This window comes from Mycobacterium sp. E342, assembly GCF_001667665.1.
Taxonomy (GTDB): domain Bacteria; phylum Actinomycetota; class Actinomycetes; order Mycobacteriales; family Mycobacteriaceae; genus Mycobacterium.
In genome coordinates this window covers 56,058-106,721 of the sequence record NZ_LZJM01000150.1, presented here as the reverse complement: position 1 = coordinate 106,721, position 50,664 = coordinate 56,058, and the positions used below count along the sequence as shown (strand labels likewise).

48 protein-coding genes and 1 pseudogene (1 of these 49 cut by a window edge) are annotated in these 50,664 nt (G+C 65.7%); 18 read left to right on the top strand and 31 right to left on the bottom strand.

The genetic code is table 11. From position 1 onward, the window contains the following. The 4 genes and pseudogenes from A5692_RS29805 to A5692_RS10010 all read right to left on the bottom strand — a co-directional run. A pseudogene (locus A5692_RS29805) lies at window positions 1-501 on the bottom strand (cytochrome P450); the annotation flags it as partial. 67 nt (window positions 502-568) lie between these two features. Further along, on the bottom strand, window positions 569-775 hold the full coding sequence (locus tag A5692_RS29000) for a hypothetical protein (RefSeq protein ID WP_156766006.1): 207 nt from the start codon (window positions 773-775) through the stop codon (window positions 569-571). 153 nt (window positions 776-928) lie between these two features. Continuing rightward, window positions 929-1,708, bottom strand: coding sequence for an alpha/beta hydrolase (locus A5692_RS10015; protein WP_068055111.1), 780 nt, complete (start codon window positions 1,706-1,708; stop codon window positions 929-931). 3 nt (window positions 1,709-1,711) lie between these two features. Further along, entirely contained in the window at window positions 1,712-2,863 is a 1,152-nt protein-coding gene (locus tag A5692_RS10010) for an amidohydrolase family protein (RefSeq protein WP_067925892.1), read from the bottom strand. 163 nt (window positions 2,864-3,026) lie between these two features. On the opposite strand from A5692_RS10010, the gene A5692_RS10005 reads away from it, so the two are divergent. Both A5692_RS10005 and A5692_RS10000 read left to right on the top strand, forming a co-directional pair. Further along, complete coding sequence (locus A5692_RS10005) at window positions 3,027-3,773, top strand: maleylpyruvate isomerase N-terminal domain-containing protein (RefSeq protein WP_067925894.1); 747 nt, start codon at window positions 3,027-3,029, stop codon at window positions 3,771-3,773. A 21-nt stretch (window positions 3,774-3,794) separates the two neighbouring features. Then, window positions 3,795-5,048: a CaiB/BaiF CoA-transferase family protein gene (locus A5692_RS10000; protein WP_068055109.1), complete on the top strand. Its 1,254-nt coding sequence runs from the start codon at window positions 3,795-3,797 to the stop codon at window positions 5,046-5,048. Here the strand turns inward: A5692_RS10000 and A5692_RS09995 are convergent. After that, window positions 5,041-7,377 (bottom strand): CaiB/BaiF CoA-transferase family protein, encoded by a 2,337-nt coding sequence (locus A5692_RS09995; protein ID WP_068055105.1) that lies wholly within the window; start codon window positions 7,375-7,377, stop codon window positions 5,041-5,043. The two genes, A5692_RS10000 and A5692_RS09995, sit on opposite strands and share 8 nt — an antisense overlap. A 132-nt stretch (window positions 7,378-7,509) precedes the next feature. On the opposite strand from A5692_RS09995, the gene A5692_RS09990 reads away from it, so the two are divergent. From A5692_RS09990 to A5692_RS09980, 3 genes are read left to right on the top strand one after another with little or no spacing between them, the layout of a single operon-like run. After that, window positions 7,510-8,973: an aldehyde dehydrogenase gene (locus A5692_RS09990; RefSeq protein WP_067926122.1), complete on the top strand. Its 1,464-nt coding sequence runs from the start codon at window positions 7,510-7,512 to the stop codon at window positions 8,971-8,973. A gap of 27 nt (window positions 8,974-9,000) precedes the next feature. Next, complete coding sequence (locus A5692_RS09985) at window positions 9,001-9,852, top strand: mycofactocin-coupled SDR family oxidoreductase (protein WP_067926124.1); 852 nt, start codon at window positions 9,001-9,003, stop codon at window positions 9,850-9,852. Window positions 9,853-9,870: 18 nt separating this feature from the next. Continuing rightward, window positions 9,871-11,115, top strand: coding sequence for a cytochrome P450 (locus A5692_RS09980; protein ID WP_067925904.1), 1,245 nt, complete (start codon window positions 9,871-9,873; stop codon window positions 11,113-11,115). A 3-nt stretch (window positions 11,116-11,118) separates the two neighbouring features. Here A5692_RS09980 and A5692_RS09975 read toward each other — a convergent pair whose 3' ends face one another. From A5692_RS09975 to A5692_RS09960, 4 genes are read right to left on the bottom strand one after another with little or no spacing between them, the layout of a single operon-like run. Beyond that, complete coding sequence (locus tag A5692_RS09975) at window positions 11,119-11,886, bottom strand: SDR family NAD(P)-dependent oxidoreductase (RefSeq protein ID WP_067925908.1); 768 nt, start codon at window positions 11,884-11,886, stop codon at window positions 11,119-11,121. A gap of 2 nt (window positions 11,887-11,888) precedes the next feature. After that, window positions 11,889-13,322 (bottom strand): class I adenylate-forming enzyme family protein, encoded by a 1,434-nt coding sequence (locus A5692_RS09970; protein WP_067925911.1) that lies wholly within the window; start codon window positions 13,320-13,322, stop codon window positions 11,889-11,891. A 6-nt stretch (window positions 13,323-13,328) separates the two neighbouring features. Further along, the gene (locus A5692_RS09965; protein ID WP_067925914.1) at window positions 13,329-14,126 is read right to left on the bottom strand and encodes an enoyl-CoA hydratase/isomerase family protein; all 798 of its coding nucleotides are present in this window, start codon (window positions 14,124-14,126) and stop codon (window positions 13,329-13,331) included. Between the two features lie 10 nt (window positions 14,127-14,136). Next, window positions 14,137-15,135, bottom strand: coding sequence for a nitronate monooxygenase family protein (locus tag A5692_RS09960; protein ID WP_068055102.1), 999 nt, complete (start codon window positions 15,133-15,135; stop codon window positions 14,137-14,139). A gap of 104 nt (window positions 15,136-15,239) precedes the next feature. Here A5692_RS09960 and A5692_RS09955 point away from each other — a divergent pair, with 104 nt between their 5' ends. Continuing rightward, window positions 15,240-15,848, top strand: coding sequence for a TetR/AcrR family transcriptional regulator (locus tag A5692_RS09955; RefSeq protein WP_067926127.1), 609 nt, complete (start codon window positions 15,240-15,242; stop codon window positions 15,846-15,848). Here the strand turns inward: A5692_RS09955 and A5692_RS09950 are convergent. From A5692_RS09950 to A5692_RS09930, 5 genes are read right to left on the bottom strand one after another with little or no spacing between them, the layout of a single operon-like run. Beyond that, entirely contained in the window at window positions 15,845-16,963 is a 1,119-nt protein-coding gene (locus tag A5692_RS09950) for an acyl-CoA dehydrogenase family protein (protein ID WP_067926130.1), read from the bottom strand. The genes A5692_RS09955 and A5692_RS09950 overlap by 4 nt on opposite strands. A 13-nt stretch (window positions 16,964-16,976) precedes the next feature. Further along, window positions 16,977-17,777 carry an enoyl-CoA hydratase/isomerase family protein gene (locus A5692_RS09945; protein WP_067925917.1) on the bottom strand — a complete coding sequence of 267 codons (801 nt, stop codon included), beginning with the start codon at window positions 17,775-17,777 and terminating at the stop codon, window positions 16,977-16,979. Continuing rightward, a complete protein-coding gene (locus A5692_RS09940) occupies window positions 17,770-19,056 on the bottom strand; it encodes a MaoC family dehydratase N-terminal domain-containing protein (protein WP_067925919.1) in 1,287 nt (428 codons plus the stop codon). The genes A5692_RS09945 and A5692_RS09940 overlap by 8 nt, the downstream gene beginning before the upstream one ends. A 39-nt stretch (window positions 19,057-19,095) precedes the next feature. Continuing rightward, window positions 19,096-20,247 (bottom strand): acyl-CoA dehydrogenase family protein, encoded by a 1,152-nt coding sequence (locus A5692_RS09935; RefSeq protein WP_067925921.1) that lies wholly within the window; start codon window positions 20,245-20,247, stop codon window positions 19,096-19,098. Then, the gene (locus tag A5692_RS09930; RefSeq protein WP_067925923.1) at window positions 20,247-21,299 is read right to left on the bottom strand and encodes an acyl-CoA dehydrogenase family protein; all 1,053 of its coding nucleotides are present in this window, start codon (window positions 21,297-21,299) and stop codon (window positions 20,247-20,249) included. Before A5692_RS09930 ends, A5692_RS09935 begins: the two co-directional genes overlap by 1 nt. A 147-nt stretch (window positions 21,300-21,446) precedes the next feature. Here A5692_RS09930 and A5692_RS09925 point away from each other — a divergent pair, with 147 nt between their 5' ends. Together A5692_RS09925 and A5692_RS09920 are read left to right on the top strand one after the other, a co-directional pair. Then, complete coding sequence (locus tag A5692_RS09925; protein WP_067925925.1) at window positions 21,447-22,910, top strand: class I adenylate-forming enzyme family protein; 1,464 nt, start codon at window positions 21,447-21,449, stop codon at window positions 22,908-22,910. Then, complete coding sequence (locus tag A5692_RS09920) at window positions 22,907-24,046, top strand: acyl-CoA dehydrogenase family protein (RefSeq protein WP_067925927.1); 1,140 nt, start codon at window positions 22,907-22,909, stop codon at window positions 24,044-24,046. The genes A5692_RS09925 and A5692_RS09920 overlap by 4 nt, the downstream gene beginning before the upstream one ends. Window positions 24,047-24,111: 65 nt before the next feature. On the opposite strand, the gene A5692_RS09915 is transcribed toward A5692_RS09920, so the two are convergent. Then, window positions 24,112-24,897: a crotonase/enoyl-CoA hydratase family protein gene (locus A5692_RS09915; protein ID WP_067925930.1), complete on the bottom strand. Its 786-nt coding sequence runs from the start codon at window positions 24,895-24,897 to the stop codon at window positions 24,112-24,114. A 117-nt stretch (window positions 24,898-25,014) separates the two neighbouring features. Here A5692_RS09915 and A5692_RS09910 point away from each other — a divergent pair, with 117 nt between their 5' ends. After that, window positions 25,015-25,623 carry a TetR/AcrR family transcriptional regulator gene (locus A5692_RS09910; protein WP_067925933.1) on the top strand — a complete coding sequence of 203 codons (609 nt, stop codon included), beginning with the start codon at window positions 25,015-25,017 and terminating at the stop codon, window positions 25,621-25,623. Between the two features lie 50 nt (window positions 25,624-25,673). Beyond that, complete coding sequence (locus A5692_RS09905) at window positions 25,674-26,477, top strand: enoyl-CoA hydratase/isomerase family protein (protein WP_067925939.1); 804 nt, start codon at window positions 25,674-25,676, stop codon at window positions 26,475-26,477. 16 nt (window positions 26,478-26,493) lie between these two features. On the opposite strand, the gene A5692_RS09900 is transcribed toward A5692_RS09905, so the two are convergent. The 5 genes from A5692_RS09900 to A5692_RS09880 form a co-directional block, all read right to left on the bottom strand. Continuing rightward, window positions 26,494-28,038: a class I adenylate-forming enzyme family protein gene (locus A5692_RS09900; protein ID WP_067925942.1), complete on the bottom strand. Its 1,545-nt coding sequence runs from the start codon at window positions 28,036-28,038 to the stop codon at window positions 26,494-26,496. A 9-nt stretch (window positions 28,039-28,047) separates the two neighbouring features. Beyond that, the gene (locus tag A5692_RS09895) at window positions 28,048-29,256 is read right to left on the bottom strand and encodes an amidohydrolase family protein (protein ID WP_067925945.1); all 1,209 of its coding nucleotides are present in this window, start codon (window positions 29,254-29,256) and stop codon (window positions 28,048-28,050) included. Between the two features lie 95 nt (window positions 29,257-29,351). Continuing rightward, entirely contained in the window at window positions 29,352-30,158 is an 807-nt protein-coding gene (locus tag A5692_RS09890; protein ID WP_067925948.1) for an enoyl-CoA hydratase/isomerase family protein, read from the bottom strand. Further along, window positions 30,155-31,081, bottom strand: coding sequence for an acyl-CoA dehydrogenase family protein (locus A5692_RS09885; protein ID WP_067925951.1), 927 nt, complete (start codon window positions 31,079-31,081; stop codon window positions 30,155-30,157). Before A5692_RS09885 ends, A5692_RS09890 begins: the two co-directional genes overlap by 4 nt. Next, on the bottom strand, window positions 31,071-32,270 hold the full coding sequence (locus A5692_RS09880) for an acyl-CoA dehydrogenase family protein (protein ID WP_231984266.1): 1,200 nt from the start codon (window positions 32,268-32,270) through the stop codon (window positions 31,071-31,073). The genes A5692_RS09885 and A5692_RS09880 overlap by 11 nt, the downstream gene beginning before the upstream one ends. Before the next feature lie 94 nt (window positions 32,271-32,364). Here A5692_RS09880 and A5692_RS09875 point away from each other — a divergent pair, with 94 nt between their 5' ends. Next, a complete protein-coding gene (locus tag A5692_RS09875) occupies window positions 32,365-33,444 on the top strand; it encodes a serine hydrolase (RefSeq protein ID WP_068055099.1) in 1,080 nt (359 codons plus the stop codon). A gap of 55 nt (window positions 33,445-33,499) precedes the next feature. On the opposite strand, the gene A5692_RS09870 is transcribed toward A5692_RS09875, so the two are convergent. The 11 genes from A5692_RS09870 to A5692_RS09820 all read right to left on the bottom strand — a co-directional run bounded on the left by A5692_RS09870 (window position 33,500) and on the right by A5692_RS09820 (window position 42,277). Continuing rightward, the gene (locus tag A5692_RS09870) at window positions 33,500-34,318 is read right to left on the bottom strand and encodes a mycofactocin-coupled SDR family oxidoreductase (RefSeq protein WP_067925960.1); all 819 of its coding nucleotides are present in this window, start codon (window positions 34,316-34,318) and stop codon (window positions 33,500-33,502) included. A gap of 19 nt (window positions 34,319-34,337) precedes the next feature. After that, window positions 34,338-34,799 (bottom strand): nuclear transport factor 2 family protein, encoded by a 462-nt coding sequence (locus A5692_RS09865; RefSeq protein WP_067925963.1) that lies wholly within the window; start codon window positions 34,797-34,799, stop codon window positions 34,338-34,340. Then, window positions 34,796-35,590 (bottom strand): hypothetical protein, encoded by a 795-nt coding sequence (locus A5692_RS09860; protein WP_231984264.1) that lies wholly within the window; start codon window positions 35,588-35,590, stop codon window positions 34,796-34,798. The genes A5692_RS09865 and A5692_RS09860 overlap by 4 nt, the downstream gene beginning before the upstream one ends. A 65-nt stretch (window positions 35,591-35,655) precedes the next feature. Beyond that, window positions 35,656-36,666 carry an LLM class flavin-dependent oxidoreductase gene (locus A5692_RS09855; RefSeq protein ID WP_231984263.1) on the bottom strand — a complete coding sequence of 337 codons (1,011 nt, stop codon included), beginning with the start codon at window positions 36,664-36,666 and terminating at the stop codon, window positions 35,656-35,658. A 5-nt stretch (window positions 36,667-36,671) separates the two neighbouring features. Beyond that, window positions 36,672-37,472 carry an SDR family NAD(P)-dependent oxidoreductase gene (locus A5692_RS09850; protein ID WP_067925967.1) on the bottom strand — a complete coding sequence of 267 codons (801 nt, stop codon included), beginning with the start codon at window positions 37,470-37,472 and terminating at the stop codon, window positions 36,672-36,674. Further along, window positions 37,469-38,035 carry a nuclear transport factor 2 family protein gene (locus A5692_RS09845; RefSeq protein ID WP_067925969.1) on the bottom strand — a complete coding sequence of 189 codons (567 nt, stop codon included), beginning with the start codon at window positions 38,033-38,035 and terminating at the stop codon, window positions 37,469-37,471. Before A5692_RS09845 ends, A5692_RS09850 begins: the two co-directional genes overlap by 4 nt. Continuing rightward, on the bottom strand, window positions 38,035-38,229 hold the full coding sequence (locus A5692_RS09840; RefSeq protein ID WP_067925972.1) for a ferredoxin: 195 nt from the start codon (window positions 38,227-38,229) through the stop codon (window positions 38,035-38,037). Before A5692_RS09840 ends, A5692_RS09845 begins: the two co-directional genes overlap by 1 nt. 178 nt (window positions 38,230-38,407) lie before the next feature. After that, window positions 38,408-39,949 (bottom strand): class I adenylate-forming enzyme family protein, encoded by a 1,542-nt coding sequence (locus A5692_RS09835; protein ID WP_231984262.1) that lies wholly within the window; start codon window positions 39,947-39,949, stop codon window positions 38,408-38,410. Between the two features lie 37 nt (window positions 39,950-39,986). Next, the gene (locus A5692_RS09830; RefSeq protein WP_067925975.1) at window positions 39,987-40,301 is read right to left on the bottom strand and encodes a hypothetical protein; all 315 of its coding nucleotides are present in this window, start codon (window positions 40,299-40,301) and stop codon (window positions 39,987-39,989) included. Then, a complete protein-coding gene (locus tag A5692_RS09825; protein ID WP_067925978.1) occupies window positions 40,298-41,809 on the bottom strand; it encodes a class I adenylate-forming enzyme family protein in 1,512 nt (503 codons plus the stop codon). The genes A5692_RS09830 and A5692_RS09825 overlap by 4 nt, the downstream gene beginning before the upstream one ends. 9 nt (window positions 41,810-41,818) lie before the next feature. Next, window positions 41,819-42,277, bottom strand: a complete 459-nt coding sequence (locus A5692_RS09820) for a MaoC family dehydratase (protein ID WP_067925986.1) — start codon at window positions 42,275-42,277, stop codon at window positions 41,819-41,821. A gap of 105 nt (window positions 42,278-42,382) precedes the next feature. On the opposite strand from A5692_RS09820, the gene A5692_RS09815 reads away from it, so the two are divergent. From A5692_RS09815 to A5692_RS09785, 7 genes are all read left to right on the top strand, one after another. Next, window positions 42,383-43,573, top strand: a complete 1,191-nt coding sequence (locus tag A5692_RS09815) for a thiolase family protein (RefSeq protein WP_067925988.1) — start codon at window positions 42,383-42,385, stop codon at window positions 43,571-43,573. Between the two features lie 64 nt (window positions 43,574-43,637). Continuing rightward, window positions 43,638-45,938 (top strand): acyl-CoA dehydrogenase, encoded by a 2,301-nt coding sequence (locus tag A5692_RS28170; protein ID WP_082962532.1) that lies wholly within the window; start codon window positions 43,638-43,640, stop codon window positions 45,936-45,938. 53 nt (window positions 45,939-45,991) lie between these two features. Beyond that, window positions 45,992-47,119: an acetyl-CoA hydrolase/transferase C-terminal domain-containing protein gene (locus A5692_RS09805; RefSeq protein WP_082962530.1), complete on the top strand. Its 1,128-nt coding sequence runs from the start codon at window positions 45,992-45,994 to the stop codon at window positions 47,117-47,119. A 14-nt stretch (window positions 47,120-47,133) separates the two neighbouring features. Then, window positions 47,134-48,045, top strand: a complete 912-nt coding sequence (locus A5692_RS09800; RefSeq protein ID WP_067925994.1) for an SDR family NAD(P)-dependent oxidoreductase — start codon at window positions 47,134-47,136, stop codon at window positions 48,043-48,045. Window positions 48,046-48,132: 87 nt separating this feature from the next. Continuing rightward, entirely contained in the window at window positions 48,133-49,338 is a 1,206-nt protein-coding gene (locus A5692_RS09795; protein ID WP_067925998.1) for an acyl-CoA dehydrogenase family protein, read from the top strand. After that, complete coding sequence (locus A5692_RS09790; RefSeq protein ID WP_068055096.1) at window positions 49,335-50,336, top strand: acyl-CoA dehydrogenase family protein; 1,002 nt, start codon at window positions 49,335-49,337, stop codon at window positions 50,334-50,336. Before A5692_RS09795 ends, A5692_RS09790 begins: the two co-directional genes overlap by 4 nt. Before the next feature lie 19 nt (window positions 50,337-50,355). Further along, window positions 50,356-50,664, top strand: the beginning of a protein-coding gene (locus A5692_RS09785) for an acyl-CoA dehydrogenase family protein (RefSeq protein ID WP_067926002.1). 834 nt of this gene lie beyond the right edge of the window; the window shows 309 of its 1,143 coding nt (coding positions 1-309); its start codon is at window positions 50,356-50,358; its stop codon lies off the right edge, out of view.

The window sequence follows — 50,664 nt, the reverse complement described above, 5'->3', positions numbered from 1 at the left end:
CAGGACCACAAGAAGTGGCGGCGCCTGCTCGACCCGATGTTCGCGCCGAAGCAAGTTGCGCGCCTGGAGGCGCAGGTGCGCGACCTGGCACGGGAACTCATCGACGGCTTCGCGCCCACTGGCAAGGCGGAACTGTACGAGGATTTCTGCACACCATTGCCGTGCCTGATCTTTCTGCGCCTCCAGGCGCGCAACTTGCTTCGGCGCGAACATCGGGTCGAGCAGGCGCCGCCACTTCTTGTGGTCCTCGCCGTCGATCTCCAACGGGATCAGCCGCGCATCGTGCCCGAAGCTGCCGCCCTTGCCGCCGTTGCCGAGCACGGCTGGATGGCGGTTGATACGCAGGATGTCCTGGTGGCGGTACAGGTGCAGCGCCCCGTCGATGTGTTCGGCGCGGACGTTTCCGGCCTTGTCGTGATACACCCTCTGCGGCTCCGCCAAACTCTTCACGACCTGCGAGAGGCCTGAAACGCGCGGGTCATACCGCGCGGCTTGGGTCATCATTTCTCACCGTCCACATATGAACCTTACCCTGTAACGTGACGTATACCGCAACGCCATAGCTGACTCAATTATTTATCTGATTTAGGGCGAGCTCTCCAGTGTGTCGAGCTCTTCCATCGCGATGGCGAAACGGGTGGCGCCGATGAGCCAGGAACGCGTCCTCGAGGTGGGGAAGCTCGTCGGCACCGTTTTTTTGTAGTTCGTCGAGGTACAGCGACAGCAGATCTCGCTCGGACGCGAGGCGATCCGCCGGGTCCATCGCACCGGTCATGAAGTAAGTGACATCCCAGATGTATTACCCTCGGCCCATCGCCTGAATATCACAGAAGCCGAGGCGGCCTTCGGTGTCCCGGGACGTGTTGCCCAGGTGGGCATCGCCGTGCACGAACGCAGTCGGTAGCGCAGCGCCGACATCGACGGGCTGTCACGTCGCCGATTCCCCATCCGCCGGTAGATGCTCGGTAGCCGTTGATGCAGATGAAAACGCCAGTTGCACAAGGACATGCGCCAGCTCCGCTGGATGCGTGATCATCGCTTCGTGTCCGGCATCGACCTCGACCACCTCGTCGACACCGCCGAGGTTGCCGATGAAGCTCCGTTGCTTGGCTGGCGGCAACGCGCGGTCGCGGCGGGTCAGTACCCAGCTCCTGCGCACCGATTCGGGCAGCGCCACCACCGACGGCTGAGTCACAAGTGCCGCGCTTTCCGGCACGATGTTCACCATGACCGCCGCGCGTTGTTCCCGCGTGGCCGCATTGGCGAAGACGTGGCGCACCAGCCAAGGCGGAGACCGGATCACCGGTGACCGGTTCACTATCCGCCGCACGACCTGCCGGAATCCGAACGCCAGTGAGTCAATGACACATTCGCCGTTGCGCGGCACACAGCACGCTACGAAGATCACGTGCCGCACCCGGCCCCCGCCCAGGCGGTCCACCACACCGGCCAGGACTACACCGGCCAGTGAGTGCCCCACGAGCACCACCGTTCCGTCGCAGCGCGAGCTGATCTGCTCTGCCACCGAGCTGACACAGTCCTCGATCGTCAGAGTAGTCAGATCCCCTGGGACATGCCGTCTTCCGGGAAGATCAACGACCACGCTCTCGATGTTCGGCCGAAGAGCCGCAATCGCGATCAGGGTGTCGCGCCAGCAGCGGCCGGTATGTGCGCCGCCGTGAACTAAGACGAGCCGGGCGGCGGTCATCTGTCAGACGGGTGATCCGGCGTATGCGTCGGCCAATTCCTGCGAGATCGGGAAGCGGAATAGCTTTTCGGCGTTCTTGTGCGTCATCAGGTCGATTTCGTCCTGGGGGATGCCGTCGAACACTTGCTTCGCCGATAGCTGGGTCTTCGGGAACGGCGTGTCGGCGTGCGGATAGTCCGACTCCCACAGGATCCGATCGACGCGGAAGTCGTGCCGGTATTTGATGCCGACGGGCTCCTCGATCATGCAGAAGTACATACTGCGCCCCGCGACCTCGGAGGGCTTGATGTGAGCATCGGGGAGGTGGCTCCAGTACTGGTGGCGCTCCCACTGCCGGTCCGCACGCTCGATCGCCGCCGGAATCCAGCCGATACCCCCTTCGGACCAAACAACTTTGGCGTCGGGGTACTTGCGCAGCAACGGACTGACCATCAGGTTGACCGATGAACGGGCGGCGTTGGCGAAGGCCGCGGCGATCTCGGTCATCGGGTTGAGTCCTTCCAACGTCACCTGAGCACCGCCCGACCCGATGTGCATACAGATCGGAGTCTCGTCGGCCTGCGCGGCGGCGAACAGAGGCTCCCAGTAGCCGGCGTGGAAGTTGGGCAATCCGACGACCTGGGGGTCTTCGATGAAGCAGATGGCCTTGCTGCCGAGCCCAACGCAGCGCTCATGCTCCTTGACCGCGAGGTCGACGTCCCACACCGGCAGGATGTGCATCGGCACGAAGACATCGGGGGCGGCGCCGCACCACTCCTCGAGCATGAAGTCGTTCCACGCCTGGACGCAGACGAGCGCGAGTTCCTTGTCCTCGAAGGTGGCGAACTTACGGCCGCCGAACCCCGGCAGCGTCGGGAACGAGACCGACGCGAAGATGCCATTTGATAACAGATCCTTGCGCCGTTCTTCGGGGTTGTAGCACCCGGGGATCATGTCCTCGAACCGGGCGGGCTCCATGCCCCACTCCTCGCGCGGCTTGCCCGCGACGGCGTTGAGCCCCATCGTGATTTCCATGCCGCCCTCCCACTGCCACATCTGGCGGCCATCGACCTCGACGACGTGGGGCGCGCGATCCTTGAACTTCGACGGCACCCGGTCGGACCACACGTGCGCCGGTTCGACGATGTGGTCGTCGACGCTGAACAATGTGAACACAGGGCCTCACCTCTTCTGTCCCGGAAAACGCCACGGCATCCTTCGGACATGATGGCACTGCGCCGCGGTGATTTGGGGGGCGCTGACCCGGAACGCCGTTTGCGCTTGAACCGGTTGCCTCGCCCTTCCGACGCCGCGGTCGACTCCAATACGCTGCGAGATCATGCGCTCCGACACCTCACCCGCGGGTGCGAGGGATCTCTCCGCGATCTGGCGCGCGACCAGCGACCGCATCACCGAAATCGTCCGGACACTGCCGGATACTGCGGCGTCCACGCCGGTGCCAACGGTGCCCGGAATCGCGGTCCGCGACGTCATCGCGCACTTGATCGACACCGCGCGCCTCGCCGGGGACGACCCCGCAGGGGTCGCACGGGAAAGTGTTGCCTTGCCGGCACCCGGTGCCGCCGGCGGCGCGACGCTCGCCGAACTCGTGGCCGGGTGGGAAAAGGCCGCCGCCCCGCTCGACGCGTCTGTCGCCACCGATGCGGGCCTCGCGTCGTTGTTGATCACCATCGCGGTGATGAGCGAGCACGACTTGCGCAGTGCCCTCGGGGCGCCCGGTGCGCGCGACGACATTGCCGTCAAAGTCGCGCTCGACGAACTGTCGGGCCGCTTCTCGGACCGGGTCGCCGCGGCTGGGCTGCCGCCGCTGCGAGTGACAGTCGAACAATGGGGAACGATCGCAGGCGACGGCCGGGCGATCGCGTGTGTGGTCGCCGACCGCTTCGAGTTCGTGCGGGCGATGTCCGGTCGCCGGTCCGCGGATGAAATTGGCCGGTGGAATTGGGGGGTCGAGCCGAACACCTACCTGTCGGTGATATCCGAGGTGGGACTGCCCGTGAACGAAATTCGCGAACGCGACCCGCGAATCCCCGAGCACATGCGCGACCGCGAGTTTGTGCTGTAACCGACCAGGAAGGGTCACGACATGGGATTGCTCAGCGGTGTCAGGGTGCTCGAATCCGCCCAGCTGTTCAATGGCGACACGCTCGGCGCCCTCCTCGGCGACCTCGGCGCCGACGTCATCAAGATCGAAAGTCCCTTCCGCGGTGACTATCTGCGCGACATGCTCGGTCAGATCGCACCGCACAACAGCCCCGCCCACATGCAGATCAACAAGAACAAGCGCAGCGTGGCGCTCGATCTGCGCAAAGATGCGGGCCGCGAGGTGTTCTGGAAGTTGTTGGCGACCGCCGACGTCTTCGTCGACGGCAACGCCGCCGATGCCATGACCAAGCTCGGCGTCGGATACGAGGCGCAACGGGCCCGCCGCCCCGCGATCGTCTACTGCCAATACAGCGGATACGGCGCGACCGGACCGTACGCCACGATTCCCACCCACGGCCAGATGATGAACGCGGCGGCGGGCGGGACGCCGATGGAGATGGGCGACGACGGCCTGGTGCATCCCTACCGAGGCCCGCAGTCCTTCAACGGAATCGCCTCCGGCGGGGAGGGGACGGCGGCCGGTGCTACGTTCGCCGCCTATCACGTCGCCGCGGCGCTGTTCCAACGTGAGCGCAGCGGCGAGGGCTGCTACATCGACGTTTCGGGATCCGAGGCCGTCATTTCCTCGGCATGGATCGCCGCGACATATATCCTCAACGACGAACGGATTGCCGACCGACGCTCGCTGCCCGCCCCACAGGATCCCGCGGGTACGTCCTCTGCTAAGTATCAGTTCTACCGCACCTCGGATGACCGCTACGTCCTGTTCTGCTGCATCGAGCCGAAATTCTGGGAGAACTTCTGCAAGCTCGCCGAACGCCCCGACCTCATCAGCGAATCCGACAGCGGTCCCGTCGATTTCGCGGTCTCCGGCGATCCCAGTCAGACGCTGCGCCGCGAGATTCAAAAGATCATCGAAAGCCGTACCCAGGCCGAGTGGACCCGGCTGGCCGCCGAACACGACCTGGCGATCGGCCCCGCCCTACAAGAGGACGAACTCCGCAGCGATGCGCAACTGAGCGCCCGAGGAGCATTCACCGATGCGGTACATCCGGTCGCAGGGCCCTTCACACACGTCACACTGCCCGCGCTGGTCAACGGAAAGCGCTCGACGGAGATCCGCCACCACGCACCCGCGCTCGGTGAGCAGACCGCAGAGATTCTCGGTGAGATCGGGTTGACCGACAACGAGATCGGCGTCTTGCGCGACGCCGGGGTCATTGGCACTACCTGATCGAACCGCGCCCCCGCAGTTCGGCGATCTTCTCCGCGCTGTAGCCATGCTCGAGGAGCACCGCTTCGGTGTCCGCGCCGAGCTCGGGGGCAAGGCGGTGCGGTGGCGTCATCGCGCCGGTCACCCGCACCATGACCGCCGCCTCCCGCACGAATCGCCCACTACGGTCCTGCACCTGCGCAATCCGGCCGATCGCCTGGTTGACCGGATCACGGTGGAACGCCTCGTTATTCGTAGCAGCCCTGGGGATCATCGCCGCCACGCCCGCTGACCGAAGCAGTCGCAGCCACTCCTCGCTATCGCGCGTCAGGAACACGTCGGACAGCATGTCCGACAGATCGTAGCTGTTCTCCGAACGAAGCTCGGGCGTCGCAAAGCGCGGATCGTCGAGAATGGTGACCGCCAAAGCCGATTCGAACAGGCGGATCTCGGCGTCGCTGATCGCCACGACGCACAGCCAGCCGCCGCGGGTCTCGTAAAGCTTGTCGAGGGGACCTATTCCGGTCTGTAAGGGATCGAGACGCTCAGCCCCGAGGACGGTTCCGTCGGCCCGCCGGACAATGTGTGCTGCGTGCGTCATGGTGGCGTTCAATTGCGGGTTCTCGACGTAACAGCCGCCCCCACCACGGGTTTGATGCAGCAGCGCCATGAGGATCCCCACTGCGCCGGTGAGGCCGTTGCCGGGATCTTCATTACCGATGGGCCACATCGGCGGATTGAATTGACCGCCCACCTCGTACCCGATGCCCACATATCCGGACATCAGCGGCGCGAAGGACTGCCGCATCGAGTCGGGGCCCGTGCTCCCCCATCCAGGCGCGTACAGATAAATCGCGTCCGAATTGAGTTGCCGCACATCGCCGTAACCCAGGCCGACGCGATCCGCGGCACCGGGACGCATGTTGTGCATAACGACATCTGCCCACCTGATCAGGCTTTCCCTCGCAGATTGCAGATCCGGGTCCTTGAGGTTCAGTGAGATCGCGCGCTTACCCGCTGAAGCGGATCTGAACGGGCGTTGGATTCCGCGTAGCTGGTCACCCAGCGTGGTCTCGAGCTTGATCACGTCCGCGCCGAGGTCGGCCAGTAGCCGGGAGCTGAAGGGGCCCGCGTAGTAAGCGCCCGCGTCCAGGATGCGCAGACCTTGCAGCAGGCACGCCTCGCCACCGTCGCCTTCTTCCCCAGACGTGTCTTCGTGGTTCGAAAGCACTGCCGGCCAATGGTCGTCGTGCTGCCCGACCGTCGGGGCCCCGAAGGTCGGGCGGTACTCAAGTCCGCTGAACCTGATCGCGGGCGCCACCTGTTCGAGCGGTCCCAACACCGGGTCTTCGATGCGGCTGACCATGTCGTTGTGGCGCACCTGAGGCTCATCGAAGATCTGCCCCGGATGCAGTTCCGGAATGGCGGCTACGTCGGCGTCGAGCAGCCGCTTGAGCCAGACGTCCCTCGGCTGGGATTCGAATAGTGCCGGAATTTCCGCCGCAACGATGTCGCGTTCGTCTTCGTTGAGCGGGAAGCGCATATCCGAGCCGTCCTCGGCAACCGGAATCCGGTCGTCGAGTCCCAGTTCCCGGATCAAGCGGCCGAAAGCACCGACGGCGCCGGTGTGGATGCCGATGTACTCATCATCGGCGCACCGAAACGACCGGGAAATCAACCGGATACTGCCCGGCATGACCGGCGGCGCGGCGTTGGCGTCGTCGGCGTCACCCCACATCATGCCCAGATAGCTCAGAGCGCCGTCGACGAGCGACGTCTGCACCAGCCTGCCGCGATTGTCCTCGGCGCGGCGGTAGAGCGCCGCGAGCGAACCGATGACGGCGAGATATGCGGCGCCGATACTCGCAAACGGCAGGCCTTCATAAATCGGTGCGGGTCGCGCGCCGACCTGCTCGGCGGTGACCCCGACATACGACTGGACGACGGCTTCGTGGCCGGGCACCTCGGCGAGCGTGCCGTCCTCGCCGAAGCCCGATATCGATGCGTAGACCAGCCGCGGATGCCCCTCGTGCAGCGTGGCCCAGTCGACCCCGAGCCGTTCGGCGACCCCGGGGCGCCAGCTGGTGAGGAAGATGTCGGCGGATGTCAGCAGCCGGGACAACCCCTCGCGGCCCTCGACCGTTTTCAGGTCCAGCTGAACGCTGCGCTTACCTCGGTTGAAGACGGCGTACTCCGTCGCAAGTGCGCGTCGGAACGGATCGCCGCCCGGCGGCTCGACCCACCAAACCTCGGCGCCGTAGTCGGCGAGCAGGCCGGTAGCGCGGGGTCCCGCAAGCCCCCGTGAGCAGTCGATGACCCTGAACCCTTCGAGCGGCCCGCCCACGTGCATACCTCCATCAACGGCAAGTTCTTGACTGCCAATGTAGGAAGCGGCCGGGCGCTTGCGAACCGTTCGGACACGCAAACGCCGCTTTCACTCGATCCATTGCCCCGCGGTCCTGGCCCACGAAAAATGACCAGCGTGCAGCGGACATTGCCAGACAGCCTTCCGCAGCCCCGACTCATCGTCGGTTCTGACGAACTGACGACAAGCGGCGGCGGCAGCTACGAGCACCATTACCCGGGGACCGGCGAGGTTCAGGCCGTCGTTCCGCTGGCGGGTACGGACGACGTCGACGCGGCCGTCGCGGCCGCCCGCGCAGCATTCCCCGGTTGGCGCGGTCTGGATCTCAATGGCCGTCGCGACATTCTGCAGGAGATCGCGCGGCGGTTGGTCGCTGACAGTGAGCGTTTCGCGGCCATCGCGACCCTCGAGATTGGCACACCGAACATGTTGGCCGGGATCGCCGCGCAGATGGCGGCGGACTGGTTCGACTACTACGCGGGCTGGATCGGTAAATCCGGCGGTGAGGTCGTGGCCGTACCTGCGGGCGGGGCCTTCGACTACGTCCTTGACGAACCGATCGGCGTGATCGGCGCCATCATCCCGTGGAACGGCCCACTTGTGGCGATGGGGATGAAGGTCGCCCCCGCGTTGGCAGCGGGCAACTGCGTGGTGCTCAAGCCGCCCGAGAACGCTCCCTTCAGTGCGCTGCGCTTCGCCGAGATCGCCGCGTCGGCGGGGCTGCCGGCGGGTGTTCTCAACGTGATCCCCGGTGACGGCACTGCGGGTGCCGCGCTATGCGCGCACCCAGGCGTCGACAAGATCACCTTTACCGGCGGCGGTGAAACCGCCCGGAAGGTGTTGACCGCCGCGGCCCAGGCGCTCACTCCGGTCGTTCTGGAACTGGGCGGGAAGTCGGCCAACATCGTCTTTCCCGACGCGGATCTGGACGCGGCAGCGCAGATGGCGGTCGGGGCCGGGCTGATGACGTTGTCGGGTCAGGGCTGCATGCTGCCCACCCGATTGCTGGTGCACGGCGACGTGTACGACGACATGGTTGCCCGAGTCGTCGCGGGCGCGGAGACGCTCAGCGTCGGCGATCCGTGGGATCCGACCACCCTGATGGGACCATTGGCCACCGCAGCTCAACTCGAACGAGTTACTGCGGCAGTCGATTCCGCGATCGCCGGCAAGGCCGGCAAGCTGCTCGGAGGTGGCGCACGGCCGGCGGCCCTGGATAAGGGATACTTCTACCGGCCGACCGTGTTCGGCGACGTCGATCCCTCGAGCGACTTGGCCCAAAAGGAAATCTTTGGCCCGGTGCTGAGCGTCCTGCGGTTCGACACCGACGATGAGGCCATCGAACTGGCCAACAACACCCCGTACGGCTTGGCGGCGTACGTACACACGCGCGACCTGCGGCGCGCCCATGTCATCGCCGGCGCACTCGATGCGGGTGGCGTTGCGGTCAACGGCTTTCCGATCGTGCCGAGCAGCGCCCCGTTCGGCGGCGTCAAGCAGAGCGGGTTCGGCCGCGAAGGCGGGATCTGGGGTCTGCGCGAGTTTCAACGCACCAAGAACGTCTATATCGGTCTGCAGTAAGAACTTACAGAAGGGGTGAACGCCGCGATGGGCAGGGTTCAGGACAAAGTCGTCTTCATCACCGGCGCAGGCGTCGGGCAGGGACGCTCGCACGCTGTCGCGTTGGCGAAAGAAGGCGCCGACATCGTCGCGGTGGATGTCTGCCATCAGGTCAGCGACAGGGTGCAATACTCCTACGCGACGGAAGCCGATCTCGACGAGACGCGAAAGCTGGTCGAGAACACCGGACGTCGCTGCCTGACAGTCGTCGCCGACGTGCGGGACAGCACGGCGATGAAAGATGCTGCTGCGCGGGCGGTCCGCGAGTTCGACCACATCGACGCCGTCTGCGCAAATGCCGGCGTCTGCACGTTCCACAAGGAAGGTTCCCTGAGCATCACCGAGGACGTATACGACCTCATCGTCGACACCAATCTGAAAGGTGTGTGGAACACAATCCAGGCGACCGCACCTCGCCTGATCGAGGCGGGTGGCGGATCGATCGTCATCACCAGTTCCGCAGCCGGAATCCGCGGACAGGTGCCCTACGCGCACTATGTGGCCGCCAAGCATGGAGTGGTCGGGCTGATGAAAGCGTTCGCCAATGAGCTTGCGCCTCATCGCATCAGAGTCAACACGATCCACCCAACCGGCGTGCTCACCGCCATGGGCGGAGACCCCAGCGCATTCGAATGCGCCGAACCGCAGCCGCTGTTCATTCAGGGTGCCGCGAACGTCCTGCCGGATCTCGATGCGCCTGCCGGTCACCCTTATTCGCCCATTCCTGTTCTTGCCGCGGAAGAGATCTCCAAGACGGTGCTGTTCCTGTTATCCGATGATGCGCGTTACATCACAGGTGTCCAGCTGCCCGTCGACGCGGGAAACGTCAACAAGCCCTAGACCGCAAAGAGGTAACAGATGACGATGTTCGATGACCGCACGATCACGGACTTCGACCACCACTCCCCGGAGTATGCGGAGAACTCGCGGTCGATCAACGCGAGTCTGCGCGCGCAGTGCCCCGTCGCGCATACCGATGCCCACGGCGGCTTCTACGTCATCAGCCGGTACGAGGATGTCGTCGCCGCGGCGAAGGACGACGAAACCTTCGCGTCGGGCCATGAGGTGAACGGGATCGGCCCGCTCGGCGTCACCATCCCTCCGTCACCGGTCCCGATGTTCCCGATCGAGATGGACGCGCCGGACTACCTGCCCTATCGCAGGCTCCTCAACCCGCTCTTCTCGCCCGCCGCCAGCAAGGCTTGGGAACCGCGCGTTGAGAAGTGGATCGACATCTGCCTGGACCAAGTCATCGAAACGGGCTCCTTCGACATCGTCGACGACCTCGCGAACCCGGTTCCATCGCTATTCACCTGCGAGTTCCTCGGCCTGCCCGTTGAACATTGGCGCGACTACGCCGAAGTGCAGCACGAGATCATCTACACGCCGCCCGAGGAGCAGGAACAGGTGCTCGTTCGGTACCTGGAAGTGATCGGTCGAGTGTTCGGCATGATCACCGAGCGTCGAGCCAAGCCCGAGAAGGACGGCCTCATCAGCACACTGGTCACCACCGAGATCGACGGTGAGCCAGTTCCCGACGAGATGGTGCTGTCGATGGTCAACCTTGTGATGGCCGGCGGGTTCGACACCACCACCGCGGTCACCGCCAATGCGCTCATCTACCTGGCGGATAATCCCCAAGCACGTCAGCAGCTGATCGACAACCCCGACATGATCCCGCAGGCATGCGAGGAATTCCTCCGGTATTTCACACCGCAGCAGGGCCTGGCGCGCACCGTCACGAAGCCGGTGACCGTCGGTGACGTGGAGCTCAAGCCCAACGACAGGGTCCTGCTGAGTTGGGCATCGGCAAACCAGGACGAATCGGCCTTCGACAATCCAGACGAGGTAGTTCTGGATCGATTTCCCAACCGGCACACCACATTTGGCATCGGAATCCATCGCTGCCTGGGTTCACATATCGCACGCATCGAGTTGGCCACCATGGTGCGCAGGGTGCTGGCGCGCATGCCCGACTACAAGGTGAACCATGATGGTGCCCGTCGCTATCCGAGCATCGGCGTGATCAACGGGTGGATCAACGTGCCCGCGACCTTCACGCCGGGCGAACGGCTGAGCAACGAGCGTCTGCCCGGCGCCTGAGCACTACTTCGCGGTGAATCCGCCGTCGAACGGAATCACGGCGCCGGTCAGCGCTCTACCGTTGGGCCCGACGAGCACCAGCAGGAATTGCGCGACTTCACCAACATTGGCAAGACGGTCCAACAGCGGTCCGCCGGAGAGGCTTACGGCGTCGCGTAGTTGCGCGAGCTGCTCGTCGGTGAGGTTGCCGTACTCGACCGGCTCCATTCCACCGGGGCACACACAGTTCGCGCGAATACCGTACGCCGCGTAGTCGACCGCAGTGGTCCTCGTCATCGAGACCAGGCCGCCCTTGGCGGCTGCGTAGGCGGCACTGCCCTTGAAGCCCACCAACGCCACCATGGAACCGACATTGACGACGGCACCGTCGCGGCGTTGCATCATCGACGGCAGCACCGCCCGGGTGAATAGAAAGGGGCCAGTGAGATCGACGGCCAGGAAGCTGTCCCACTCGTCGAGCGGCGTCTCGTGCAGCGGATGGGGCGCCGCGTGCAGTCCGGCGTTGTTGATCAAAATGTCGACGCCGCCGAACGCTTGGATCGATTGCGCGGCAGCGCGGTTCGCGGTGTCGGGCTTGGCCACGTCACCGGCCACGACCAGCACGCGCCCACCGTTCACTTCGATGACACCGGCGACCTCCTCGAGCTTCTCCGCACGTCTGCCGACCAGTGTGACCGCAGCGCCTTCCCGCGCGAACAGCGTCGCGGTCGCCGCCCCGAGTCCTGTTCCTGCACCGGTGATCACGGCCACCTTGCCGTCAAGCTGTCCCACGTTCAGCTGCCACCTTTCAACTGACCTCGGACGACCTTTCCCATCGGGTTGCGTGGCAGCCGGGTGATGACGAACTCGTCCGGAACCTTGCTGTGAGACAGCACCTCACGGGCTTGCAGACGCACCTGGGCGATGTCCACGGTGCCCCCTGGCGCCGTCTCGACGTATGCGACGATGCGTTGGCCCAGCCTCTCGTCGTCCTCCCCGACCACGGCAACGTCGCGCACTCCAGGCAGCTGGCCGAGCACGCTCTCGAGCTCGGCCGCGTTGACGTTCACCCCGCCGCGGACGATCACATCGGCGGTGCGTCCGTTCACGTGCACCGCCCCATCGGCATCTACCCAGCCGTAATCCCCTGTACGGAGACACCTTTCAGCGCCCGGCCGGGGTGCGAACCCGTCCGGCGTCCACGTGCCCGCGGCCGGCAGGTACATGTTGGCCCAGGCTCCACTTACGGCGGCGGACACCGTCAGTGCGCCCTGCTGACCAACGACCAACCGGCGGCCATGCTCGTCGCACGCGTGGACCGCGAGGTGTGGCAGTGGCTTGCCGGCTGAGCCCGCGGCATGCGGTACCTCGGGGTCCTCGATGCATACGACTCCCGGCGCTTCGGTCATGCCGTAGGAGCCGATGAGCCGACGACCGAACTTCGATTCGAAAGCACTGCGCAGCGGTTCCGAGAGTCCCGCGGCCCCCGTCCCTGCCACCCGCAGTGAGGCCAGCATGTCCGCGGTGATCTCGTCGTCGTGGACCAGGTCGTAAATAGTTGCCGGAACGAGCGCGTTCACCATGGTCAGCTTACGGTCGCGGCACGCGTAGGCGACGCCACGCGCGTTCATTCGCTCGACCGCCACGCAGGTGGCTTGGGCGAACAGCGCGGGCAGCGCGCCAACGGCGATCAGATTGTGGATGCTCATCGGAAGGACGACGCCGATCCTGTCGTCCGCACGCAACTGGGCTTCAGCCAGCACCGCGGCGAGGAGGGACACTGCTGACCGGCTGTGCACGAACGCCTTTGGTGTGCCGGTGGTTCCGCTGGTGAAGCCAATCGCGCACGGCACCGAGGGATCGGGAGGTGGGGCGTCGAACGTGTCGTCGGCCGCCAGCGACGGCAGGTCCTGCTCGGTGATCGTCAGCGTGGGCGTGACGAGCGCGCGCTGCCGTTGACGTTCGGCCTCAGGAGCGGCGGGGTTGACACCTACCCAGATCGCGCCCGTCATCGCGCACGCGAGGTAAACCTCCACCGAAGCAACCGAATTCGGCAGCATCACCGCGACACGATCTCCCAGGTCCACCCCGAGCCGAGCCAGACCGGCCGCCATCTGTTGGACCGAGGTTGCGAGCTCTTGGTAACTCATCGATCGCCGAGAGTCCTCCAGCGCAACGCCGCGTGGGTCGGGCCGGTCCAGGAGCGCAAGGAAGTCGGGCGCCGTCATCGTTGGCTAATCGGTCTTCCAGTTCGGCGCTCTTTTCTCGGCGAACGCACGGAACCCTTCGGTGAAATCCGGGTGGTGCCATTGGGTTTTGACCAAACCGAAGCCATACTCGACGGCCTGCGAGTAGGGCATCTCGAGCGAAGCCCAGACCGCCTGCTGCGACAGTGACACTGCGTGCGGCGAGTTGAGGGTGATGTCGTGGGCGATCTGCCGCGCGGTCGCAAGCAGTTCCCCCGGCTCGGTCAGCTCATCTACCAGCCCGAGATCGTATGCGCGTTGGGCAGAGAGCCGGAAGGCTCTGCCCTGCAGGGTCATTCGCAACGCGGTGCCCAGTGGCAACCGTTTAGCCAACCCCACGTTTTCAGGACCACCGACCATCCCGACATTGACGTGGCTGTCCAGAAAGACCGCGTTCGTGGAGGCGACGATGATGTCCGCGTCGACGACAAAATGCAGTCCGGCGCCCACCGCCATGCCGTTCACCGCGCACACCGTGGGCTTCCAGACGTTGTTGTGGCGCGATGTCAGTCCGACGTCTTCGCTCATTCGTCCGAGTCCCACGCCGACACCGCCGCGCTGGTTGACGCCGTTCAGATCGGCACCGGTGCAGAAGTGTCGTTCACCGGCCCCGGTGATCAGCACGCAACGGATGGCGGGATCCTCTGCGATATGCCGCCACGCCTGCTGAAACCACTTCAGGATTGCCGGTGTTAGGGCGTTGCCATGGTCGGGCCGATTCAGTGTGATGTGGGCGATGTGGTCCGCAACGTGGAACAAGACCTCACCTTCGGGTGGCGCATCCATCGTGCTCCTCTCAGGCCAGCGCTTCGTCGACCAGTCGCGCGACGTCAGCCATATCGGGGGTTCTGCATGCCGCGATGTACTCACGCCGTAGCCGGGCGACAAGCTCTGCGACCGTAGGGATGTCGTCGATGAGGTCGATACCCTGCCCCGCCGACCAAAGGTTCTTCCAGGGCTTCACACCGTCGGGTAGGTGTGTGTGATTGATCTTGCCCGCTACGGCAGGCTTGGGAAGAGCGGACGGGTCGAGCCCCACCGTGGTCATCGATTCCGTCATCCAGTTGGCCCCCACTCCGGCGATGTCTGGGGTGTACAGCAGGTCCGTGGACGAGGCGCGCAAGATCATGGCCTTGTACTCGTCCGCGGCCATCGACTCCCTGGTGGCGATGAAACGCGTACCGAGATACGACAAGTCAGCACCGAGGATCTCTGCGGCGCGAATCACCGCGCCATTGGAGACCGCGCCAGCCATCACGATGACGCCGTCGAACATGCTTCTTATCTTGGGAATCAGCACGAGGTGGCTGATCGTCCCGGAATGCCCGCCTCCGCCGGCGCCGATGCAGGTCAGTCCGTCGACGCCACCCGCGATCGCCTTCTCCGCGAATCGAATCGTCGTCACGTCGTGGAAGATCACTCGGCCCATGTCATGCACCCGTCGCGCGAGCGTCGCGGGATTGCCGGTCGCCGAGATGATGATCTCGACGCCGTAGCGCTCGCACACGCCCAGATTCTCGGCCAGCTCGTCCTCATCGAGGAACGTCGCGAGGTTGACCGCCAGCGGCCCGACCCGCGCTGTCGGATTCGTTTCCGAATAAACGTCGAGTTCCTCGCGGATGGCGCGCAACCAGGCGTCGAAAACCTCGATCCCGCGTGCATTCTGCCTCGGCAGCGCGCCGACGATGCCCGCCTTGCACGCTTCGGTGACCAACTGCGGGCCCGATACCAGAAACATGGGTGCGCAGATCGCGGGCAGCGTCAGATTCTGCCGTAACCGGTGGTCGAGGGCCATGACGTCACGTTATCGCCGGAAAAAGCCCCTCAGCCAGTGCCGTAGCTGAAAACGGGACTTCGGGTGGCTACCCTGTAGCCAAGAATGGCGATCGGAGAATGACGATGGCGTCGGCCACCGTGACCACACAGAAGGCTCAGGACGAACGCAGCAGACTGCTGACGGCGGCGATGGAGGTGCTCCAGCGCAGCGGCTGGTGGGGGTTCAAAGTCGAAAGCGTGCTTCGGCAGGCGAAGCTCTCGACGCGAAGCTTCTACCGGTATTTCGACAAGAAGAGCGACCTGTTGCTCGCGCTGCTCGAATACGAAGTCGGTGGGGCGGCCATTCACCTGCGCCGAGTTGCCGACGCAGCGAGTACCCCGCCGGAGAAGGTCCGCGCATGGTTGGCCGCGACCATCGACATGGCGTACCTGGAAGACCTAGCGAAGCCGTCGTCGCTGTTCGCGTCGCATTGGCGGGAGCTGCTGCCCGAGTATCCCGACGAACTCGAGCGCGTCACCGAGCGCCTGATCGCACCGCTGGCCGAGGCCATTCGGGCAGGCAAGGACGGCGGCGACTTTCACTCAGACGACCCCATCGCCGATGCGAAGGCGATCTATTTTTTGGTCGCAGGCATGACCGCCGACCAGGCTGCCGCGGGCGGCCCCATTCCCCGCGAAGAGTTGGAGCATATCGTGATGCCGTTCATCAGCCGCGCCCTCGGCATGCATTAGATTCCGACCAGCGCCGCCAGCCGTTCGCGTTGCCATGCCGGGTCGCCGAAGAGGATCTCCGACGTCTTGGCACGCTTGAAGTACAGGTGGGCGGGATGTTCCCAGGTGAAGCCGATCCCACCGTGGATTTGGATGTTCTCCCCCGCGACACGGGTATAGGCCGCCGAGCAGTGTGCCTTGGCCAGCGCCGCGGCTACTAACGCCTCGTCGTTGCCGTCATCGAGAACACCGGCCGCGTAGTAGGCCGCCGATCGGGCCGATTCCACGTCCACGAGCATGTCGGCGCACTTGTGCTTGATGGCCTGGAAACTTCCTATCGGCCTGCCGAACTGGATGCGGACCTTCGCATACTCAACCGCCATGTCCAGGCAGCGCTGGGCTCCGCCAACCTGTTCGGCGGCCACTAAGATCGCCGCGATCGCCATGGCCCGCTCGAACACGGCCTCACCGTCGGCGTCGCCGGCCAACGGGCGAGCCGGAGCGGAGGCGAGCTCGACGCGTGCCTGGGGCCGCGTCATGTCCAGCGTGCTCAGCGCCGTGACAGTCACCTCCGGTGAGTTTGCCTCCACTACGTAGAGATTGACAGTGCCGAGCGGCGACCGCGCCGAGGTGATCAATATATCGGCGTGCTGTCCGTCGACGACGTACATCTTTACGCCTGTCAATCGGACCCCGCCGCCAACGCCTGCCTCCGCAGTCACCTCCGCCGCGGATGCACCCCAGCTTCCGGACTGCTCGGCGATGGCCAATGTCCCGATGCAATCGCCCGACGCCAACCCCGGAAGGTACTGGGTCTTGAGTTCGTCGTCCTCGGAAAGCATGACCGCGCCTGCCGCCGCCACAGTCGACACCAACGGCGCGACCAGCAGCGCCGCGCCGGCGCGCTCTGCGACCAGCGCGAAATCGAGGAATCGGAAACCACCGCCACCGTATGCCTCCGGCACGATCAGACCCGGGAGGCCCAGTTGCCCGGCCATCTGTGACCACACCGCCGGATCCGCTGCGCCGCCTTCGGCCATCAGGCGCCGCACCTCGGTTTCTGGCGAGCGCTTGTCGAAGAACGCCGCGGCGGCGCCGGTCAACTCGTGTTGTTCCTCGGTAAGCGTGAAACTCATCATCCCTCCGCGCTCAGTTGCCGGTGAAATCCGGCTCGCGTCGTTCGACGAACGCACGGAGGCCTTCTTTGAAATCGGCACTCCGCACGGTGGCTTCGACAGATTTGGTCTCCTGCGACAGCGCCGCGTCCAGCCCGTCTAACGCGGGGTTGTTGAGCAGCTTTTTGGTGTGACCGAGCGAATACGTCGGCCCCGAGGCCAGTTCCGTCGCCAACTCTTCGGCCACCTGCTCAAGGGCATCCGGCGCGACGGCGGCATCGATCAAACCCCATTCCACGGCCGTCGCCGCATCGATTGCGGTGCCCCGGAAGAGCATCTGGCGGGCCCTGCGCAAACCCACCAACCGGGGCAGCAGGAACGACCCGCCGCTGTCCACCGAAAAGCCACGTTTGCAGAACGGTTCGACGAACGCGGCATCGGTGGCCGCGACGACGAAATCGCACACCACGGCCAGATGCAGACCCAGTCCGATCGCCTTGCCCTGCACGGCGCTGATGGTCGGCACGGGGCAGTTCCACACCGCAGAGATGAGTCCGTGGGCACCGGCCTCCAACGAGCGGGTCAAGTGGCCGGTGCGGGGTTTGCCCTGATCGGCGTTCGCAGAGACCAGATCCGCGCCTGCGCAGAAGTTGCGACCTTCCGCGCGAATCAGAATCGCGCGCACGTCGCCACCACCATCGACCGCCCGGATCTCGCCGAGCAACGCCGCGCATTCCTGTTGCCGCAACGCATTTCCCTTGTCTGGCCGGTTCAACGTCAGGATCAACGCGGAACCGACCACCGCCGCCGTGATCCCCGCGGAAGCGTCACGCATTGTTGGACTTCAGTAGTTCGCCGTGGCGCTCGAAAATGCGCACGGCGTCCCGCTGCAGATCCTTCGGCGCATCCGGCAGCATGGCGGCGCCGAGTTCTCGGCTGGGGAGGCTGATGGTCGCATCGGCTTGCGCCGTGGTGTCACCGCGCTGGTTCTGCACCTCGACGGCGACGTCGATCAGCATCAGGCCATCCTCTTGCCGCTTGCCGTCGACCTTACCGGTGAGGTACTGAATGTCGCCCTGGTAGTTGAACTTCCGGATCTCGTCGTGCTGACGGACCACGAAGCCGCCATCGCCCATCCAGTCGGTGAGGAAGTGGTGAATCCAGCATTCACGCAACACGCCGTAGTCGTAGGCCCTTGGGTTGCCGATGGCCTTGGCCCATTCGGAATCCCAGTGCACGCGCTGTGCGACGTCGGGCACGCCGTACTCGTTGTCGATGTAAAACGCCGGGATTCGGCGGCGGTTCTGGTACGCCAACCTACCCGTCTTCAGCCCATAGGGCACAAAACCGTAACCGCCGGCATGGAATACCACCATGTCGGTGGTAGTGAGTGGTCCTTTGGCCATCGTCCCCATCTCCTCGCCGACGACGACGTCCTCCCAGTACCGCGGTTCGGCGCCACGCACCTTTTCGGCAGCGTAGATCTCGTCCAGCGCGGCGATGTCCTCTTTGGTGTAGGACGGATCTTCGATCGCGCTGTACTTGCCCTTCTCGCGGGCTTTCTTGCGTTCGGTGTAGATCACCAAGGTTCGGTAGACGCCCACGACCTCGGCGTGCTGGTTCATCTTCACGTCTCGCAGCACACGTATCACCGATCGCCCGGCGAAGTCCGACGTTTTCTCCTCGACGGACTCCAGCCCTGAGAAGCTGTACAGGGTGTCACCGGGATAGACGGGGCGATACCACTCCCATGTCCCGCCGGACACGAAGGCGTGTATCCCGCGATAGCTGCCGCCACGCAGTTCTTTCGGCAGCTTGTCGCCGCGTAGCGGCGCGTTGAGGACAGCGGCCATGATTTGCGGCGCGATCTGGCCGCCCCATCGCGTCGCCCGGCCGTAGTCCGGGTCGGTGTAGAGCGGATTGTCGTCGCCGTAGCCGTGCGCGAAGTTGCGGATCGCCTCGGGGGTAGCGGTAGCGATGAGCTCCTGACTGCGCGCGGCAGCCCACACCCGTAGCGCCGCACGGTCTTTGGCGATATCGGCGTCGTCGATCTCGGCCGACGTCGCTTCCTTGAACTTTTCCGACGTGGTGTCCGTGTTCGTGGCTTGGATCATGGAGGGCTCCTGGTTGGCGGGTGAAGGATGTGGCTCGTGTCAGGCGTTCGCACCGACGATGTCGTCGCGCGGCAGCCCCAGTACTTGCTCGGCGATGGTGTTGCGCTGGATCTCTGCGGTACCCGCACCGATCGTGGAGGCTCTGGTGGCGAGGAAACCGGTTACCCAGCGGCCACGCTGCACCGAGTGCTTGTCATCCGGCGACAGCATCGCGGGTGCACCGATCAGGTCGACGGCCAGTTCGTGCAGCCGTTTTTCGAACTCGGTGAACATCAACCGGCCGATCGAGGACACTGGCCCTGGGTCGGACCCGGCGAGTACCGTGCTCAGCGTCCGGGTGTTGTTAAGGACGACCAGCCGCACGTCTATCTCGATGCCGGCCAACAGTTGGCGGACCCGTGGGTCGCCTGTGCGGCCCAGTTCCGCTGCCAGAGCGTGTATTTCGTCGACGATCCGGCGATATCGCATGCCTTGCGCGACACCTGCCGTCGATCGCTCGTGGCCCAAACTCGTGCGGGCGATCTTCCAGCCCTCGTTTTCCTGCCCGACTCGATTCGCGACGGGAACACGGACTTGGTCGAGGAATATCTCGCAGAACGACGAGCCGCCAGTCATGTCACGAAGGGGGCGCACCGTGACACCCGGTGATGCCATGTCGATCAGCAGGTAACTTATCCCGTCTTGGCGCGATTCGCGCGACCCGGTGCGCACCAAGGCGAACAACCAATCGGCGTTGCGCGCATTGGTGATCCAGATCTTCTGCCCGGAGACGACGTACGCGTCGCCGTCGCGATCGGCACGAGTGCGCAGACTGGGCAGGTCCGAACCCGCCTCTGGTTCGGAAAAGCCTTGCACCCAGATGCTATCGCCGCGTAGACCAGCGCGCAGGAATCGTTCGCGTTGCTCGTCGGTGCCGTGCTGGATGATCGTCGGGCCCACCACGAAGATTCCTGCCCCCGGGTGCGCGGGCCGTCGCACCTTGGCGAATTCCTCGTGATAGATCACCTGCCCGGTCAGCGACAGTTCCATGCCGCCCCAGCGCTTTGGCCACGACGGCGCAGCGATACCCTCGTCGACCAGCAATGCCGACCACCGACGCTGCCAGGCCAGCCGCTCTGCGGGATCCTTCGGTGCGCGCCCAGGGTCGTTCGCCCGAAGAAAAGCGCGCAGCTCTTCCCTGAACCCTGACATCACACCGCCTCCACGAGTGGTGAAAGAGCTCCTATTGCAAGCAGTTTCGATCTATCGAAGTCATGTCGGGTGGTCAGTGCACGTCGCAAATGCAGGTGCACGCCGGTCTCCCAGGAATACCCCATCGCCCCGTGAAGGTGAATTGCGGTCTCAGCGACCTCGATCGCGGCACGCGGCACCCAGCGCGCGGCCGACGCCACGGTGGCCGAGGCGGTGTCGGCACCGTCTTCACAGGCGACCGCCGCCAACTGCACGGCCGCACGCGCCTGTTCGGTCGCGATGTACATGTCGGCGAGCCGGTGCTTGATGGTCTGAAAACTGCCGATCGGACGGCCAAACTGCTGACGGCCCTTGGCGTGATCGATCGTCTTGGTCAGGAGGGCCTGCATGCCGCCCACGAGTTCGGCCGCGGTGAGCAACGCCAGTTCACGCCGGTGTGCGGTCCAGTCGCCGATCCGCAGGATGTCGACCGGGCGCGCGCCTTCCAGATCGACCGTTGCGGTGGGTCTCGTCGGGTCCGCAGCCGACCGGCGGACCGGCGGCGGCAGCGCCGCCGTGTCCAGCACGACGATCGCCGACTCGCCTGCGCCACAGTCCCGCGCCGGCAGCGCGACCGCGTCGGTCTCGTCGTCGTCAGGAACACAGGCTCGTCCGCTCACGACCCCCGTTTCGGATAGTTCGACCGTGTCGAAACCGCACAGTGCGGTGATCCTCGAGCCACCGCACAGCGCATCGAGAAAGCCCGTGGATTGCTCATGAGCACTCCACGCCGAGGCAAGGACGATCGTCGCCGCGGCAGGCTCGGGTACCAGGACCGCGCCCACCTTCTCGGCGACGACAGTGGCTTCTAACAGGCGCGCGCCGATTCCGGCGGGTTCGGGTACCCGCAAGGCCGGCAGGCCCATCTCACACAGGGCCGCCCACCGCTGACGATCGGCGGTTCGAGACGTCATCGACGCTGCGGTGATCGCCTCGGCATCGCTCCGCCGCGCGAAGAACTCCGCAATGGCGTCGGCGAGCGCCAGGACGTCGCCATCCATTTCGAAATTCACGCATTCCAGGGAACTAGGCCGGTAACCGTGAGCGCAATATCTACGGGCGTTTTGGCGGGCAAATGCCGTTCTCAGTTCTGGACCGGCGCAAACGGGTCCGGAGCTCGTACGGTCGTCATAGCGACAACGTTGCGAGGAAGGGCAAGCATGAGCGCGGCGCCGGTATCAGGCCAGACGGGCGTGGAGGACATCCTTGGCCGGCTGGCGAGACTGGCACCGGCGAGCACGGCCCTGATCGTCGACGGGTTGGAGTACCCGTTCGGGCAGCTCGCCGAGGCGTCCGAGCGGGTCTCCAAGCAGCTGACCCCGGGCACCAGGGTGCTGGTGCGGTTGGGCAACAACGCGGCCTCGGTCGTCGCGATCCACGCGGCGTGGCGCGCGGGGTGTTCTGTCGTCGCCGCAAGCACGATGGTGCCGGAGTCCGAAGTGCGGCGGCGGCTGGCCGAGACGTCGGCGGCCGCACTGGTGACGCCGGCCACCTGCGGTGGTCTGGATGTCGACTTCGCCGACACCGAGGTTCGTGACGGCGCACCGGTCGGCGAGGCGGTGGTCATGTTCACGTCGGGCACCACCGGCACGCCGAAGGGCGCGTCGTTGACGTTCTCCGCCTTGCGCGGATCGGTGGCGGGGATCGCTACGGGCAATGGGCTCGACGGTGACGGCCGCCCCCCGCGACAGCCTGCACGTGGACCGCGCATCGTACTGGTACCAATCGCTCACATGGGCGGCTTCCTTGGCATGCTCACCGCATGGTGGCTTGGTAAACCGGCGCTGCTCGTCGAAAAGTTTTCGCCCGAGCGGGTATTCGACCTGGTCGAGCGGTATCGCCTCGGTGTGCTGGGCCTGACGCCAGCGATGGTGTGGGAGCTGGCTGCGTCCGACGGTGCGAGCGGGCTGCCTGGAGTGGACTACGTGATCGTCGGTACCGCAGCGATTCCCGAAGCGACGCGTCGTGCATTCGAACAGAAATACGGCGTACCCGTGCTGCGTAATTACGGGCAGACCGAGTTCGCCGGGGCGATTGCCTTCGAGCGGCCCGCCGACGTCGCCGCGGGTAAGCGCCCCGACGGCACCGTAGGCCGGGTCGCACCCGGAGTAGAGGTCGCGATCCTCGGCCCCGACGGCGCACCGGTGCCGGTCGGTGAGGTCGGCGAGATATCGGCGCGCGCCGCATCGGCCATGTCGGGTTATCTGAGTGCCGACGGTCAACCCGCTGATCCCGGAAACTGGTTGCGCACCGGCGATCTCGGAACCATCGATGACGATGGATTCCTGTTCGTCGTCGGTCGGGTACGCGACATGGTGGTGTGCGGAGGCTTCAACGTTTATCCCGCCCAGGTGGAGGCGGCGCTCAACGATCTGGCCCAGATCGCAGATTCCGCGGTTGCCGGTGTTCCCGACGAGAGGCTGGGCGAGGTTCCGGTCGCAGCTGTCGTGCTGCAGCCCGGCGCAACCGCTGACGCTGAGACGATCCGGCGGGCGCTGCGCGCCGTGCTTGCCGCATATGAGTTGCCCCGTCGCATCGCATTCGTCGACGCGATCCCGCGCCTTGATTCGGGCAAGGTCAACCGCGAAGAGGTCGCACGACTCGTGGAAAGCCGGCGGCAATGACGGTATCTGACACGGTAGCTCTGACCGATCTGGACGACAACGAATTTCGCGATCGCTTACGGCGATGGTTCATGGCGAACCCGGCTCCTGAGCTCGCTGCCTGCGCGTCGGTCGGCGACGACCGCGACGCGGACTATCTAGCGGCCCAGCGGCTCTGGCAAAAGCGGCTTGCGGGAGCCGGCCTGGCTTGTATCGCATGGCCGACCGCATATGGCGGCCAGGACGCGACCCCGATGCAGCAGTTGATTTTTCACGAGGAACACCAACGCGCGGGCGGGCGTGGCGGCGAACCGTTCTTCGTCGGGATCGGCCACGCCGGCCCCACGATCATCTCCGAAGGCACTGAGGAGCAACGCCGCCGCTGGCTGCCCGGCATCCTCACGGGCGATCTGATTTTCGCTCAATGCTTCTCCGAACCCGGCGCCGGGTCTGACCTCGCGGCCATCACGACCAGGGGTGTCGTCGACGACGACCATGTGGTAGTAACCGGACAGAAGATCTGGAACTCCCGCGCCCACAATGCCGATATGTGTGAACTGCTGGTGCGTACTGATGCCTCGAATCGGTACGGCGGGCTGACGTATCTCATCGCCGACATGCGCACACCGGGAATCACCGTGCGTCCGATCACAGCGATCACCGGCAGACCCGAATTCTGCGCGGTGTTCTTCGACGGCGCGCGCATCCCGCTGGAGAACGTCCTCGGAAAAATCGGCGCGGGATGGAAGGTGGCGACCACCACGCTGCTGTTCGAGCGCAGCACGGCATTCGCGGCCACCGTCATCGGATTGCAGCGGATCGTGGCGCAGCTGGCCGAAACCCATGCGGACAATCCTGCCCTGATGGATCGCCTACAGGAGCTCGCCGACGACGTGTTCGCCGTGCGGGCGCTGCTGTACAAGACCGTCTCCGAGCAACAACAGGGCGGCGAGCCCGGCCCTGCCAGCAGCGCGCTGAAGTTGGTCGCCACCGAGCTGAACCACAGGATCCGCAAATTCGGTGTGCTGGCGAATCTCGACGAGGTCGAGCAGTATTTCGAATCGTTCGGATTGCGGATCGGCGGCGGGACATCCGAGGTGCAACGCAACATCCTTGCCGAGCGCGTACTCGGCTTGCCGAAAGAGGCCCGGCGGTAACGAGTCTGGACTCCCGGGCGGTGGACAAGCTAGCTCGACGACGCACAGATCACGAAGTGGACCGGTCAGCTGTTCGTCCATTTGGGTGGCCGCTTCTCGGCGAAGGCTACCGCGCCCTCTTTGGCGTCGTTTGACGCGAAAACAGGTCCAATGATTTCGAATTGGCGGCGCCATACCTCATCGGCCGGCCATTCGCGCGACTCGATCATCACCCGCTTGGTCGCCGCGACGGCGAGCGGCCCGTTGGCGGTGATCTCCTCGGCCAGCGCGATCGCTCCGCCCAGGGCGCCACCCGGTCCGGTCAGCACGTTGACCATCCCCAACTCGTGCGCGCGGCGCGCCGGGAGGTTAGCGCCGGTCAGCGCCAGTTGCATGGCGATCGCCGCCGGTATCCGCTGCGGCAACCGGATCAATCCCCCGCCGCCCGCCACCAGGCCGCGCTTCACCTCGGGAATGCCGAAGGTGGCGTCATCGGCCGCGACGATCAGATCGGTGGCCAATGCCACTTCGGTGCCACCGGCGAGGGCGTAACCTTCGACCGCGGCGATCAGCGGCTTCACCGGAGGCCGTTCCGTGAAGCCGAGACCCCGGCCTTCTACCGCGACATTTTCTCCCCGCGCGAATGCCTTGAGATCCATTCCCGCACAGAACGATCCGCCAGCTCCCGTGACGATGCCAACCGACAATGCCGGATCGTCGTCCAGCCGGTCGGTAGCCGCGGCGAGGCCCTGGCTCACCGCGGCGTCTATCGCGTTCTTCGCCTGCGGCCGATTGATCGTGATAATGAGGATGCGGTGGCGTTGCTCGACGAGGACTGGGTTGTTGGCGTCTGAAGTCACGGCTAACAGCATAATAGTATCACTGATTGTGACAGGCGGCGGCCTCGTGGCAATGCACCTGGGGACAACCCGATTGCCGCCCCCCGGCATAATCCACCGACATGCCTCCTATACGCGTATGGTCAGTGCGTGGCCAAGCGACTGAACGCCGTCGAGCGCGCACCGCTCACGCGGGAGCTGATCGCCTCCGTCGCGGCGGACCTCATCCGAACCGAGGGGATCGACGCGCTCACGATGCGCACGGTCGCCGCGAAGCTCGGCGTGTCGGCAATGGCCCTCTACCACCACGTGGATGACAAGGACGAAATCGTGCGGCTGGTCGGCGATCAGATCCTCGCCAAGATCAAACTCCCGGACCCGGACACCGGCGACTGGCGTCGGCTGCTCGTGGACACGACCATCGACACTCACGAGGCGCTGCGCAGCGTGCCAGGCATGACAACAGTTCTGCTGACGCGCAAGATGCTTCCCAACGCGCGGCGAATCGTGTCGTTCTGCCTGAGGCAGTTCGAACGTGCCGGCCTGAGTAGGGCGGAAGCGAATGTCGCCTATGCCGGATTGCATCAGCTCAGCGTGGGCCGGCTCCTGATCGAGACGAGTCCGAACTTCGAGGTGCACTCGGCGCTGGCCGACGATACGGAACTCGCCGCCTACATGAAAGCGCTACACGACCGATCGTCGTTCGAGCAGGCGGTGTCGGCACTGCTCGACCACTATGACCACAAACGGCGGTCATGATATACACGTAAACTATACGGCGTAAGAGCCCATCATCGACGAGGAGACCGATGCCCGCCTTCGATGAAGTGGACTACGGACTGCCCGAGGGAATCCTCGTGCAGGCCGACGGCCCGATCCGGCTGGTGACCCTCAACCGTCCTGACGACCTCAACGGCGCCAACCGTCCCATGCATCAGGCGCTCGCGAAGGTGTGGGGTCGTCTCGATCGGGATGCCGGTGTGCGCGCGGTCGTTCTCACGGGTGCCGGGCAGGCGTTCAGTGCGGGAGGCGACTTCGGCTACATGCAGGAAAACATCGCCGACGAGGCGATGCGCGCGCAGACCATGGCCGAGGGCAGGGCCATCATCGAGGGCATGGTGCGCTGCCGCCTGCCGGTGGTGGCGGCCGTGAACGGGCCCGCGGTAGGCCTCGGGTGCAGCCTCGCCGTCCTCTCGGACATCGTGCTCATCGCCGAGGGCGCCTTCCTCGCCGATCCGCATCTGCGTATGGGCCTCGTCCCCGGGGACGGGGGCATGTCGTGGCCGACTCTCATCGGCTTGTCGCGGGCGAAAGAGTACCTGTTTCTCGGGGGCCGTATCCCCGCGGACGAGGCAGTCCGGCTCGGCTTGGCGAGCCGCACGGTAGCGGCGCAGTCCCTGCTGGACGAAGCGCTCACTCTCGCAACGAAACTGGCGAGCATGCCGCCGGCCGCGCTCAGGCAGACGAAACGGGCGCTGAACTCCTATCTGGAGGTCCAGCTCGAGCACGCGTTCGCGCGCGGGCTGGACGGCGAACTGGTGAGCATGGGCTCCGACGAACACCGGGATGCGGTTGTGCGCGCCCGAAACAAGGCCGCTGGCCGGAGCCGCTGAGACCGCGGCCGGCAGCTCAGGCCCGCTCGGAGCGCAGGACGCGCCGCATGATCTTGCCGGTCGCCGTTTTCGGTATCTCGTCGAGGATCGCAACGCTGCGTGGGTACTTGTAGGCGGCCATGCGCTGTCGGCAGAACTCGATCAATGCGTCGGCGTCTACGATGTGGCCCTCGCGCAAGGAAACGAATGCCTTGACCGTCTCGCCTCGATAGGGATCGGGGTGACCGACGACAGCGGCTTCCCGTACCGCCTCGTGCGTGTACAACACGTCCTCGACCTCTCGCGGCCAGACCTTGTATCCGCTGGCCACGATCATGTCCTTCTTGCGGTCCACCAAATAGAACCAGCCCGCGTCGTCGACGTAGCCGACGTCGCCCGTCAACAGTCGCCCGTTATGGAAGGCCGCTGCGGTCTGGTCCGGCTGGTTCCAGTAACCCGGCACGACCTGCGGTCCCGAGACAGCAAGTTCGCCGATCTGCCCGGGCGGCAGCTGCTGACCTTCGTCATCGAGCACGGCGACGTCGACACCCGGCAGCGGCTTGCCGACCGATAGTGCCCCTGTCTGAGGATCGACCGGTGCATCGTCGCCCATGGGCACAGCGAGCACCGGGCAGGTCGTCTCCGTCATCCCGTAGACGTTGTGGATGTAGGTGCCGAATCGGTCCTGGAAGCGCTCCAGTACACCGACAGCCACGGGCGCCCCGCCGGAGGCGATTGTGGTCAGGCTAGCCAGATCCGGCCGTGTAGCGTCGGACTCCGCGAGGGCGATGAATGCCGTGAGCGCGCCAACCGTGAAGGTAGGCCGGTGACGGCGCACCGCGTCCAGCACGACGTCGGGGCGAAATCGGTTGCACAACACCAGCACACCGCCCGCGGCGATCGCGGTCGCGATGTGTCCGGTCAGCCCCGTCACGTGGAACAACGGGGCGATTCCGAGTACGGTGTCGCCGTCGGCGAGCGCAAACCATTCCCGGTAACTCCGGCCACCCGTGACGATGTTGCCGTGCGTGTTCGTAGCACCCTTGGGCTTTCCCGTCGTACCGGAGGTGTACGTGATGACGGCGACGTCACCGCTCACCGGGGCCCGTTTGTCGGGACGTCGACCCCAGTGCTCGGCGATGAGCGCGTGCAAGCCGTCGCTTGGGTTCTGCCAGTCGAGCGCGTTCGTGGTGATCACTCGCTCGACCGGCCCTCCGCCGAGGGCATCCGCAAGCTCTCGTGTGTACAACTCGTCGAGCGCGATCAGCACCCGGGGCGTGGCATCGTCGGCGAGCTTCACGACCTCGCCTGGTGTGAGCATCGGGTTGATCGGCACCGCCGAGCCGCCGAGTTTCCAGATGGCCAGCAGCGCAATGACGTACTGAGGCACGTTCTGCAGGTACAGCGCCGCGCGGTCGCCGGAACCGAAACCGCCGGCGGCAAGCGCGACGGCCAGACCGTCACTGGCGCTGTCGACTTCGCCGTAGGTGAGCACCGTGTCGAAATGCGCCAGTGCAGGGCGGTGCGGCGCATCGGCGGCCCAGCGCCGGAAGGTGTCGAGCAGCGTGGGTTCGTTGTACACCCTCGATGCCTAGTTGGTGCCCTCGGTCAGCTTGATACCGTTCTCGCGCAGGAAATTACGCTTCTTCGTGTCATCAAGGCCGTCGACCTTGTTGTAGAAGTCGGCTGGCTCGCGCAGTCCTTCTGCGTGCGGCCAGTCCGACCCCATCAGCAGGGTCTCGTCAGTCCCGAGCTTTTCAATCATCGCCACGGTGTCGTCCTCGGGGTAGGGCACCACCCGAACATGCTTCTTGAAGATCGCGCTGGGCCGCTCCTTGAGCTGACCGCCGAGCCACCGGCCGTTGCGCGCCATTCCACGACTCTTGTCCATGTGGCGGATGAAGTGCGGAACCCACTCGGCGCCAAACTCGCTGACGAGCACCTTGATGTTGGGGTAGCGACCGAAGATGTTGTCGAAGATGAGCGCGGAGATCGTGTCGGTGATCGGCCGCTCCCCGTAGGTGTTCTGCCATTGCCACGCCGAGAACTGGAACGGGGGAACCAGGCCCCAACCCCAGTCGGAGGCGATGTTGTCCTGGTAGTAGAACTCGGCGATGTGGTAGCACACCACCGCTTTGGCCTCGTTGATTCGCGCCCAGAACGGGTCGAAGTACGGATCACCCGGTGAGCGTCCGTATGCCGGCCCGGCTGGCAGCACCACGAAGCGTGCACCCGCGTCAAGAACTCGGTCGAGTTCCTCGCACGCGCGGTCCAGATTGCGCATCGACATGAGAGCGGGGGCATAGATCCGATTCTTGAAGTTGAAGCCCCAGTCCTCGTTGATCCACTTGTTGAAGGATTCGATGTTGTCATAGAGCGGATCGACGCCGCGCAGGTACTGCTCGGCCATCAGCGCCCAACCGCCGGGGTACATGATCGCCCGTTCGATTTGCTGTTCGTTGAGTTGCGCCAGCCGCGCCTCCCGATCCAGGTACTCCGGCTGCATGGGCTCGTAGAAGCGGTCGGCCTCGGCCGCGTTGCCGGCGGCGCGCTGCTTGAGCATCTCGACGAGCGACCCCGGCACATAAGCCTCGTCCAGATCGTTCTCGAGCGCGGTGACGATCTGATCGTTGGCCAGCAGCACTTTGCGTCCCGACGGCGCGATGATCGGCCGAACAGCGGTGTCCAACTTGTCCTTCGGCATGAAGCGGGTGAAGCAGTCCTCCGCTTCGTAGGAGTGCTGATCGAAGTCGGTCAGTTGGTAAGGCAGTTCGCCGACCGTGTTCTCGATGAGTGCCATGGCGGACGTCCTTTCATCGCGCGATGCGTTTGAACGCTATCTACTATACATGTATACCTGACGGCGTAAAGTCGACCTGCCCTCATCTCTGTTCGTCAGTGTCCGGTAAACCACGGGGGACGGCGCTCCAGGAACGCCGCCTTGCCCTCTTGCGCGTCGGCACTGGGCCCGACCCACAAGACGGCCTGCTGAGCGTCACCAAGCGAGGTCTGCAGTGTGTTCTCCAGTGCCCGCCGCATCATGAACTTGACCGCCCGCACGGCCAGCGGCGCCGCGGAGGCGAATTGGCGGGCGAGTTCCATCGTCCTCGGCCATAGCCGCTCGTCGTCGACGACTTCCGTCGCCAACCCGAGCCGCTGTGCCTCACCGGCGTCATAGATCTCCGAGAGCGCGACCATGCGAAATGCGTTGTCGTATCCCATTGCCCGCGGGAAGAGCCACGCCCCGCCCTCGTCCGGAAGCAACCCGGCGCGCGCGCTGGTGTCGCCCATCCGCGCGCTGGCGGCGACGATCCTGAGGTCGCACGCGAGGGCAAAGGCGAGCCCGCCGTTGACCGCGACGCCGTTCACCGCGCAGATCACCGGCTTGTCGAGGTGGTTCAGCGCGGTGATGACCGCGTGAGCGTCCTCGCGCAGCTCACGTGCCCGCCCGATCTGGTGCGCGAGCACGTCGGCGAAGCCGGCATCGGGAGATACGTCGCCGCCCGTGCAGAAGCCTCGGCCCTTACCTGTCAACACCAGGACGCGGATGTCGTCGTCGAGCCGAACACGCCGAATGGCTTCCAGGAGTTCGGCGCACATCTGCGGCGTGTACGCGCCGAGCCGGTCAGGGCGATCGATCGTCACGACGGCGATGCCGTTTTCGGGTGTCGAGAACTCGGTGTGCCGCACGGAGGTACTCATAGGCGCGCCGCCGGTGGCAGGGACCTTGATACGAGCAGCTGTCGCCCGATGTCCTTCATCGAGTCGGCCCAGCCGCCGTACATGGCGTCGAGGATGCGACTTCGTTTGACATAGCCGGACAGCGCGTGCTCCGTGGTCAGACCGATGGCACCGCAGACCTGAAGACATGCGCGGCTCGCGGTGTCGACCGCATAGCCGGCGTAGGCCTTGGCGGTGCGCGCATCCAGACTGCTGCCGGTACGCCACGCCAGCGCACTCAACTCGGCGGCGCCCCGCACCAGTGCGTAGCTCTCGGCCAACCGATGTCGCGGGCTCTGGTTCGCGCCGATAGGGCGTCCGAACTGCACCCGCGTAGTGATTTGATCGGCCGCGAGGCGCAACATCGCCGAGCCGTTGCCGACAAGTTCCGACGACAGCGCGCGCTCCGCCGCCGCGGCGATCGACACATAATCGACGTCCACCGTGGGTGCCGCGTCGCGCCGGACGCGCAGCCGGACTCGCTGGAGATTCGCGTCGGGATCGAACCCCGCCACCGGCGTAACGGCGGACTCGTGTACGGAGAGGTCGACGACGAAGGCGGTATCGTGCGTCGCCACGACGGTCGGTCCGGAGACGTCGGCGAGGAGCACTCCGTCGATCTCGATCCCCTCGTCGATGAGGCAAGCCGAGGTGCGGGAGTTAAACGGGTGCAGAACAGGGATTCTCGTTCCGTTGTGCTCTGCGAACGCGACCGTGTTCAGGATCGCCGATGCCCGCCCCACCATGCCCTGCTCCGTGAACAGCAGGTCGAGTGCCGCGGCCGGGTCGTCGGCGACGACGTCGCCCCAGCCCAGCTCTTCGAGTCCCGTGACGATGTCGCCGTCACCGGAATCGAAGAGGACTCGGATGGAGCCCCTGAGGAGCTCCGCCGTCTCAGCGTCCACGTTCGTTTTCCTTCGGCAGCTTGAGGATCCGATCGGCGATGATGCCGTACTGCACCTCGCGGGCGCCGCCGTAGATCGAGGCGGCCCGCGAGTACCACCAGCGGTCCCGCCACGCCGCCGACGCGCCGTCGTCACCGATCAGGACGTCCGCCCCCAGCAGTGACATCGCGGCGTCGAGCACATCTTGCTCGGCTGTCGACAGGAGCAGCTTGTCGAGGCTGGTCTCGGGGCCCACCGTCTCGCCTGCCGCGAGTCGGCCCAATGTGCTTGCCGTGCGGGCACGCAACACCGCGAGGTTCAAGTACGCCCGGCCGATGACCGCGGCGCGACGCGAGTCCGGCGCGCCTTCTTCGTGGCCGAGGGAGTGCACGAGCTGTTGAAGATAGGAGGTCGCGATCGCCATCCGCATCCACGCGTATGTTCCGCGCTCGTACTGCAGCAGATCCATGGCGACCGCCCACCCGGCGCCGTCAACGCCGATCACCCGGTCCGGCTCGACGAGGACGTCGGTGAAGAAGATTTCGGCAAGCTCTTCCCGGCCGCTGGCCAGCGCGATGGGTCGGCGGTCGACACCGGGTGAGTCGAGATCGACCAGCAGCATCACCAGGCCGCGGTGGCGATCGGTCACCGCGCCGCTGCGCGCCAGCAGGACGATGCGATCAGCAAAAGCACCATATGACGTCCAGATCTTCTGTCCGTTGACGACGTAGCAGCCGTCGTCCCTGGCGACGGCTTTGGTGCGCAGGGCCGCGAGGTCGCTGCCCGCCTCGGGCTCGGAAAAGCCCTGGGACCACAGCTCGTCACCGCGTAGCGCTGCGGGAAGTCGCGCCGCTGCTAACCGCGGCGCGTGGTTCACGACCGCCGGCCCGACCACTTCCAACACGAGCAGGTGTTCCGGAATCGGGTAACCAGCCAGAGCCAGTCGTTCCAGAACCTGGCACCGGACCAGCGGCGAACCGCCAATGCCGCCAACCGCTTCGGGCCAGCCCCATCGACTCCAGCCCCCGTCGTAGAGCCACTTCATCATGCGCCGCGACTGCTCGAGCGCTTGGGCCATACCGGCTGCGGGCTCCCGTAGCGGAGCCAACTCGTCGGCGGCCGCGAGCAAAGCGCCGTCGAATTCGTCGAGAATGCGCTCGGAATCGGGTCCCGCCGCGGGAACGGCGATCTCGCTGGTATTCACAGCCACGGCTTCCAACTATACATGTAAAGGGAGGGCGACCCAAGCAATCCGGCGTGATGCATCGCCCCGCGCACCCGCCGCATATGGTTATATTATTTTAATGGAAGCAATTGCGCAGGTGCCCTCTGCCGCTAAGGTGTCGCTGCTGCTCGAGCGGGTGGCGCTCGAGGTGACGGACGGACGACTTCCCAGCGCACAAGTGGCGGTCGGACATAATGGCGAACTCGTCGCGTTCGAGACGTTCGGCGACGCCGAACCGACCACTCGCTACCGGCTGCAGTCGGCGAGCCGACCATTCGTGGCCGGCGCGCTCTGGAAGGTCATCGACGAATATGGCGTCGACATCGGCACACCGGTGTCGACATGGATACCAGGCTTCTGCGACGAAATAACGCTGCGAGACATCGCAACTCACCGGGCAGGTCTCGCCTATGCACCGTTGGGCGCCAAGCGGATGGCGACGCGGGCATCGCGCCTCGAGGCCATGGCACGGTGGCAGCCCGATCCCGAAACCCGCGGACACCTGCAGTTCGCGCTGACGTCGTCGGGTTGGGTGATCTGGGAGGTCATCGAGTCGCTTACTGGGCTGCCACTGCCGGAGTATCTGGACAAGCACATTGTGCGACCGCTCGGACTGACAGCCCAGCTCGCGGTGCCGATCGAAGAGCAGGGCGACGTGGCGCCCATGGTTCTGCTCGATGATCCGTCCGAAGAACTGGACCCGTGGGGTCCGTGGTACCTCGACCCCGCCGAAGTGCTGGCCAGGGGCGAGCCATCGCACAGCGTGGTCGCCACCGCAGCCGACGTCGCCATGCACTACCAAGGCATGCTGCACTCCGACGTGTGGACGCGAGCGGCCGTCGCCGAGGGTTGCCGCGCACACGTCACCGAACCGGTGCACGGTCCAATCGAGCACGGAGGGACCGACTATCCGGTGTCGATCGGGCTGTTCGTCACGGTCCGCGGTGAGTCATGGCAGAACGGGTGGATGCCCGCCACGGGCTCACCGGCGACGTTCGGACACGGCGGTGCGCCCTTGCAGCAATCCTTCTGCGATCCCACCACCGGCCTCAGCTTCGCCTTTCTGACCAACGGGTATCCCGCGTCGGGGTACGCCTTGAACCGTTGGGGCAAGAATCTCTCCGCTGTTGTGCTGGATCTGGCCGGCGACATCGCCTGACGGCGCTCCGGCGGCTACTACCGACTTTGCAGTCACACGTTCGGTCGGACTCGGGTCACACCTTGGTCGCGCCCATGTCGACGGTGAGCTGAGTTCCGGTGACCGCGCGTGAGAGCTCGGACGCCAGATAGACGACCGCGTCGGAGATGTCGTCCGGTTCGGCCAAGAGAAGGCCGGGCAGCGCACTGGCGTAGGACATCCCGTAGTTGGGGTGCGCGGACAACAGTTCACCCATGTGAGTGTCCTCGGTCGCCATCACTGTGGAAACTCCCCAGGGATGGATGGAATTGACCCGGATTCCGTACTCGCCCAACTCAATTGCGGCCGACTTCGTCAACCCCACGACTCCGTGTTTGGCTGCGCTGTAGTGAGCTTGTCCAGGAAGGGATTTCAACCCAGCCACGGAGCTGATGGTGATGATCGACCCGCCGTTGCCCGCGGCCAGCATATGCGGAACCGCTGCCTTCAAGGTGCGCCAGACGCCGGTGAGATTGACGTCGATCATGGACTTCCACTGCTCGTCGGACATCTCCCAGAAGCGGCCCCAACTCACGACGCCCGCATTCGCCACGACCACGTCCAACCGCCCACCGAATTCCGCAACGCCCTGCCCCAACACCTGCCCGAGCGCCTCCGAGTCCCGGACGTCAGCGGTCCCGGCGACGATGCGCCCGCCGTTCTTCTCGACGAGCTTGATTGTCTCCTTGAGATCCGCTGCCGTTGCAGGTGGATATCCCTCGTGCTGTGACACCCGGTCGGCGACGTCGACGGCGATGATCGCCGCACCCTCCTGAGCGAGTCGCTGAGCGTGGCTGCGTCCCTGCCCGCGCGCAGCGCCGGTGATGAAGGCCACCTTGCCGTCGAGTAATCCCATTGTGGTCGCGTGCCTTTCGTCAGAGAGCGATGTCGTGTAGCCGACCGGTCAGGAATTCGGGGCGGCCCACCATCCGGGGTAGCAGCCGGCGCCGGGCGAATCGCCAGCCGGCAGCGGTGCGTATGACGTCGTCGCGGTAGACGCCGAGAAACAAGATGCCGCGGCCATCCGCTGTGCGTCGCGCCCACTCCGTGATGGTGAAGTAGGTCATCGCGGTGTCGCCGTGGACCTCGACGAGACCCTGGTGCAAAGTCTGGAACACGAAGTCCAACCCCGAGACGGTGCGCCCGATCGTTTCGGCGATGGCCGTGCGACCGACCGCGTCCTCGGTGGTGGGTGTCGACAGAACACCGTCTTCGGCATAGGTTTCGACGGCCTCTTCGACGGCGAAGCGGCACATCGCCTCCGAGTAGGAGGCCGCGAGGTGGTTGATCGCGATGATGTCGGCGACCTGCTGTGGGTCGGGCTGGCCGATGATCACGCGACGACCCGCAGGAGTGCCGTGGCGACGACATTGGCCTCGTCGTCGCCCTGGTGCAGCCGGGCACTGACCAGAATGGAGCCCGCTACGTCGGACTCGACCGACGCGTTCGCCACGAACGGACCGGTCCGACCCGCCTTCACGATGCGCACGTCGAGGCTCTGCACGCGTCGAACCCGCCCCGCCGCGTGAAGCGCGGCGGCCTCGAGCGCGACAATGATGGGACCGTGGTGCAGCAGCACGCCGCCGAGTTCGGGCGTGAGCTCCTCGATGACAAACCGTCCATCGCCCTTTAGCCGGGCACTGTAGGCGCTGGCGAGCGGCGGGAGGTCGCCGGTGTCGGGCACCCCGGGGCCGGGGTCGATGTACTCGAAACCCGTACCGGTAGGCGAGATCATCGTCCAGTCGGCGGTCCCGAGGCCGAGGAGCCGGTGCGGATCGTCTTCCGCGGTGATCCGCGCCTCGGTGAAGATCTGGCTGCGCGCCCGCCGTGTCATCGTCCCGCACACGGCCACGGCGTCCACATCTTCGCCCACCGGTCCACACAACTGGATCCCGATGTGTGTGAGTGCCAGTTGCCAGTGCCGATCCACCGCAATACCGGCCGTGTCGAGCATGGCAATCGCGACCGGTGCCGCCAGCAGGCCTTCGCCATGCCGAAGATCGCTGCGCACCGGCATCCGACCGAGTGCGTCGTAGCCCTCACCCAGCACCGACCGGCATCCGAGATACCGATAGCTCATCAAATTCTCGACAGCTTGCGCCCATACCCCGTAAGCCTGGGTGTTCACATGCACTCCCAACGGTCGACAATGACCTAAATGAACTAACTATATACCGGCGCTGGCGCACACGGTTATTCGCCTTCGGCCCCGGCGCCGGCCAGCAGCGGAGCCAACCGCGTGCAGATGGTTTGGACATTGCGCGCGACATCGGCTTCCGCCATGCCACCGATCGACGCCCACAGAAACACGGTCTGTACCGGCGCGCCCGCGGTCAACTCCCGGATCTGGCCCGCCACGGTCTCGGGCGTGCCGTACATGAACGAGTTGAGAGGGCCGTCGCGGCCCTGCCGCACCAAACGTTCGACATCGACCGGCCTGGGCGTCGGGGCGCCGGTTCCCTCCACCATGTGTTTACGATACGAGTCGAGTTGGTGGGCGAGGTGTTTGGACACCATCGGCCAGTCACGTTCGGGATCCTCTGTCACGCAGCCCTGAATCCCGCCGGCCATCACACCCGACGAGACGGGGTGACCGCCCTCGGCGAGACCCTCGGCGTACGGTCTCCACAGCGCGCCATTTGCCGACAGCAGCCGCTCTCCCAGCAGGCCTGCTCGCCGCGCCCCTTTGGGCCCCTGGTAGCCCATCCAGACCGGCACCGGTTGTTGCACAGGCGACGGGCGAACCCCGCCCGGCCCCCATAGCTGACGTAGGCGCCGCACCGCGTCGTCGGTCTGCTTGTAACGCGCCACCATTGACGCCTCGAAGAGATCAAACTCCGGAACGCGGTAACCGGTACCCACCCCGAGATCGAGTCGCCCACCGGACAGGATGTCGACAACGACGCTCTGCTCGGCGATCTCGGCAGGGTGGTGCAACGGGGCGATCAGGATCGCGGTGCCCAACCGGATGCGCCGAGTGCGTGCGGCGGCCGCCGCCGCCATCGTCAGCGGGCTGGTCAGATAGCCGTCGTCGAACAGGTGGTGCTCGGAAAACCACGCCGACGAGGCGCCCAGGCGTTCGGCCTCTTCGCACATCTCGAGTGTGAAACCGTAGAGCCTCGACGGGTCCTGCGCCCACTGCGCCGGATTGCGCAGGTCGAAGTACACGCCTACGTCGATCGCCGAGCGTTGAGGTGAACCCATGGCTGCTACACCGAACCCTTTACATCGGCCAAATACGGTTGATGGGAGCCCAAGCCACCGTCCACGCTGATGACCTGTCCGGTGATGAACCCCGCTTGTGCCGAGCACAGGAAAACGACGAGTGCCGCGATGTCGTCCGGCTGCCCGAGTCGGGGTGTGAGGTGATGGCGGAGCATGAACTCCTTCATCGGGCCCGCATAGGTCTCTTCCGTTGCCGGCGTGACCACCAACCCGGGCGCGATTGCGTTGCACCGCACCCCGGCATTGCCGTATTGCGCAGCCGTGTAGAGCGTTAGCGCGTTGATGCCCGCCTTCGAAACGCCATACGCGGTGTGCCCGGCGTCGCCCGCCAGGCCGGCCCCGGAGGAGGTGTTCACGATGCTCGACTCACCCGCAGCGATGAGATACGGCAGAGCGAGTTTCGTCGCCAGCATGGTGCCCGTCAGGTTGATCCGCAGGCTTTGATCCCACACCTGTGGGTCCATGTCGGCGACATTGAGGTCCCTGGTGCTCGCCAGGTGCGTGGCGGCGGCGTTGTTGTGCAGGATGTCCAAGCGCCCGAACAGTGAAACGGCTCGCTCGATCATCGCCGCAATCTGGCCGGCGTCCCCGAGGTCGACAGCCACCGGTTCGGCTCGGCCGCCCTCCGCGATGATTTCGCTTGCGACCGCCCCGGCGCCGCCAAAGTTGACATCCGCCACCACGACTGCGGCTCCCGCACGTGCCAAAGCCCGCACGCATACGCGTCCGATTCCCGAGGCGGCACCTGTGACGACGGCGACCTTGCCATCCAACAGCTTCGTCACTTCGCCTTCACTCCGGGCGCGACGGGCTGGGAGGTCAGCTCACTGGTGTCGACACCGGCCCAGAAGTCCGTCCACGATGTGGCGCGGGGCAGGTTCGGCGCACCTGCGACCGACCATCCCTCGAAGGCGACCGCCTGCGGTCGCTCGATGTGGTCCGCCGCGTACCAATGGTTTTCGCGCCGGCGAGTAAACAACCACCGCCCGTCGACGCGCTGGTACTCGTCGTCGTACCGGATCGCCATGACAATCCACCGCGCTCCGACCTCGTGCTCGGCACGGCAGTAGACGTTGCCGACTGCATGCGTATCGTCGAGGAGTTCAACGCGATGGCCGACGATCTGGTGCATCGACCGATAGAACTGGCTCACCATCGAGACCAGCGCATCGCGAAGCGCGTCCCGACCGTAGCGATCGCGCCCTACCCGCACGTCGGGAACGAACAGTTCCACCCACGCATCGACGTCGCGATCATCGATGGCCATCGCGTAGCGGATGGGCAACTGCTGGATCTCCAGGGTGTCCTCGATCCGGCGCAGCCGGTCCTCGATTGTCATCCGGCTCATCAATCCTCTTCGATGATGATCGCCATCTCCGGGCAGGCGGCAGCGCCATTGCGGACGACAGCCTCATCACCGGGGTCGACGACGTGGTCCTTCAGGATCGAGTAGCCGGAGTCATCGATAGGAAACAGGTCGGGGTCGACCGCATAGCACTGAGCGTGCCCGACGCACTTCGCCTGTTCGAGCCGAACTTTCATGATCGTGATCCCTCTTGGCCGCCGAATCGAGACTACTTAATAAGGTGACGATACATCTAATTAGTTGAGCTGAATAGTCGCCAGCGTAACGCGTCGACGCCGCGACGAGAACACCGACACCACCGCCGCGGGCGTGTGCCGAACGGTCCGCCCAAAAAGCTGTAGTGGCCGCCCGGGATCAACTTGACTGATTCCCATAGGCTGCCAGCTCGGTCCGCAACCGCTTCTTGTCGAACTTTCCGCTCGCGAGCACCGGTAGTTCGGTTGCGACAACCAGACGCCGCGGCACCTTGTAACCGGCGAGGCTCAGCCGAACCGCCGCCTGAAGCTGTTCCAGCGTCACGGTTGCCCCCGGCCTGGGCACGACAACGGCGCACACCGCCTCGCCCCACCGCGGATCCGGTACGCCCACCACGGCGCAACCGGCGACTTCGGGCAGCTCGCCGATCGCGTTCTCGACCTCAGGCGAGTACACGTTCTCACCGCCGGTGATGATCACGTCCTTCTTGCGGTCGACGAGATAAAGCAGTCCGCGCTCATCGAACCTGCCGACGTCCCCGGTATGGCACCAGCCGTCCCGTAGCGTCGCGAGCGTCGCGGCCGCGTCGTCCCAATAGCCGCGGAACAACGCGTCGGACTGGACCACGATCTCGCCGGGAGAGCCTGGATTCACGTCTTGTCCGTCGTCTCCGACGATTCGTACCCGCACACCCGGGAACGGGTAGCCGACGGAGCGCAGTCGATTGTCGGTCGCTTCCGGGTCGTGCAGCTCGCGCGGCAACCCCGAGACGATGGCCTCGGTCTGACCGTAGAGGTTCAGAAATCCCGCCTGGGGCATCACCGCCATCGCCCGCGCCAACGTGGCGCCGTTCATCGGCGCCGCCGAATACACCACGGTACGAACGGTTTCCAGCGCCCGGCTGCCGTCCGGAAGCGCTTCCAGCAGTGCCTGCAGCATGACGGGCGCCAGGTGCAGCACACTGATCCGCTCGGCCGCAACAAGTTGAACTGCGTCGGCAACGTCGAACTGGTCTTGCAGCACCACCGTTCCGCCCCGCGCGTGCAGCCCACCGATGATGCCGAGGGCACCGACATGGCACATCGGCATGTTGATCAGCCCACGATCGTGCGAGCCCGTCGCCATCTCGGCGTTCATCGCATAGAAGACCCGACGGAGCTCGCGTTGGCCCAGCACACAGCACTTCGACGGTCCAGTGGTACCGCTGGTGAATAGAAGACAGGCGATGTCGTCCGCGCGGGCGCGGTGCAGGGGTTGCTGGGCGGGCGCTGAGTCGATGAAGTCCTCATAGTCGACGAGGCCGGACCGTCGATCACCGATGCACACGATCAACGGCGACCACGTGAGCTGGGGGGATAACTCGTCGAGCACGCCGGCGAACTCGGTCGCGACGAAAATCACCGCGGGCCGGACGCGGTCCAGGGCGTCCTGTAGCTCGACCGGGGATGATCGAAAGTTGACCGCCGCGAGGATGATTCCGCTCAGCTGCGTCGCGGCGGTGATTTCCCCGAATTCGATTGAATTGCGGCTGTAGACGGCGATGCGATCCTGCCGGGCCACCCCCGCAGCCGTCAGCGCCGACACCAGGCGATCTGCCCGTTCGCGGAGCTCGCGGTGGGTGAGCACGCGTTGTTTGTGCCCGTAGGCCACCACATCGGGGTGGCGCAGGGCGTTGTCGACGACGATGTCGCCGAGCGTCAACTCACCTGAGTTCCTGCTGCTCTGCTCCACAGCCGGGTCAGTCGCTGGCGGGAAGCGGCTTAACTTCCTTGATCGCCATGGGTGTCGTGCCGATGGACAACGATCCCTTGCCGGCTCTGGTGACCAGCACTTCAGCACCGTCGGCGGCGACGTAACGCTTGCCCATCACGGTACCGCCGGCGAACGCGTCGACGGTGTATTTGGAATCCACCTTTGGATCCTGCGTGCCGAGCGGTATCGGGACCGCGGGTGCGCCGCCGATCCGTAGGTCATCGAGGGCCTCGGAGCTGCGCACCACGATGAGCTGGGTGTCGCAGACCTGGCTCTGCAGGCGGGTGCCGTTCTTGATCATGCGGGTTCCTTTGTCGCTTCGTTGAATTCGCGAACGAGTTCGCGGCGCAGCACCTTGCCGGTCGCGTTCGTGGGCAGCGTGTTGCGGAAGACGACACGGTCCGGCGTGCGTGATCCGCGCAGTTGCGCGCGGACAAATCCGCGCAAATCCTCCGTGTCCGGCGAAGCACCGGGTGCGGCGACCACGACAGCGACGATGATCTGTCCCCACTGGGGATCCTCGGCGCCGACGACCGCGCAGTCGTGCACGTGCGGATGCTCGACGAGCACGTCCTCGATTTCGGCGGGGGCGATGTTCTCGCCCCCGCGGATGATCGTGTCGTCGGAGCGACCGCCGAGGAACAGGTACCCGTCGGCGTCGAGCTGGGCGACGTCCCTGGTCGGGAACCAACCCTGCTCGTCCAGCACGGAAGCGATACCGGTGTAGCGGCCCGAGACCTGCTCGCCGCGTACAAAAAGCTCGCCGGGCTCGTTCGGCCCGAGAACGGTCCCGTCCTCGGCGCGGATCTGTACCTCGATCGTCGGCACTGGCCGGCCCACCGACCCGAGCCGGCGGTTCACGCTCGCATCGTCTGAGGCCAGCGCGGCGCGGTGGTCGTCCGGGGTGAGCACTGCGATGGTCGAACTGGTCTCGGTCAGCCCATAGGCGTTGACGAAACCCACCTCTGGCAGCAGCGTCAGCGCCTTGCGCACCAGCGGCAGTGCGACCTTCGAGCCGCCGTAGGCCAGGGTGCGAAGCGTCGGCAGTGTCGTCTCGGCGGCGTCCAGCGCGGTGACGATGCGGTCGAGCATCGTCGGAACGACGGTGGCCGACGTGACGGCTTCGACGTCGATCAGGCGCAGCCACTCGGCGGCATCAAACGTGGGCAGGTACACCATCTTGCGGCCCGCGTACAGGTTCGACAGCGCCGCCGACACGCCGGCGATGTGATAGGGAGGCACGCAGATCAGCGCGGCGTCGCCCGGCTGTGCGGAGTCGAAATCGACGGTCCCGGTGATGTAGCTGGTGAGGTTGATGTGACTCAGCTCAACGGCTTTCGGCGTCGATGTAGTTCCCGAGGTGAACAGCACCACCGCCACAGCGTCGGGGTCGACGACTGCGGCCGCAGCTTCTGCAGTGCGGGCGGCACTCAGGAAGTCGGCCGACGAGATCACCTGCCTGCCGGTGGCGCCGACCATGTTCCGGTAGTCGTCCTCGACGATCACCAACGGCCCCGGCAGCCGGCCGATCAGCGTGCGCAGGCCGTCGGCCGAGAGGCGATAATTGAGGGGCGTGACCGGCACCGCCGCGCGCGCAGAGGCGAACAGCAGCAGCGGCAGCATTGCCCCACCGGTGCCGACGTAGGCGACGTGCTGCGCGCCCGACGCCGCGATCACACCCGAACCGCCGTCGGCCAGCGTGGTGAGCTCGGAGACGGTGAGTCGCAGGTCACCGGATACGATCGCGGTGCGATCGGGGTCGGCCAGCCCACCCGCCTGGGCCATCTCCAACAGCAACGAGATGCTCACGGGATCTCCCTAGAACAGGTACCGCGCAATGAGGTCGGCGACGGCCGCCGGCTTGTCGACACCGTCGACCTCGATCGTGTGGCGCACGGTGAGGTTGACCGTCGACTCGTCGACCTTGGTGGCGTCGACGAGCGCCGAGCGCAGCCGAATTCGGCTGCCCGCCCTGACCGGAGCCAGAAAGCGCACCTTGTTCAAGCCGTAATTGATGCCCATCTTGGCGTTCTCCACACGGTAGTTCGCCTTGCTCAGGCCTGGTATGAGCGAAAGTGTCAGGAAGCCGTGGGCGATCGTGGCGCCGTACGGGCTCTCCTTCTCGGCCTTTTCGACGTCGACGTGTATCCATTGCCGGTCGAGTGTCGTCGTTCCGAAGTCATCGATCCGGTCCTGGTCGACGACCAGCCAGTCGCTCACCCCCAGCTCTGCCCCCACCAATCCGACCGCTTCGTCGATGGACGTGATGACCTTCACGACAACCTCGCTTTCACCAACCCACTATCCGGTCATCTATTTAACGGTATAGGCTCACCGAAGTCACCGCCGGGGCCAATCCCGCTTTCACCGTGAAGGACGACTATGACAGCGACAACACCCAAAGCCGCCATCGTGGCCGCAGCGCGCACGGCGATCGGAACGGCCCGTCGAGGCACCCTCGTCGACGTCGACGCCCGCGAGCTCGCCAAGCCCGTCGTCTCCGCCGCGATCGAGCGGTCCGGTTTCGAGCCCTCCGACTTCGAGGACCTGGTGCTCGCCGAGGTGCTGCAGGGTGGCGGCGACATCGCGCGCTACGTGGCCGTGGATCTGGGGCTCATAAACGTTGCCGGAATGGCCGTCAACCGGCAATGCGCCTCCAGCCTGACCGCCATCGCGGTGGCCGCAGGGCAGATCGCCGCGGGCATGAACACCAGTGTGCTTGCCGGGGGAACCGAGTCCCACTCGACCTCTCCGATGGTCCGCAAGCGCAAGCCCTTCACGTCCGGCAAGGAGCCCGCCGACTACGACGATCGGTGGATGTCGTTGTCGCATCCGCCGACACCCGACGCGCCCGCTGTCGACATGTCGATCACCGTCGCGCACAACTGCGCCGTTCAATACGGGGTACCGCGGACCGCGCAGGACGAATGGGCTCTGCGTAGCCATCAACGCGCCGTCAAGGCTATCGACGGCGGATCTTTCGTCGAGGAGATCGTCCCGGTGACCGTCCCTCGACCCGACGGTTCGGCCATCATTTTCGATACCGACGAGCACCCTCGTCGCGAGTCCAGCATGGAGATCCTGAGCGGCCTGAAAGTGCTGCATCCCGAGATCGACGGCTTCTCAGTGACGGCGGGAAACTCGTCGGGCCTGAACGACGCCGCCGCCGTGGTGGCGCTGACCCGGCCCGACACGACAGCAGACGTGCTCGCGTACGTGCTGTCCTGGAGCGCCGTCGGCGTGGAGCCCAACCGCACCGGCAGTGGCCCGATCTACGCGATCCCGAGAGCATTGGACCTCGCCGGGTTGACGATCGACGACGTCGCGCTCTTCGAGATCAACGAGGCATTCGCCGCTCAAGCCGTCGCCTGCACCAGGGAACTGGGGCTCGACGAGGAGATCGTCAACGTCTACGGCTCCGGGATCAGCCTGGGGCATCCCATCGCCGCCACGGGCGCTCGGATGGTCACGTCGGCGGTCTACGAGCTACGGCGGCGCGGCGGCGGCATCGGCGTGCTGTCGATGTGCGCCGGGGGCGGCATGGGTGCGGCGATGGTCATCGAAGTGAGCTGACAGCCATCGGGTAAAGAGATATATAATTCAACTTTTCGTCCGCCGGAAGGACCCATCCCAGCCGATGACCAGCATGTCGACCGTCGAGGTAGCGGAGCTCGCCGGCGCCGTTCGAGCAGTCTGCAACAAGTACGCACAGCCGGAGCAGGTGCTCGCCACGGCCTACGAAAACGCGGACGGTTACGACGAGGAGTTATGGTCGGTGTTGTGCCGGCAGGTCGGGGTGGCCGCGATCGCGATGCCGGAGCATCTCGATGGCGCCGGATACGGCACCGCCGCCCTCGGGGTCGTCGCCCATGAACTCGGTCGGGCGCTGGCACCCGTTCCGTTTCTACCGTCCGCTGTTCTCGCCACGGGACTGCTTGTCGACGTGCACGAGATGAGTTCGCATGCGGCGCAGCTGTTATCCGATCTCGGTGACGGCACGCGGACGGCGGCGGCGATCGTCACCGCCGATGGCGGACCATGGTCGCCCGATGCCGTTCCGTTCACCGCGCACCGGGACGGCGAGGACTGGCGCATCATTGGAGCGTCCCGTCACGTCCTCGGCGGCGCGAGCGCCGACGACCTCGTAATCGCGGCAACCACCGCTGATGGGCTGGCGCTGTTCGTGGTCGACCCGGCCGGCGCGGCGATCACCGCTGAACGGCCGCTGGATGGCACCCGCCCGTTGGCGACCGTCGTCTGCACAGACGCACCCGCCGTACGCATCGCCTCCGCCGGCGTCGAGGAGATCATCGGGCGCAACGTGACGCGCTTGCTCGCGGTGCTGGCCGCCGAACAAGTCGGGGCTTGTGAGCGTCTCCTCGAGCTGTCCACGGAATACGCGCGCACCCGCATCCAGTTCGGCAGGCCGATTGGCGCATTCCAAGCCGTCAAACACCGGTGCGCCGACATGCTGGTGAACCTCGAATGGGCCCGGTCGGCATCCCAGGCGGCACTCCAGGCCTTGGATGACGGCGCCACGAACGCGGAAACGCAATGGCGGGCGAGCATGGCGAAAGCGGTGTGCTCCGAGGCACTGCGCGAGACCGCGCACGCGAACATTCAGGTTCACGGCGGAATCGGCTTCACTTGGGAGAACTCGGCGAACCTGTACGTGCGTCGCGCGCGGTCCGACGAGGCGCTCTTCGGTCTGCCCGGGCGGCACTGGGATGTTCTGGGCGCCTGCATCCGCGCGATGGAGGGCGGGCCGGACGCCGGCGGTCCCGATACCACGAGCGGCATCGGCGCTGCCGCCGCAACGCAGGCACTGCGGTCGCGGATCCGCGAGTTCCTCACGGAGGCACCGAAACCCGCAGGTCTTCGCAACTACGGACCGACTCCCACCCCCGACGACGTCAAGCCGGGTCGCATCTGGCATCGGTACCTCGCCGACCACGGCTACGCGTGCCTGCACTGGCCCGCCGAGTACGGCGGTGCCGACGCGTCCGTGGCGCACCAGGCGATATTCGCCGAGGAGTGCGCCCGAGCCGGGGTGCCACGCCAACTCGGCATCACCGCGATCGATTTGGTCGGACCTGTGCTGATCGCCTTTGGGTCGGATGATCAGAAACGGCGCCACCTCGAGCCGATCCGGCGGGGCGAGGACATCTGGACGCAGTTGTTCTCCGAACCCGGCGCCGGCTCAGACCTGGCCGGAATCCGCACGAAAGCGCAACGCACCGAATCGGGCTGGCGTGTCGACGGGCAAAAAGTGTGGAGTTCGGCGGCCAATTCGGCGGTCTTCGGGCTCCTTCTCGCCCGCACCGGGCCGGACGCGCATGGCGGGCTCAGCATGTTCATCGTCCCGATGGACGCCGATGGTGTGAGAGTGCGCCCACTGAAGCAGATCGACGGCGAGAGCAAGTTCAACGAGGTGTTCCTCGACGCCGTCGACCTTGCCGAATCCGCGCTCATCGGCGAGGTCGGTCAGGGCTGGAAGATCGCCATGCTCACGCTCGGGCGCGAACGACTGACCCTCGGGTCGCAGGCGGTGGGGATGTTCCAGCGTCACGCCCGGATGACCGAGGAGGCTCGTCACCGTGGCTTGTTGGATGCAACGCTGGAGCGCTCCCTGACCAGGCTGTGGTCTCGAATGTGGTTGCTGCGCTTCACCTGGGAGCGCGCCGTCGCCGGCGGCGACACCACATCAGCGGCATTCTCGGTGCTCAAGCTGATGACCTCGGAGACCGATCGCGACCTCGGCGACCTGGCTACTGAGGTGCTCGGGACCGACGTCTGCGTCGAGCCGGACGCTGATGAGTTGGTGCAGCAGATGCTGGTCGGGCGGGCGCAGACGATCCTGGGCGGCACCAGTGAGATCCAGCGCAACATCCTGGGCGAGCGGGTGCTGAAGCTTCCGAAAGAACCTCGGTGGCAATGAGTTCCATCACGGGTTCGCTCGCCACGGCACTTCGACATCGCCTCCGGCCGGGAATGACGATCGCCCTCGGCGACGGAGTCGGCAGCCTGTCCCTGCTGGACGACGGCACGGCCGTGGGCGAAACGCTCAGCGCCGCGGCGCGAGAGGTCGGCGGCATCCGATTGGTGCTGGGGTGGCTACCCGTTGTCCCCAGGGGTGTCGACACCACCGCCTTCGACGAGGTAGTGGCGCTGATGCCCGGCTGGGGTCTGCGCGAGCTGCTCAACCAACCAACCGCGCGCTTCGTGCCGACCAGGCTGACCGGCATCGCCGCCCTGCTCGGCGGCCCGCTCCGCCCCGACCTTCTCGTCACTCGACTAGCCCGCCGCGACGGTTGTCTGCACTTCACCACCGAGGTGTCCTGGCAGCGTGCTGTCGTGGACGCCGGCACGACGACGCTCGCGATCGTCGACGACTCCGCGCCTGCCGCGTCGGCCGAGCCAATCGATTCGGCGGCACTGCTCGTCGTGGCCCACGCCGGGGACCAACCGTTTCGACGGACCGCCAACGATCCCGAAGCCGTACATCTGGCACTCGCCGAGGAGGTCCTACGCTGGATTCCGGCGGGCGCGCGGGTGCAGTACGGCCCCGGACAACTCGGAATCAGCCTGCTGCAGCGCGCCACTGTGCCGCTTCGCGTCGACACGGGCATGATCACCGACGGCGTGGTGGATCTCGACCGACGTGGGCTGCTGATCGGACAGCCCACCGCCACCTACCTGCTCGGCGGCGACGAGCTGTACAACTGGGCCGACGGTCGCGACGTCCTGCACGGGATTGAAGTCACACACGACCTGACCCGGCTGGCGACCGGCGAGCCCTTCGTCGCCGTGAACACCGCGATCGAGATCGACCGGTTCGGTCAAGTGAATGCCGAAGGCCGCGGCGACAAGGTGGTAGGCGGTATCGGCGGGCACCCCGACTACTGCCTCGCAGGCCACATCAACCGGGGGGGCCTGTCCATCATCGCGGTACCTACCTCCGTCAACGGACGCTCGCCGCTCGTCGACCGGCTCAGCCGCCCGGCGTCGACCGCCGCCCACGACGTCGATGTCGTTGTGACCGAAAACGGCAGCGCCGACTTACGTTGCGCGAGTTGGTCTCAGCGCGAAGCACTCATCAGCAAGCTCTTCGACCGGTAAGGAGATCATCGGATATGGGCCAGCTCGACGGCAGGGCCGTCATCGTCACCGGCGGCGGTCGTGGCATCGGACGGGCACACTGCCTCGAACTCGCCGCACGGGGCGCCGCCGTCGTGGTGAACGACCCGGGCGTCGATCGCGACGGAACGGCGAGCGGTAGCGGCAAGCGGCCGGCGGACGAGGTGGCGGAGGAGATCTGCCAGCTCGGCGGCCGCGCTGTGGCTCATCTCGGGTCGGTGACGTCCTGGGCGGACGCCGCCGACATGGTCAGCACCGCGGTGGACACCTTTGGGACGCTCACCGGGATCGTCAACAACGCCGGCATTGTCCGCGACGGCATGATCTTCGGAGCCGACGAGGCGGATTGGGACGCGGTGGTCTCGGTGCACCTGAAGGGAACTTTCGCCGTCACCCGGCACGCGTGTGCCTATTGGCGATCGGCGGCGAAGTCCGGTCAGCCGATAGACGCGCATGTGGTCAACACCGTCTCCGGCGCCGGGTTGTGGGGTAACGTTGGGCAGGCCGCTTACGGTGCCGCCAAGGCCGCGATAGCCAACCTCACCGTGGTGACCGCCATGGAGATGAGGCGTTATGGCGTTGCCGCCAACGCCATCTCGCCACTCGCGGTGACGAGAATCAGTGCGGACTTCTTCGCGGGAGATCGAGCCAACGATCCGGCGCTCGATCCGTCACGGAGTTCAGCGTTGGTCGCGTGGCTGCAGTCGGCCGAGTCATCGTGGCTGACGGGTCAGATTCTTCGGGTCAACGGGCACGCACTGAGCCGCATCGACGGCTTCGCCGAGGCGCCCGGCCGCTACCACGCTAAGGACGGCTCCTCGCTCGACTTCGCCGAATTGGGACAGGCGATGTCGTGGCTCTTCGGCGTCGCACCGAGGGGGCTCGCCGGCCCATTGCCGACCGCGTAGCAATAGGGTTCAATGATCGGTATGAAATAGATAACTATTTTATCTGATTAATCATCCTGCCGAGTGTCTGGAGCGTAAGGAATCTCGATGTCACATTCGACGCAGTCCGTGCCGGGAGGCATTACCACCGGCTACGTGACCGATGTCGCCCGGTTCCGGCTGGACTTCCGGCACTATCTGCGCGAGTCCTCCGAGGCGGCCCTCTGGCGGACGGCCGTGTTCGACAACGCCGAAGACCAGATGGCGCACGACAGCGAGGTAATGGCACGACTCTTCGAGGATGGCTGGAACCGCTGGGGCTGGCCCCAGGCCATGGGTGGCTTCGGCGGCGACGCGATCCATCGCGCCTTGTACTACGAGGAACTGGGATTCGCGATGATTCCCATTCCGGCTCAGCAGTGGTCGCTCGAAGTCATGGGGCCAGCCCTGCTCAAGTACGCCCCACAACTGGCGGAGCGCCATCTACCCGACTACCTGGCCGGCAACGAATGGTGGGGACAGGGTTTCTCCGAACCCGAGTCGGGCAGCGACCTGGCATCGTTGCGTACCAGGGCGGTCGACGACGGCACCGGCGGATTCGTCGTCAACGGCCAGAAGATCTGGACCAGTCAGGGAGGCACGGCCAAACGCCTTTTCCTGCTGGTGCGCACCGGCGACCCGGAGTCGCGTCACCGCGGCCTGACGATGCTGTTCGTCGACACCGACACTCCGGGGGTGACGGTGCGGCCCATCGCGCTCGCGAGCGGGCGACGGGAGGTCGCCGAGGTTTTCTTCGATGACGTTCGCGTCCCGCGGGAACGCCTGCTCGGCGACGTCGGAAGCGGTTGGGCGCTGACGATGTTCCTCATGCAATTTGAACGCGGCATGTACGGCTACGCGGTGCTCAACAAGGTGCTGACGGAGCTCGGCCGGCTGCGCACCCACATGGTCGCCGACGGAGCGTCCGGCGAGATGCGCAAGCGCTTCGCGCGGGTGTATGTCGATGTGGCGGCCGCCCAAGCCCGCACCGCCGCGACCGTGCGCCGGATCGCGCGGGGCGAGCTCATCGGGCCGGACAGCAGCGTGGACAAGCTGTTGTTCGGACAGGCGGAGAAAACCGCCAACGACCTGATTCTCGACGTCCGACGCAGTTGGATGATAGCGGGGCCGTCGGGACCGAAGTCGAATGAACTCGACACCGCGCGGGCCGAGTGGTGGTACTCCCGCGCGGCCACCATCATGGGCGGCGCCGCCGAGGTTCAGCGGGGCATCATCGCCGATCATCTGCTCGGGCTGCCGAAGGAGAAGCGATGACCGCCCCCATTCATGCGGACGACGAAGCGCTCGACGAGTCGTGGACCATGGTCTCCGAAGCCGTGTCACGACTCTTCGAGGACATCGCCGGGCGGCATGCTCATGTCCCGATCGAGCCAGAGTTGCAGCCACTCGGCTGGGATGAGATCGAAGCCGAGTACCCGATCGCCGCAACCGCCCTGCTCTTCGATGCGCAGGGCAGGTCGCTGGCCACGACGAATTGCCTTACCCGCGTGATGATCGCCGAGCTCGCCGCGCTCTTCGACGGCGCCGTAGACGGACTGGTGCTGCCCGAGCCGGCGAATGGGTCCGCCCCGGCGTCCGGCGGAAACCGCATCACCGGAATGGTGCTCGGGCCGCCCGCCGGGCGGCTGATCGTGCCCGTCTCCGGTGAACTCGGCACGGTGTCGATCGGCGTGGTCGATGCCGACCTGCTGCACGCAGAGCGCATCGACACCTTCGACCCGTCAGTACACTGGACCAGGGTCAAGGGTCCGCTGGACATCACCCTCACCAAGGCGACGGACGAGTGGCGCCGTGCCGTCGCAGCCGCCCAGAGAGCGCTCAGCACCGAGCTGCTGTCCCTTGCCACGCGCGCACTCGATATCGCGACGGAGCAGGTGGGTGCCCGTCGGCAATTCGGTGTCTCGATCGGATCGCTGCAGTCTCCCCGGCACGCGCTCGCTGAGGCTGCCGCACAGATCGCCGGGGCTCGAGCCCTTCTCGACCAGTCGTGGCGCTTCGGCGGGCGCCTGTCCGCACTCGCCGCCAAGACGGCCGCCGGACGGGCGCATCGCACCGTCGTCGACGTTGCGCTACAGGTCTGCGGTGCGATCGGCCTGACGGCCGAGCACCGGCTGCACCGCTACGTATCGCGGGGATTCCAGCTCGACGCCCTGTGCGGTGATCACGACCGGCTGGAAACCGAGCTGGCCGGGTACCTGTTCGACGTGGACGCGGGCGACCGGGCCCTGCCCAACCTCATCTCCTGGACCTAGCCTGGATCGAAGGAAGTCGATGCGCCGCAACATCTTCGAGGAAGTTCACGACGATTTCCGGGCGACCGCACGTCGGTTCTTCGAACGCGAGTGCGTGCCATACGTCGACGACTGGGAGCGCGACGGCAAGGTAAGTCGCGAAGCCTGGTTGGCTGCCGGCGAACACGGCCTGATCGGTTGGGAGTTCGACCCGAAGTACGGCGGGCTGGGCGTCAAAGACTTCCGCTTCAACCAGATCATCTCCGAGGAGATGTTCATGACCGGCTCGGTCGGTATCGGTCTCGGGGTGCAGAACGACATCCTGGTGCCGTATCTGGATCGACTCACC

What these genes read in the sequence shown, in the direction of transcription:
- A5692_RS29000 (WP_156766006.1), bottom strand. Translation starts at nt 775, where the DNA reads ATGACCGGTGCGATGGACCCGGCGGATCGCCTCGCGTCCGAGCGAGAT.
- A5692_RS10015 (WP_068055111.1), bottom strand. Translation starts at nt 1,708, where the DNA reads ATGACCGCCGCCCGGCTCGTCTTAGTTCACGGCGGCGCACATACCGGC.
- A5692_RS10005 (WP_067925894.1), top strand. Translation starts at nt 3,027, where the DNA reads ATGCGCTCCGACACCTCACCCGCGGGTGCGAGGGATCTCTCCGCGATC.
- A5692_RS10000 (WP_068055109.1), top strand. Translation starts at nt 3,795, where the DNA reads ATGGGATTGCTCAGCGGTGTCAGGGTGCTCGAATCCGCCCAGCTGTTC.
- A5692_RS09995 (WP_068055105.1), bottom strand. Translation starts at nt 7,377, where the DNA reads ATGCACGTGGGCGGGCCGCTCGAAGGGTTCAGGGTCATCGACTGCTCA.
- A5692_RS09985 (WP_067926124.1), top strand. Translation starts at nt 9,001, where the DNA reads ATGGGCAGGGTTCAGGACAAAGTCGTCTTCATCACCGGCGCAGGCGTC.
- A5692_RS09980 (WP_067925904.1), top strand. Translation starts at nt 9,871, where the DNA reads ATGACGATGTTCGATGACCGCACGATCACGGACTTCGACCACCACTCC.
- A5692_RS09970 (WP_067925911.1), bottom strand. Translation starts at nt 13,322, where the DNA reads ATGACGGCGCCCGACTTCCTTGCGCTCCTGGACCGGCCCGACCCACGC.
- A5692_RS09965 (WP_067925914.1), bottom strand. Translation starts at nt 14,126, where the DNA reads ATGGATGCGCCACCCGAAGGTGAGGTCTTGTTCCACGTTGCGGACCAC.
- A5692_RS09960 (WP_068055102.1), bottom strand. Translation starts at nt 15,135, where the DNA reads ATGGCCCTCGACCACCGGTTACGGCAGAATCTGACGCTGCCCGCGATC.
- A5692_RS09955 (WP_067926127.1), top strand. Translation starts at nt 15,240, where the DNA reads ATGGCGTCGGCCACCGTGACCACACAGAAGGCTCAGGACGAACGCAGC.
- A5692_RS09950 (WP_067926130.1), bottom strand. Translation starts at nt 16,963, where the DNA reads ATGAGTTTCACGCTTACCGAGGAACAACACGAGTTGACCGGCGCCGCC.
- A5692_RS09945 (WP_067925917.1), bottom strand. Translation starts at nt 17,777, where the DNA reads ATGCGTGACGCTTCCGCGGGGATCACGGCGGCGGTGGTCGGTTCCGCG.
- A5692_RS09940 (WP_067925919.1), bottom strand. Translation starts at nt 19,056, where the DNA reads ATGATCCAAGCCACGAACACGGACACCACGTCGGAAAAGTTCAAGGAA.
- A5692_RS09935 (WP_067925921.1), bottom strand. Translation starts at nt 20,247, where the DNA reads ATGTCAGGGTTCAGGGAAGAGCTGCGCGCTTTTCTTCGGGCGAACGAC.
- A5692_RS09925 (WP_067925925.1), top strand. Translation starts at nt 21,447, where the DNA reads ATGAGCGCGGCGCCGGTATCAGGCCAGACGGGCGTGGAGGACATCCTT.
- A5692_RS09920 (WP_067925927.1), top strand. Translation starts at nt 22,907, where the DNA reads ATGACGGTATCTGACACGGTAGCTCTGACCGATCTGGACGACAACGAA.
- A5692_RS09915 (WP_067925930.1), bottom strand. Translation starts at nt 24,897, where the DNA reads ATGCTGTTAGCCGTGACTTCAGACGCCAACAACCCAGTCCTCGTCGAG.
- A5692_RS09905 (WP_067925939.1), top strand. Translation starts at nt 25,674, where the DNA reads ATGCCCGCCTTCGATGAAGTGGACTACGGACTGCCCGAGGGAATCCTC.
- A5692_RS09895 (WP_067925945.1), bottom strand. Translation starts at nt 29,256, where the DNA reads ATGGCACTCATCGAGAACACGGTCGGCGAACTGCCTTACCAACTGACC.
- A5692_RS09890 (WP_067925948.1), bottom strand. Translation starts at nt 30,158, where the DNA reads ATGAGTACCTCCGTGCGGCACACCGAGTTCTCGACACCCGAAAACGGC.
- A5692_RS09875 (WP_068055099.1), top strand. Translation starts at nt 32,365, where the DNA reads ATGGAAGCAATTGCGCAGGTGCCCTCTGCCGCTAAGGTGTCGCTGCTG.
- A5692_RS09870 (WP_067925960.1), bottom strand. Translation starts at nt 34,318, where the DNA reads ATGGGATTACTCGACGGCAAGGTGGCCTTCATCACCGGCGCTGCGCGC.
- A5692_RS09855 (WP_231984263.1), bottom strand. Translation starts at nt 36,666, where the DNA reads ATGGGTTCACCTCAACGCTCGGCGATCGACGTAGGCGTGTACTTCGAC.
- A5692_RS09845 (WP_067925969.1), bottom strand. Translation starts at nt 38,035, where the DNA reads ATGAGCCGGATGACAATCGAGGACCGGCTGCGCCGGATCGAGGACACC.
- A5692_RS09840 (WP_067925972.1), bottom strand. Translation starts at nt 38,229, where the DNA reads ATGAAAGTTCGGCTCGAACAGGCGAAGTGCGTCGGGCACGCTCAGTGC.
- A5692_RS09830 (WP_067925975.1), bottom strand. Translation starts at nt 40,301, where the DNA reads ATGATCAAGAACGGCACCCGCCTGCAGAGCCAGGTCTGCGACACCCAG.
- A5692_RS09815 (WP_067925988.1), top strand. Translation starts at nt 42,383, where the DNA reads ATGACAGCGACAACACCCAAAGCCGCCATCGTGGCCGCAGCGCGCACG.
- A5692_RS28170 (WP_082962532.1), top strand. Translation starts at nt 43,638, where the DNA reads ATGACCAGCATGTCGACCGTCGAGGTAGCGGAGCTCGCCGGCGCCGTT.
- A5692_RS09805 (WP_082962530.1), top strand. Translation starts at nt 45,992, where the DNA reads ATGACGATCGCCCTCGGCGACGGAGTCGGCAGCCTGTCCCTGCTGGAC.
- A5692_RS09800 (WP_067925994.1), top strand. Translation starts at nt 47,134, where the DNA reads ATGGGCCAGCTCGACGGCAGGGCCGTCATCGTCACCGGCGGCGGTCGT.
- A5692_RS09795 (WP_067925998.1), top strand. Translation starts at nt 48,133, where the DNA reads ATGTCACATTCGACGCAGTCCGTGCCGGGAGGCATTACCACCGGCTAC.
- A5692_RS09790 (WP_068055096.1), top strand. Translation starts at nt 49,335, where the DNA reads ATGACCGCCCCCATTCATGCGGACGACGAAGCGCTCGACGAGTCGTGG.